General features: G+C 37.6%; 33 protein-coding genes, 3 pseudogenes and 1 riboswitch. Of the genes and pseudogenes, 7 read left to right on the top strand and 29 right to left on the bottom strand.

Annotation, left to right across the window (positions count from 1 at the left end; genetic code table 11):
• The 3 genes and pseudogenes from IEX12_RS17655 to IEX12_RS17645 form a co-directional block, all read right to left on the bottom strand.
• A partial coding sequence (locus tag IEX12_RS17655) for a GntR family transcriptional regulator (RefSeq protein ID WP_188725603.1) occupies nt 1–753 on the bottom strand: 753 nt, incomplete at its 3' end.
• 124 nt (nt 754–877) lie between these two features.
• Nucleotides 878–1696 (bottom strand): PfkB family carbohydrate kinase, encoded by an 819-nt coding sequence (locus tag IEX12_RS17650; RefSeq protein WP_088052575.1) that lies wholly within the window; start codon nt 1694–1696, stop codon nt 878–880.
• An 18-nt stretch (nt 1697–1714) separates the two neighbouring features.
• Nucleotides 1715–2140, bottom strand: a pseudogene (locus IEX12_RS17645) (carbohydrate ABC transporter permease); the annotation flags it as partial.
• Between the two features lie 626 nt (nt 2141–2766).
• Here IEX12_RS17645 and IEX12_RS17640 point away from each other — a divergent pair.
• Together IEX12_RS17640 and IEX12_RS23900 are read left to right on the top strand one after the other, a co-directional pair.
• On the top strand, nt 2767–2898 hold the full coding sequence (locus IEX12_RS17640; protein ID WP_088052574.1) for a zinc ribbon-containing protein: 132 nt from the start codon (nt 2767–2769) through the stop codon (nt 2896–2898).
• Between the two features lie 168 nt (nt 2899–3066).
• Nucleotides 3067–3216 (top strand): annotated as a pseudogene (locus tag IEX12_RS23900) (glycerate kinase); the annotation flags it as partial.
• 48 nt (nt 3217–3264) lie between these two features.
• Here the strand turns inward: IEX12_RS23900 and IEX12_RS17630 are convergent.
• Nucleotides 3265–7158: a glycoside hydrolase family 84 protein gene (locus tag IEX12_RS17630; RefSeq protein WP_188725602.1), complete on the bottom strand. Its 3894-nt coding sequence runs from the start codon at nt 7156–7158 to the stop codon at nt 3265–3267.
• A 632-nt stretch (nt 7159–7790) separates the two neighbouring features.
• Here IEX12_RS17630 and IEX12_RS17625 point away from each other — a divergent pair.
• Nucleotides 7791–10448, top strand: a complete 2658-nt coding sequence (locus tag IEX12_RS17625) for a M14 family zinc carboxypeptidase (RefSeq protein ID WP_188725601.1) — start codon at nt 7791–7793, stop codon at nt 10446–10448.
• Nucleotides 10449–10780: 332 nt separating this feature from the next.
• Here the strand turns inward: IEX12_RS17625 and IEX12_RS17620 are convergent, their stop codons facing one another.
• From IEX12_RS17620 to IEX12_RS17585, 8 genes are all read right to left on the bottom strand, one after another.
• The gene (locus tag IEX12_RS17620) at nt 10781–11971 is read right to left on the bottom strand and encodes a MalY/PatB family protein (protein WP_088052571.1); all 1191 of its coding nucleotides are present in this window, start codon (nt 11969–11971) and stop codon (nt 10781–10783) included.
• Nucleotides 11972–12006: 35 nt separating this feature from the next.
• Entirely contained in the window at nt 12007–13017 is a 1011-nt protein-coding gene (locus tag IEX12_RS17615) for a PTS fructose transporter subunit IIC (RefSeq protein ID WP_230856096.1), read from the bottom strand.
• 18 nt (nt 13018–13035) lie between these two features.
• Nucleotides 13036–13341, bottom strand: coding sequence for a PTS fructose transporter subunit IIB (locus tag IEX12_RS17610; protein WP_088052569.1), 306 nt, complete (start codon nt 13339–13341; stop codon nt 13036–13038).
• A gap of 15 nt (nt 13342–13356) precedes the next feature.
• Nucleotides 13357–13818 carry a PTS sugar transporter subunit IIA gene (locus tag IEX12_RS17605; protein ID WP_088052568.1) on the bottom strand — a complete coding sequence of 154 codons (462 nt, stop codon included), beginning with the start codon at nt 13816–13818 and terminating at the stop codon, nt 13357–13359.
• 15 nt (nt 13819–13833) lie between these two features.
• Nucleotides 13834–15798 (bottom strand): BglG family transcription antiterminator, encoded by a 1965-nt coding sequence (locus tag IEX12_RS17600; RefSeq protein ID WP_088052567.1) that lies wholly within the window; start codon nt 15796–15798, stop codon nt 13834–13836.
• A 1070-nt stretch (nt 15799–16868) separates the two neighbouring features.
• Nucleotides 16869–17990, bottom strand: a complete 1122-nt coding sequence (locus IEX12_RS17595) for a 5-methyltetrahydropteroyltriglutamate--homocysteine S-methyltransferase (protein ID WP_188725600.1) — start codon at nt 17988–17990, stop codon at nt 16869–16871.
• Between the two features lie 72 nt (nt 17991–18062).
• Nucleotides 18063–18160, bottom strand: a riboswitch (SAM riboswitch).
• Nucleotides 18161–18380: 220 nt separating this feature from the next.
• Nucleotides 18381–18716: a hypothetical protein gene (locus IEX12_RS17590; protein WP_188725599.1), complete on the bottom strand. Its 336-nt coding sequence runs from the start codon at nt 18714–18716 to the stop codon at nt 18381–18383.
• Between the two features lie 23 nt (nt 18717–18739).
• On the bottom strand, nt 18740–20008 hold the full coding sequence (locus IEX12_RS17585; protein ID WP_188725598.1) for a YqiA/YcfP family alpha/beta fold hydrolase: 1269 nt from the start codon (nt 20006–20008) through the stop codon (nt 18740–18742).
• 109 nt (nt 20009–20117) lie between these two features.
• Between IEX12_RS17585 and IEX12_RS17580 the strand changes: the two genes are divergently transcribed.
• Together IEX12_RS17580 and IEX12_RS17575 are read left to right on the top strand one after the other, a co-directional pair.
• Complete coding sequence (locus IEX12_RS17580) at nt 20118–20402, top strand: DUF1433 domain-containing protein (RefSeq protein ID WP_188725597.1); 285 nt, start codon at nt 20118–20120, stop codon at nt 20400–20402.
• Between the two features lie 365 nt (nt 20403–20767).
• Nucleotides 20768–21115, top strand: a complete 348-nt coding sequence (locus IEX12_RS17575; protein ID WP_188725596.1) for a hypothetical protein — start codon at nt 20768–20770, stop codon at nt 21113–21115.
• Between the two features lie 116 nt (nt 21116–21231).
• Here IEX12_RS17575 and IEX12_RS17570 read toward each other — a convergent pair whose 3' ends face one another.
• Nucleotides 21232–21765: a hypothetical protein gene (locus IEX12_RS17570; protein ID WP_188725595.1), complete on the bottom strand. Its 534-nt coding sequence runs from the start codon at nt 21763–21765 to the stop codon at nt 21232–21234.
• Nucleotides 21766–21881: 116 nt separating this feature from the next.
• Nucleotides 21882–22100, bottom strand: coding sequence for a hypothetical protein (locus tag IEX12_RS17565; protein ID WP_188725594.1), 219 nt, complete (start codon nt 22098–22100; stop codon nt 21882–21884).
• Between the two features lie 665 nt (nt 22101–22765).
• Between IEX12_RS17565 and IEX12_RS17560 the strand changes: the two genes are divergently transcribed.
• Together IEX12_RS17560 and IEX12_RS17555 are read left to right on the top strand one after the other, a co-directional pair.
• Nucleotides 22766–25177: a transglycosylase domain-containing protein gene (locus IEX12_RS17560; RefSeq protein WP_188725593.1), complete on the top strand. Its 2412-nt coding sequence runs from the start codon at nt 22766–22768 to the stop codon at nt 25175–25177.
• A gap of 445 nt (nt 25178–25622) precedes the next feature.
• The gene (locus tag IEX12_RS17555; protein WP_188725592.1) at nt 25623–25976 is read left to right on the top strand and encodes a SpoIIAA family protein; all 354 of its coding nucleotides are present in this window, start codon (nt 25623–25625) and stop codon (nt 25974–25976) included.
• A gap of 378 nt (nt 25977–26354) precedes the next feature.
• On the opposite strand, the pseudogene IEX12_RS23890 reads toward IEX12_RS17555, so the two are convergent.
• The 15 genes and pseudogenes from IEX12_RS23890 to IEX12_RS17480 form a co-directional block, all read right to left on the bottom strand.
• A pseudogene (locus IEX12_RS23890) lies at nt 26355–26510 on the bottom strand (DUF2326 domain-containing protein); the annotation flags it as partial.
• A 118-nt stretch (nt 26511–26628) separates the two neighbouring features.
• Nucleotides 26629–27705, bottom strand: a complete 1077-nt coding sequence (locus tag IEX12_RS17545; protein WP_188725590.1) for an Ldh family oxidoreductase — start codon at nt 27703–27705, stop codon at nt 26629–26631.
• Between the two features lie 10 nt (nt 27706–27715).
• Nucleotides 27716–28414 carry a FadR/GntR family transcriptional regulator gene (locus tag IEX12_RS17540; RefSeq protein ID WP_188725589.1) on the bottom strand — a complete coding sequence of 233 codons (699 nt, stop codon included), beginning with the start codon at nt 28412–28414 and terminating at the stop codon, nt 27716–27718.
• Between the two features lie 40 nt (nt 28415–28454).
• Nucleotides 28455–29405 (bottom strand): hydroxyacid dehydrogenase, encoded by a 951-nt coding sequence (locus tag IEX12_RS17535; protein WP_188725588.1) that lies wholly within the window; start codon nt 29403–29405, stop codon nt 28455–28457.
• Nucleotides 29406–29549: 144 nt separating this feature from the next.
• Nucleotides 29550–30707 (bottom strand): UxaA family hydrolase, encoded by a 1158-nt coding sequence (locus IEX12_RS17530; RefSeq protein WP_188725587.1) that lies wholly within the window; start codon nt 30705–30707, stop codon nt 29550–29552.
• Between the two features lie 2 nt (nt 30708–30709).
• The gene (locus IEX12_RS17525) at nt 30710–31051 is read right to left on the bottom strand and encodes a UxaA family hydrolase (RefSeq protein WP_188725586.1); all 342 of its coding nucleotides are present in this window, start codon (nt 31049–31051) and stop codon (nt 30710–30712) included.
• A gap of 143 nt (nt 31052–31194) precedes the next feature.
• Nucleotides 31195–31650, bottom strand: coding sequence for a tripartite tricarboxylate transporter TctB family protein (locus IEX12_RS17520; RefSeq protein WP_188725585.1), 456 nt, complete (start codon nt 31648–31650; stop codon nt 31195–31197).
• A gap of 2 nt (nt 31651–31652) precedes the next feature.
• A complete protein-coding gene (locus tag IEX12_RS17515) occupies nt 31653–33182 on the bottom strand; it encodes a tripartite tricarboxylate transporter permease (RefSeq protein WP_188725584.1) in 1530 nt (509 codons plus the stop codon).
• A 136-nt stretch (nt 33183–33318) separates the two neighbouring features.
• Nucleotides 33319–34290, bottom strand: a complete 972-nt coding sequence (locus IEX12_RS17510; protein ID WP_188725583.1) for a tripartite tricarboxylate transporter substrate binding protein — start codon at nt 34288–34290, stop codon at nt 33319–33321.
• 501 nt (nt 34291–34791) lie between these two features.
• A complete protein-coding gene (locus IEX12_RS17505) occupies nt 34792–35676 on the bottom strand; it encodes a 3-hydroxyacyl-CoA dehydrogenase family protein (protein WP_188725582.1) in 885 nt (294 codons plus the stop codon).
• Nucleotides 35677–35830: 154 nt separating this feature from the next.
• Nucleotides 35831–37018: a thiolase family protein gene (locus IEX12_RS17500; RefSeq protein ID WP_188725581.1), complete on the bottom strand. Its 1188-nt coding sequence runs from the start codon at nt 37016–37018 to the stop codon at nt 35831–35833.
• 44 nt (nt 37019–37062) lie between these two features.
• Complete coding sequence (fabG, locus tag IEX12_RS17495; protein ID WP_188725580.1) at nt 37063–37803, bottom strand: 3-oxoacyl-ACP reductase FabG; 741 nt, start codon at nt 37801–37803, stop codon at nt 37063–37065.
• Between the two features lie 37 nt (nt 37804–37840).
• A complete protein-coding gene (locus IEX12_RS17490; RefSeq protein WP_188725579.1) occupies nt 37841–39445 on the bottom strand; it encodes an acyl CoA:acetate/3-ketoacid CoA transferase in 1605 nt (534 codons plus the stop codon).
• The gene (locus IEX12_RS17485) at nt 39445–41067 is read right to left on the bottom strand and encodes a class I adenylate-forming enzyme family protein (RefSeq protein WP_188725578.1); all 1623 of its coding nucleotides are present in this window, start codon (nt 41065–41067) and stop codon (nt 39445–39447) included. Before IEX12_RS17485 ends, IEX12_RS17490 begins: the two co-directional genes overlap by 1 nt.
• A 73-nt stretch (nt 41068–41140) precedes the next feature.
• The coding region (locus IEX12_RS17480) for a hypothetical protein (protein ID WP_286171240.1) at nt 41141–41813 on the bottom strand (673 nt) is incomplete at its 5' end.

Below are 41813 nucleotides of genomic sequence, written 5' to 3'. Positions count from 1 at the left end.
AAGAATAGGGTGTTTTTTGTATTTTTTTGATTTGTTTTTGATAGTAAACCCTGATTTGATATGGGTTTGAACGGATTTTTTTACTCCGAAACTTGAGTTAATAACCTTATTTACCTTTATAACCGGATCGGAATTCGAAATATCAAAAAGTTTACTTATTTCCATAGTAGGGAGAGAGACTTCAATATCCTTTTTTGCATTTTTAAACTTCACCCCATAATCATCGTGAATGATTCTGAATGTAGAAACATTATCCTCTATCTTCGGTAAAATATTTGGATAGACATCATAAGGCAGGTATGCGAAATCAACACTGAAAACATCGTGGTCATCTTTGATGACTCTTACCAGCTTCACGACTTCAAAAGGGCTGTCCCGATTAAACTTTTCCATTAAAAATTCGTCTGCTGTTATGATTTCTTTCCTTATAACTTCTTTGGTGAAGTGATTTTCTGAGGAAGACAGACCTTCTGTAAATCCCTTCAAATCAAGGATGTGAATAGGACGTCTGAGGCCTTTCACGAAGGTTCCTTTACCGTGAATCACTTCAATGATTCCTTCACTTTCAAGTTCCTTTACTGCTCTCCTTACGGTTATTCTGCTGGCATTAAATTGATCGCACAATTCCTTTTCAATTGGGAGCCTGTCTCCCTTTTTGATTTCTTCCCTTTCGATCATATCTCTGATCCCGAGCTTGATTTGTTCATACAAAAAGATAGAATTTTCTTTATTTACTTCTTTAAAATTTGCCATTTTTCCACGCTACCTTTTCTTAATAGATAATATGATTAACTATCATGATGAATCTGTAATAATTATAACAGAATTGATTATTATTCCTAGAATTATTATCCTTTAATCGAAAAGGAAGCCACCATCATTTCATTTCTTTCGGATATCCAAATCCTCCATAAAAACCACAAGTGACACCGGATCTTTTTGCAGCAAATTGCAATGCTTTCTTTATATCTTTATTTGTAAAATAATCAGTTAAAAATCCGCCTATGAAACTGTCTCCAGCACCCATTGTATCAATGACCTCCACATTATCCACTTCCTGTAAGTACCGATTTCCATTATGGATGAAGATTGCTGGTTTACTCCCTCTGGTAATTCCAATGGTTTCCAGGTCATACTCTGAAAGTTTTTTGATTAAAGATTCTATTTCGGCGTCTGTTAGACTAGCACCTGAGAAAAACCCAATGGAAATATGTGGGCACACCTTTTCGAGATACTCCCAATTATAATTCTCCGAGAAATCAAATGAGACTTTAATATGCCTGGAAAGCTTCGGTAGCTCCTCTTCCAGAAAGGAATAACAACTCGTATGGCAGATATCGAATTGGTCAATATATTCATAGTCTTCCTCTACCAGTCTCAGTTTCACTTTGTGCTGAACTGTATTTTGGGGACTACTTACAAATACCCTGTCTCCATCATTCGTCAAATTCACTTTGGGCTGTCCGCTGACTCCCTTAACAACCCGTGACAGGTTATAATTTACCCCCTCCAGGCCTAGTGCATATTTTAGATGGTCTGCTTTATCGTCGGTTGCAAACACGCCAATATAGCCAACCTTTTCTGCACCAGATCTTTTACAATTAACCGCTACATTAACCGCGTTTCCGCCTGGAAAATATTCGTCTCTATCTAAATAGCAATCAACTACATTATCTCCTATTGTTATAATGTTCAATTTTGATCATCCTTTCCATTACCCTTTTACAGATCCTTCTGATAAACCTCGAACCAAATATTTTTGAAGTACAATAAGTAAAATTATCATAGGCAGGGAAGCAATGACCATTCCTGCAAGAAGTATGCCCCAATCTGTTTGCAGGGCATCTCTGAAATTCATCAACCCAGATGGAATTGTTTTTAGTGATTCTGTATCAATGAATACAGTGGCAAACAAAAACTCATTCCATGCATAAAATGCAGTCAATACTACTGTGGTAATTAATATCGGCAATGACATGGGAAGATAGATTCTAAGATATATCCCAAACTCGCTGCATCCGTCCATCAAGGCTGATTCATTCAACTCTCTAGGTATTCCTAAAAAGTATGACCTCAATAACAGCACACATATTGGCAGCCGAAAGGCAATATAAGGCAAAATCAATGCCAGCCTGGTATCAGGACGAGTATTGTAGAACTTATTATCAAACTAGACAAACGCCATACATGTATACGATTTTTTTCATTACTGAAAATATACGAACACCACAAAAGCGACCCTAAGAATATTCGGATCCTTGCGATCCACCTTTGCCATGTTTTAGATCCATTCATTCATAAACCAAATTTACCCAATAAATCCGGAGTTTATTAACATTGTAGTGAATTTGCTTTTTATGTATGAGGTCTTGAAACGGAGTCGATGTTTATGGCTTTAGACAAAAAAGGCAGCTATAAGCTTGCCTAGCAAGAAAGCCTACCATAACCACTTCTCCGTGTAAAAACCGTTCACTGTATTTTAAGTAATAAGTCAAAAGCCCCGGATATTTCAATGGTAGCCGCACTAAATTATGTCATTAGTGGATCATTTCAATGGCAATACTCAACAGTTGGATAAGGGGCGGTATAGTGTTTCGGTGGCCGTAATCAATATTTTTTGAAAATCTCATTATACCGTTTTAGTACAATAATGACATCTCCTACTGTAACAGTAACCAATTTTCGACATTAATAAAAAGTTCCTACAAAATTAACAGGAATTTGCATGATTAATATCGAATATAGTTAGAAAAGGAGGTGATATTTATGCCAACTACAGGTGAAAAACCAGGTATTGGAACTAATCAATGCAAAAATTGTGGAGAAACTGTTCATCCTGATGATAACTCAGACCATTTACCACCATGTCCCAAGTGTGATGGGACAGAATTCAGATAGATCTAGAGGTTTATAAAGTATCAATTGAATTTTCATCACTATCAAATCAAATATTTTATCTAACATCAAATGATCAACAACAAAATATGGAACCTGCGGTAATGCTTTAGAGCCTCTGCCAAAATAAAAATATAAAGAATGTACATTTAAAGTGGCTGCCATGTTAATAATTATCTTCACGGAAAAGAAGGAGCAGCATATGTCCTCACTCCCCTAAAAGGAGCATCAAAAAACATTGTAAAACAACTTGATGATAGCCTCCAACATTTTGCTAGTGTAGTTTTTAAACACAACTATAATAGTTTTAAACACCAATAAAGCAGAACTCCCCCCCAACAAGCTATCAGAGGGATTCCTGCTACAATTCTATTGCCATTTTTTGATAAGGTTATCGGCATGTTTTATCAATGTTGTTGCAGCTCCCTTATCCATTTGGCCATTTTCCTGGTAGTTGTTAACCAATTGTTTAAATCCATTCATGTGTTTAACTGCTTTTTCTAATACACCCTCCTTCACAAAGTGATCGATTGAAATCAAATGTGTTTGCAGCAAACGTACATCGCGATCATTTTCAATTTTGCCATCTTCCGCGTATTGCTTCACCAATGATGTCATTGTCATGATCGTCGATTCAACATTTCCACTGTCCTCCACCTTGTCAATTTTAACCTCATAAAGTGCAGGTGCATTTTCATCTTCCCATTCAATTTTCAAATCTAAAATGGAATCAATGTTCGTTGTATCAAAGAATGTATACCCTGAGTCTACAGTTCCAAGTTCTTTCCAGCCATTTAATGTTCGAACCGAAACCTTGCTATTGGAAACATTAGATGGGTCTTCCATAAGTGTGATGCTGGTTACGCTTGTTCCTGCTTCACCAACATGATATAGTACCTCACCAGCTTTTCCATCGGCAGGCTTGAACTTGGTGTTAAGTTTTCCATCAGCGATATTGCCAATGCTGTTTCCTATATTAACGACTGAAGTTGTTGTTATTGTTGGATCATTAACTTCCCGTAAAAACTCATCGCCGTTAATTTGAATTTCTTGCATTCTAAGCCAATTGCCTGTTCCTTGTTTCGTTCGAGTTACTTTAAATCGTAAAAATCTAGCCTCTTGATCGATATCTTTTACTTCTTTTGTACGATAGGTGTCTTCAAGTTTATTAAAAATGTCCTCAATACGGTCTTCATCGCTCTCTTCTCCCTTATTCGGACCATCTTGATTTCCGAGAGTCATCGCCGTATGCCATTCCTTGCCATCCAGTGACGATTCAATAACTGCATGACGCGGGAAGTCATGCTCATCCTCTTTAACATAAACTTTTAAGCGATCAAGGTTAATTTTTTGTCCTAGATTATACGTAATAAACTGCCCTTTCGTTTGTCGTTTTGCAAACCAGGTATATGTTGATAAATCACCGTCTAAAACATTTAATGGTAATGATGATTTGTGAAGCTCCACATTTTTATCCTCTATTGTCGGGCCATTGAATTCCGGTAAAAACTCGCCATCATTAATTTGAATTTCCTGCATTCGAAGCCAGTTGCCTGTTCCCTGTTTCGTTCGAGTTACTTTAAATCGTAAAAATCTAGCCTCTTGGTCAATATCCTTTACTTCCTTTGTACGATAGGTGCCTTCAATTTTATTAAAAATATCCTCAATACGGTCTTTATCACTCTCTTCTCCCTTATTCGGACCATCTTGATTTCCGAGAGTCATCGCCGTATGCCATTCCTTACCATCCAGTGAAGATTCAATAACTGCATGACGCGGGAAGTCATGCTCATCCTCTTTAACATAAACTTTTAAGCTTTCAAGGTTTATTTTTTGTCCTAGATTATACGTAATAAACTGCCCTTTCGTTTGGGCTTCTCCAAACCAAGTATGTGTTGATAAGTCACCGTCTAAAACATTTAATGGAGAGGACTTATAAAGCTTCACATTTCTACCCTCCACTGTTTTCGGTTTTACCTCGTTAGATGCAACCTTAAATGTATCTAACGTAAAATGAATAGTATCGGATGTTTTGTTTATCAATCTAACATATCTAGCATCAGAAGGTCTGTTTAAATCTTTGACTGTTTCCCATTCTATTCCGTTTACTGAGGTCTGTATGGATAGTCCATCCTTTATCGTTGCCTCAATGTTGGACAGATCCTTTATCCGGCTTAGTTTTAACCCAATATACTCATTTCTGTCCAATTCCACTTCAGCTTTAGTATCAATCGATGTAACGGCAGGCTCCTCCGTTACAGACAGTTCTTTATAATCATCTACATTAGTAAACATGCTAGCTTTAGATTGTTTTACATCTACACCCAAAAGTTTTTCAATATTTTGGAAGACTTTCTTCTCCAAGTTATCCGTGAACGGCTGTAGCCTCTTTTGGGCAGGCTTTGCCTTCATTGTTCCTTTTAATAATGGCCTGTCGTAATTCAAGCTTTGCTTCCGTAGCGACGATGCTTTTGAAACCGTGTTCCATGCTTCTTCTTTATCTCCTTCTTCAATTGCAAGAGCTGTCTTCATAAATTCAATATTTGCCAGCACCATATCACGCAACGCTTTGACAAATGGTGCCAGTTCTTCTCTTAGTTTATCGTTCTTTGTTTTCGCTAAAAATCCATTTGCTGCGTCAGCTATTTTTTGGAATTCGGCAATTGCTTCTTGGGCAATTTCGTCTAATGACTCCCCATTATTCACTTTTTCCGTTATCGAATTTAATAATTCTTTAATATTTTCACTTTCAGCCAGTTCTAAACCATCAGGGTCCGCATCAGACATGTGTTTGGCTAGTTCATGCAATTCTTCTGCAGCATCTGATTCAATATACTTAAAGCTGTCATCCCAGCTTTTTTGCGGATTAAAGTCAACGGTGTTCCATGTGTAGTCTGCGATGGCGAAAAGAGCAATTTTTGATGCCTCAGCTTCTTGCATTGGATTTGTCACAACACCAGCAAGATTTTCGATGCCGGGCTGAAGCATTTCTCCTTTACCAAGGAAGACCCTTGACATATCCACATCGTTTACCGGCCAGTTCAGCCAAAATAGCGGGTCTCTTCTTTCCACTCCATTATTACTTTTATTTTTAAATACATCAATTGTACTTTGGACAACTGGCGCACAAGTAGTTGATCCCGTCCAGAAGATCTTAATATCCTCGTCAAACCCTTCTTCATATGCATTTAACTCTTCCGGATTCCAGGCCCATCCAGAGTTATAGCTCGCTGGACAATAGACAAGGTCATACACATCCCCCTTTTCCTCTGCCCATTCCGAAACAGAATTCATTAATTGGACGACATAATCAAGTGGCAGGCTTCCAACATCGTCACCCAATACACCGAATTGGCGCGCACCCGCATCGTATAATTGTTCAAACTTTGCAAGAAGTTTTTCTGTATTTTCATCAAGGACCGCCATGGCTGCATCTTCGCCTTCCCTTCGTGCAAGGTCAGCCACTTCACCCAATGGGGAGATCGTCCAAACAAAACGCGTTTTTGTTTCATTCCCGACTTGTGCCATTTTTTGTATCCCTGCTAACTCTTCCTCGGGATATAATTTATCCCACTTTTCCCTATGGTAAGGATCATCCTTTGGTGCAAATATATATGAATTCATTTTATAGTTGCCACCAAATTTCATTAGGGATATTCGATCTTCATTGCTCCAGGGAATCCCATAGTACCCTTCAATAAAACCTCTAATTTCCGTATTCGCAAAATCTTCAATACTCAAATTGCGAATTACTTTTTGCGGACTTTGTGCGAGGATTGCCTCTAGTGTAACTAAGCCGTAAAAGCTTGCATCCGTATCCTTTCCTAAAATCGTAATGTTGTTGTCTTTAATTTCTAATTGGTAGGCATCTATTTGGTCAAAATCCATTCCTTGACTGTCAACATGTTTAACTGCAAATTTGTCAACTGGACCATTTGAACCTTTTGTGCCAATAAGCAAATTAATTTTATCCTTTGATGGTTCTGTAACAACAGTTGGTGCCTCTAAACCATTATTCGTAAATACTTTTTCAACTTTTCTTTTTGTAACGTCATCAATTGTATCGTCATAAATAACTTGAACCCCTTTCCTTAGGGAAGTCATGCCCTTACCATACTCAATGCTATGGGGAATCGGATAAATTTCGTAATCCTTTGCAGGGCTTTTACCTGCTGCACTTGCAACTGGCACGAACACACTTGAGACTGTGCTAAATACCATGGTAGTGATAATCATTAAACAGAACAATAATCGTTTTTTCATATTCTTTATCCCTTCCTTTCCTGCCTTTATATAAGTAGGTAATTAGAAAAACTTGCTTGATAATGGTTTCATTTACACCTCCTTGATTTGCAAAACAGTAGATTATCTTGCTATTTGTTGGAGTATGGAGCACTAAATTCAAAGTTCATGCAGCGAAGGTTATTTATCTTCCCATAGGTGGGCAGTTAAGCATATGGCTGTTGACACCCGCTTTTCCTAATAGTTTTAGCCTGTAATTTCAATAGAGGTTTGTCAAATTCGGAAAAATAAAAGGCATGGTGATAAACAATGGGTTAAGTTCCTTTAATCCATTTCAATTATCACCATGCCTGATCGCATCAGTAACATGTGTTCCAATATTCCAACAATTATATTCTATCACTACACCTTTTGAAGTCAATAGTAAATGAAAACGGATTCAAAAAACAGTAATAAATACACACGGAAGTATCTCGCCAGTCTTGAGTCTAAATTCCCGTTCCTGTACAAAAGCATGACTATTGGGACACTCCTTCATTACCAAAATTTTAAATTTTCATATTTATCATTGAACTATATAAATCTAGTTCCTATAATTACTAGTAATAGAGTTTATTTTAGATAAATTCAGCAAACTCAAGGAGGAGATATTTGTGCGAATCGTACTGCGTAGCGGTCTCTTTTTTCTGCTTATGGTTTTAATTGGCCTTCTCAGTCCGGACAACATGGACAACCAGGCATTTGCCCAGCATGAAACATTTCAAACGAATAACGAGGACTATGATCGAATACCTTTTAACGAATTTCCACATCAGCTGCTAAATTTCAATGCCAAGTTATTGGCCAACGATGAGGATTATGAACATACGCCATATCGTGAAATCCCCGAAATATTACGTGAGATAGAAAACAACAGTAATCGGGTCCAAGTCAACGTTATTGGCAAATCTGCGGGAGGGCATAACCTCTATTCCGTGACTATTAGTGATCCAAGTTTAGGTAATGGCAGGTATGGAAATTGGAAAACTATTAAAAAGAAGATGATTGAAAATCCTGCTGAGGCACAGAAATGGATTGAAAACCATCCTGATTTCAAAGTACCAATTTTAATGAACGGCTCGATACATGGCGATGAGTATGTTGGAACCGATGCCGTATTGCAGTTAGTGGAGTATTTTGCCTTTGCAGATGATCAAGTGGCAGAAGACATTTTAAGCAACACCATATTAGTTTTCAATGTTGTGTCAAATCCTGATGGACGGATTAACGGCACAAGACAAAATAGTAATGGATTGGATATAAATCGGGATTTCCTAGTTCAGACACAACCCGAAGCGAAAGCCTTAGTTAATTTAATGACGAGATGGAATCCAATGGTCTTTATGGATCTGCACGGATATGTCAATTTGATTGAACCGACGACAGATCCTTATAACCCAAATTATGAGTTTGACTTATTCATTAAATGGGCACTGGATCATGCAATTGCAATGGAAGATGAAGTGATTTCAAATAAGGAAGACTATGAATCTGATTACTATAAAAATCTGGATCAGGTTACTATTCCATACCGTGATATGGAATCCGGCTGGGATGGATACCCGCCCATTTTCACAACGCAATATGCCATGTATAACGGTACGTACAGTTATACACTTGAAGCACCAAATAATACAGAAGATGGGGTTACGTGGCACGTTAACGCTGTCATGGGCGCACTAAAATTTGCGGCAGAGAATAAAGCTGGAATGCTGTACGACCAGATTGAGATATTTAAGCGCGGTGTTAATTTTATACACCCTGGAGATGATGAAGATTTGTACCCGGAAACGTATCTGCTGCCAGTAGACGAAACTGATCCTACCGTTACGATAAAGGCTGTTAATCATTTACTGAAAAACGGTGTAAAAGTTGAGCAGGCCAGGGAACCGTTTACTGCAGGCGGAGAAGAATATGATGCAGGCACCTTCATCGTTAATATGAACCAGCCCAAAGCGGGAATGGCTAACATGATGCTATGGGAAGGGGAAGATGTAAGTGACATAACGGCTTCTATGTATGACATCGCAGTTTCAGGCTTACCTGACTTATGGGGATTTGACGCAATAGGTGTAGACGAAAAAGTTACCAATACCAAAAGTGTAAAACATATTTCACACGAAGGAGAACTATCTGGCAAAGGACCTTACCTAATTCCAAACAGTTCTGTACAGGCAATAGCGCTTATAAATGATTTACTTCAGCAGGATATAACCGTTTATCAAGGGGACGAAGGTAATTTCTATGTAAAAAATCAAAAGGGAAATATTTTATGGAAAGCTGTTAAAAAGTCCGGCCTTCGCGTAGAAACAAGCCAACTTCCGGAAAGTGCCAAGCCATTGCTGAACTTGAACATCGCTGTCCTGGAAGAAGGCGGTGCGAAACTTGCGCTTGAAAGGCTCGGGTTTAAGGTTACAAAAATCACACCTGATTCCGTGGCAGAAGAAGGCTTATCTGATATCGATGTCCTTGTTTACAGCGGCTCAAAAAAATTGCTGGACTCTTTAAAAAATAAAGGTCAATATGATGATTTTAAACAAAATATGAACGAATTCGTTTCAAGCCGAGGCAAATATGTTGCGGTTGGCAAAGGTGCTGCCGAGGTCGCCAAAACATTAGAGTTAACGGGTGTTAGTATCCAAGGATCAGACAGCAGTTACAGCAATGCGATTGTCCATGTCCAATACAATAAAGATAATTTACTGACGGCTGGTTATTCCGCAAATGGAACAGGCTTCGTTTATGATCCCGTCTGGTACACAGACATTGACGATGAGACAATTGTAGCTTCCTTTGCAAATGAAGACTTTTTCAAGGCCGGTTTTTGGAAAGACCACGAACAAGCCGCTGGCAAAGCCGTTATAGTTAAAGATAACGCAAAGAATGTTCTCTTAGTAGGGTTACGGGCAGGATTCCGCAACTACTCAGACCACCTGTACAGGCTATTTTCCAATGCAGTTTACGAGCAAGCTGTCACCAAGGTGGAAGGAGCAGATGATATAAAGGCACTTGTTCAGCATTTTAAAGACGCGGAAGCAATTAAAAGTGAACCAGCTGCCCATGCTCTAAACATTCATTTGGCCGCTATAGGGCAATTCGAAAAGCAAGGAAACAGTGAAAAGGTTGTTAAACATCTAAATGGCTTTAAGCAGCTGCTTAACCACCAGAAGGAAAATGGACTGATTTCGAGAAGAACGTTTGAGATTCTGACTTTTTACGCGGATGATTTGATTGATAGGTGGGAAACGAAAGAGACTGGAATAGCTTCGTAGTTCTTATATCATCAGAAATTGAAAAAAATAGCGGGGTATTTTAAAAATATATTCCCTGCTATTTTTCTATGTTTGTTAGCTGGAAACAAAGTCCTGATATCCCCTTCGTTTTTATGCTCACCAGTTTGATCACTATTCTTAGAAATCGAAGAAGTAATCGTTTTAAAAACTCCCCTTCAATAAAAGCTGGCTTATTAGGTGATGGAAAAAAAAGGGAACTGCCATCAAGTCTTGCTTAAGGCAGAAAACCATAAAAGCCTGATGACAAGAAGGCAAAATTCCCGTTTTCTCCCTAGTAAATGTTGATTTGGGGTATTTTGATCAAACTATAATTAAAGCAACAATTCTATTTTCTGAACAGATTTCTTCAATCTTTCCAATCCATCCACCAATTTATCTCGTGGACAGCCAAGATTCATGCGCAGGAATTTCCCCTCGCTTACATGATAAACACCGCCTGACATAATGCCCACATTACCGATATTCACCAAAAAATCCTGAATTTCATCGTCCGATGGATGCAGTTTAGAGCAATCAATCCAAGCAAGATAAGTAGACTCTGGAATCTTAAATGTCATATTCGGAAGCTCTTCCTGTATGAAAGAAGATACAAGCTTCATATTGTCATATAAGTAAGCAACTAGTTCATCTACCCAATAGGCAGCATGATTGTACCCTTCAATAATGGAAAGTACTCCAAATATCGTTGCACTTGATAAGCCATCCCGTTGCTTCATAATTGCCAAAAACTGATCTCTCACCTTTTCATCAGGAATGAATGCATAGGAACCGCCCAAACTTGGTGTATTAAATGTTTTACTAGCAGATGTGCAGATAAATACATTATCCGGATTGCCAGTTATGTCCGTAATCGGTGTATATCTGTGGTTTTGATAGACAATATCCATATGAATATCATCAGAAATGATTTTTACATGATGCTTCTCACACAAATCCACGATATTTTGTAATTCCCGATGACTCCATACCCTACCAGTCGGATTATGCGGGTTGCAGAAAAGCAGAATTTTCGCTTTTGGGTTGGATAACTGCCTTTCCAATAAATCAAAATCGATTGAATAAGAACTATTTTTATAGATCAATGGGTTTTGGACCATTTCTCTGCCCGATGCGGATAGCTGTTTGAAAAAGGCATCGTAGCCGGGAGTCTGTAAAATGACCTGGTCTGTTTCGTTTGTTAAAATTACGATTAACGTAGAAATGGAATAAATGACACTCGGACTGTAAACAATCCACTCATCGGATATATCCGTTGAAAAACGTGATTTGTACCAATGTGCAATGGCTGACTTATATGCATCATGATTCCATCTCGTATACCCAAATATTCCGTGTTTCACATGCTCGGCAATTGCTCGTAATATTTCTGGCGGGCTTTGGAAATCCATATCCGATATGGAAAATGGGAGAACATCACTTTTGCCAAAGCGGTCTTCGGTAAAATCCCACTGCGTGCAATAAGTTTCTTTTCTATTAATTACTTTATCAAAATTTATACGCAAGGAAACACCTCCCTTGGAATGATGGGTTTTATTTATTAAAATGATAATTCCGCATCTTCTGAATCATCTACGTCACTCTCTTTACGTAAAAATCCAACTGTAATTGCAATAATAACGACAGCGACAAGAAGTCCGATTAACAGCATAAATGGACCGTTAACAAATGGCAAACCCCAGATTCCGATTGCAGCAGGGATTGGGGATTCTGCCCCCAACATTAATGCAAGGCCTCCGCCAATTCCGGACCCGATTGTAATGACTGGAATGACTTTTAATGGTGTAGCGACAGCATAGGGAATAGCCCCTTCCGTAATTCCCAATGAGCCCATTAATGCTGCTGGAATCGCGTTACCCTTCTCTGATTTAGAGAATTTTTTAGGGAAAATCAGTGTTGCTAAAGATAATCCCAGTGGCGCTGCCATAATACCAATCCAGCATGCTGCCATCGGGGCGTAGATTCCTTCAGAAAGTGTAGCATAACAGAATGCCAAAGCTATTTTATTTACTGGACCACCCATATCGAATGCCATCATGGCACCAATAATGAATCCTAAGATTAACAGATTATTGCCGTCTAAGGAATTCAGCCAATTTTCCAGACCTGTCATTGCTGGTGCTAATGGTATGGATATCAGCCACATGAAAATGGCGGATGCTCCAATACCGAGTACAGGTATGACCATGATAGGTTTGATAACGGCAATATTTGGATGCATCGGTATTTTTTTTAATAGGTTCGTGATCCAGCCTGCAAAGAAACCGACTAAAATACCACCAATATAGCCAGTACCCAGTTCAGCCGCAAATACACCACTTGCTAAACCAACGGCGATACCTGGTCTATCAGCAATGGAATAGGAAATATAACCGGCGATCATGGGGACCATCAACCCTAAAGTCCATACCCCATAGTTAACGAATTGTTCACCTACCGAAGTTTCTTCGCCAATGATTACTCCCAGTGAAAGTAATATACCACCTGCAACGACGATAGGAATCATGTAAGAAACGCCTGTCATCAGATGTTTTTTTGCTTCGTTCCACATCATTTTCACTCCAATATCTTATAGTTTAGCTACCGCGTCCTCAATTACCTTTGCCGCATTTTTGACTGCTGCTGCAACGGGAACTTCGTGTATAGTTTTATTATCAAACCTGTTTGCTTTTTCAATTTTTGTATCGACTGCTAAAATGACTAAATCGGCTTTTTCCAGATCTTTCGTTTTGATTTCATTTTCAATTCCCATTGATCCTTGGGTTTCTACTTTGATTTTATGTCCAAATTTCTTAGCCGCTTTTTCTAATCCTTTTTTGGCCATATACGTATGAGCCACTCCAGCTGGGCATGCTGTTACTGCTATAATGTTCATGATTCAATCTCTCCTTTATTCGTTGAAAATACTAGTGATTGTTTGATATATTTCATTTTCTGTATCAGCTGACAGTAAGGCACCTGTGAATTCATCTTCCATGAGGTTCTCAGATAACTTTGCCAATAATTGTAGATGAACGGTTCCTTCCTGCTTCGTCGGGACAGCCAATGCAATCAATAACTGTACAGGCCTATCATCCATTGCCTGCCAATCTACGGCTTCTTCTAGCTTTACTACACTGATGGTAGGTTTGATAACTTCATCAATTTTGGCATGCGGAATCGCAATCCTTCCACCGAATCCGGTTGTTGATGTGTTTTCTCTTTCCATCATTCCATTCAAATAGGCTTCTGCACTTTCCACACGGCCGGCATTAAAAGCGATATTAGCAACTTCTCTTAATGCATCTTCTTTAGTTTTCGCCTTAACATTTAGGTCAATCAGATGTTCATTTATTAATTCTGAATAATTCATAGATGATTCTCCTTACTAAATTGAGTCAATGAATTCCAGAAATTCATCAAAATTTCTTTTCTTGCACAAGCTCTGGACATTTTCGGATGACTGGATAATCTCATACAATGATGCGAAAATCTCTTGAAACTTTTCCTGCAATCTTTTTTCCAACAGGATGATCATGACCAATTCAACCTCTTCATTGTCAGACCATTTTAATGGCCTATCCAATATTGCTGTACATATGAAAGATTGGTTGGAGACCGTATTCAACGGATGTGGAATCGCAACCATGTTTCCAATAGAGGTTGAAGCGATCCGCTCACGTTCCATGATGGACTTTTCGATTCTTGAGTCTATATACCCCTGCTGTATCATTGCTCTCGTCAGAAATGCCAGTGTTTCCTCTTTTGTCTTCATTTTTAAACCTGGAAAAAATAATTCTTTACTGAAAAACTGACTAATGATTTTCTTATTATCATGGACTTTTTCCAAGGACCTTTGGATTGCTGATACATCGTTGTCATCTAAAATGGAGGGAACATGAACAACAGGTATATCGAGTTCTTTTTCAATTGTTACAGTCGTCAGAATAAGATCGGGATTTTGTTTTAAAAGTTCCTCCAGCTGATGCAGGGCATAAGCGCCGATAAGGTTATAGCTGTTATCCAAAGCATGAGATAACTTCGTCAGCAGCAGTTCCGATGTTGCCATACCTGAGGCACATACCAATGCGATCTTTTTCTTGGATGTTGGCTTTAACCGTTGCCTTTCAATCGCCGCGCCAAAATGCAAAGCTAAAAAACCGATTTCATTCTCATTCACACGAAAACCTGTTTCTTTCTCTACACAGTGGGCTGCAATGACTCCTGTTTCAAAAGCCAGGGGATATTTGATTTTTATTTCGTCAACCAACGGGTTCCTGATATTCATATTAAAAGTAAGTCTCGTTACCAATTGCTTCAGATGTAAACCGAGACTGTAAATCAGTTCCTCATCCTCGCTGATATTCACTCCTTTCAAGCCAATTCTGGTTTGTTCAATGATATCCACCGATAATTGGAAGATATCGTCGCCTAAAAACAACTTTATATCAGGCACCGGAGTTTTTCCTTTTTGACCTAGTCGATTACCAACTAAATGCAGGGTGGTATAGGCTGTTTCCTGCTCAGGAAACGCAATTTTGTACAAGGATTCAATCGATTTGTTAATCTTTTTTGCTATTCCGTACTCACTTTCATTTTTAAGATAATTCATGTTGCTGAGGGTGCTGACAGGTTGGCCGCTTTTAATCCTTCCAATGGCAATGATTATATGGATAGCGATTTTGTTTAATGTATCATCTGTGATTTCGATATCATTTTCGCTTAATTCTTGAAGAATGATTTCTTTTACTCTATTGATATCATCATCAGAGAAATGATAGCCAAAACTATTGACAAGTTTAATGATTAAACGATTGTCGATTTCCTCACTATAGATGAAGTAATCAGAAATGCAAAATCGTTTATTTACCTCATTTCCTTTAGCTCGCATTCCATTGTTGTCTTTAACAATTTTGATGTTGTATTTCTTTAAAACTTCTTTCACTTTTATAAGATCATTTTTAATTGTTGAATCGCTTACATATAATTCTTCCATAAATGATTCTATCTTTATGCTTTCATTGGAATATAAAAGCTTTTTCATAATAAATCGCACCCTATCCTCAGGTGTGACGGAATTGACATCGAACAGAAGATTTTCTGAATCAACCTCATGCAGCAATTCAAAGAGCTGTTCGTGGGACTCGGCAATAATTTTATAGCCTTTACTTTTTTTGGATATGATTTTTGTTTGGAAACCATTTATTTTGCCATTAATTATCTTGATATCTTCTCGTATTGTTCTTGATGTCACCCCCAGTTTTTCAGCAATTTTCCTGCTTGTGGTGAAACCATTTGTTGAAGAGAGTATTTTAATAATTTCTTCCATTCTGTCGGATAAATATAAAGACAATTTTTATACCCCCTTACGTTAATTTTAATTAATGGGTCGAAAGTTTCACAGGGAGAGTTTTTCCCCTAGGTAGAGGAAATGACTTGTCCGGAAATTTTTGCTGAGTACTTTTAAAAACGGAGATAGGAAGCGAAGGATTATATTTTGGATTCGTATATATAAAATCATACTGGATAAAGGAGGTCAATGGACTTGCTAAGGAGCTCCTGCTACGCAAAAAAAGTGGGCTGTCCCAGTTTATAGGGAGGTATATATTTTATTCAAAATCATTATACATAAATGAACATACGATGGCACTCCTGCCTGTAGCACAATTGGACAATTGTGCTGAAGCAGGAAAAACAGTTATTCGTTCGTAAAACTCCCATCCAGCTTATCCATACAGCTTGCTTAGACAATTACTTTACATATGAAGGTCGGGGAAAAGCCACCATGCATTAAATTAGCTTCAAACGGAAAGTCCCCATTCCAATTGAACCGTACAAAGGCATATCCACCTTTCCCAACCCACACCCCAACTGATTTCTAATGAACTGGATCTTCTATCATCATATCCTGGAAAAAAGACAATATCAAACATACAACGCCAAGCAGTAAAATTCTTTATTACGTTTTAAAATGGGCATTAATAACCAATTGACGTGTCGTATTTTGTGCTGGAGAAACAAGTGCAGTGGACGGCAGCGTGTATGTTCAGTTATAAAATATCGTGATGGACTATTTTCTGAAAAATAGTTCTATATAATTTCATAGTAGAATGCACGCTAGGCGAAATAGCACCACACGGCTTTAACTATAAATTCTTTGCCATAAAAGTATTAAAATGATATATGGAATTGTTGAACTTTAGAAACAAGCAACGTATTATATGAAGTGAATTCATGCTGAGAAAACGTTCTGCAAGAAGGTCATAAGCTGGAAATGATAATAAATACAACAATTCCATAATCATTCTATTTTCCATTACCTAAACTTCGTACAGCATCATCTGGCTTAACCGTTTTCTCTTTTAATTCAATCAACCCTACTACCTCCAGCAAAGTAGTGGGATCCGACCCCATAGTTCAAAATTATGCACCCCAAATTTCAAGTGCAAGTTCTACAACATGACGTACCTTCGCCCATTGCTCCTCCTCGGTGATAAGGTTTCCCTCTTCAGTCGAAGCAAATCCACATTGGGGACTGAGGCAAAGCTGATGGAGATCGACATATTTCGTCGCTTGGGCTACCCGTTTTTTTATCGCTTCCGGATCTTCTAATTCCGCTGTTTTAGAAGTAATCAAGCCTAAGACAACCTTTTGATTTTGAATATATCGGAGCGGAGTGAAATCACCAGAACGTTGATCGTCAAATTCCAAAAAGAAAGCATCTACCGGAACGTGTGAAAATAATTCCTTGGCAATTGCTTCATAATCCCCTTCATATAACCACGAAGATTTGAAGTTTCCCCGGCAAACGTGAAGTGTGATAACCATATCATCTGGTTTGTTGGCAAGTGCCTCAATCGTTATATCGGCAAACATTTGGATTAATTCTTGAATATTCCACCCGTTTGCTTCAATTTTCTTGCGGAATTTCTGTCCCAGAAAGGCTCCCCAACTGGTATCATCAAACTGTAAATAACGACATCCCGCATTATAAAAGGCTTGAATGGCATCTTGATACACCTTCGCAATATCTTTTGCAACAGTCGCCAGTGCCGGGTATGATGGATTATCCAAATACGGCTGGCTATTTACTACACCTGAATGGAAAATCATATTGGGACCGGGAATCGTTATTTTGGCGGTGTGTTCTCCTGCAATGCTTTTTAAATAACGGAAATGCTCCAAAAATGGGTGATCTTCAGGGAATCTTAATTCAGACTCCACGGTATAGGACGTTAATGTTTTCATTTCTCCTTGAAAGAACCCAGGAACCTCAACCTCAAATGTACGAATCCCTTCAATGGCTCCAATAAAATCGGCATGCCAATATTTTCTCCGGAATTCCCCATCCGTAACTGCTTGGAGACCTGCTTCCTTCTGTTTCGCTACTAGTTTAGTAATTTCAGCATCTTCCACTGAACGTAAATCTTCCTTAGAAATCTTTCCCCGTTGATAGTTATCCCTTGCTTCCTTAAGTACCTGAGGACGTAGAAAACTTCCAACAACATCCGCTCGGAACGGTGCTTTTGTCGCTATTTTCGTCATTTCTTCCAACTCCTTTAAATATAAATAACCCCTTCCTAAAATAAGAAGAGGTTGAGAATTCATAGGTAGCTCTTCTTATCTTCAAGCCTTTCGCTTCTGGAATTAGCACAGTACAAACGCCTGTTGCTGAGGCTTCGACGGGCCAGTCCCTCCACCTCTCTCGATAAGAAATGAATATGTAGTTGTTGTCTAATTTTAGCTTTATAACTGGGTTTAGTCAAGGGGGAAATTTTAAATTTTTTAAATAGCCTTCCGCTTACATATGTCGGGGTCACCAATGGAATTGTAGGTGAGTACTTTACTATAGTTGAACAGGAGCACCTCCGTACTTTAACGCATTAACGTAGTATGGTCCGCCCCCATCAAACAACTTCCTAATAAATCTTCATCTTACTTTCCAGTTGGAAAAGAATTAAGAAAAAGGTCTATCTCGTTGTTGATTTGTTTCATTTTTAACGTATTATCGGTAAAACGCTCAATCAATGCCATCTTCGCCTTGCCGTCGAATTCGTTATTAATTCTATTTAGAATTTCCGTATGTACTTCTGGGATGGTACTAGTTGCATGGCTATGTTCTAAGTAAGTTGCAAATAGTCGATACGCGTCATAAATATCATTTTTTATTTGCATTTCCAGTTCTTCTTTTTGTGCGCCTTTTCTCATTTGTTCTTTCCAAAAATCATTTAGCTCCAAATCTCCAACATTGCTGTAGCCATCGTAACCCATCTACATCACCTTCAAATCCATCCTTATTTAAGACCTAGCCACTGGGCAAGTACATAGTCCGTCTTTTCGAACTCATTCCCCATTTTATTCATGTTGTAAGCAATTTCTCCTGTATCATTTTTCATCCTTTTCAGACTGGTTAAAATTTCATCATATTGGTCCATGTTAAACATAATTGGAACCCCGCTGTCAAGCTTCCCAAACTGGCTAAAAATTTCTTCTACATCACTGATAGAAAGCATGTCATATTTTCCGTACCCGACCAATCTTGAATATTTGCTTTTTATATCCTGTAAAGTCTGAACGTAGTAGTCATAAAAATTACGTAAGGAGTTTTCGGTCTGCTCGATCAAATCGGTATTCTCTTCAATTTTTTGGGCATATGATCTTAATATTTCTGATTTAATTACAACACTGAAACCATGTACGCCATTGTTTTTTAATTCCAAAGGAGACTTTTTAAGTTGTGCGTATAGTGTGCTATCATATAATAACTGTGATAAAAAATAGCCGTTTTCATCAAACATCTTACTATTTGCGTAATTTTCAGTAATGCCATGGGTGCTGAACCATTTCATGCTATCTACGGATGGATCACTCATGTAGTACAAAGACCCCATAACTTGATTATGAAAAGTACCAACTAGATCATTCGGATAGGTATAAGAAATGATCTTATCTTTGTAATAGCCATTTTGGACACGTTCTTTTTGCTCTTTCGTTAAAAGGTCATAAATATCAGCAGATGCAAATGTGATCGCGTCCGCGCTATATTGTACTGCAAAATATTCAGCCAACCCGCCACCAAGCGAGTGGCCAACAAATGTAATGTTATCTTTGCCGTATTTTTTGACGTATTTCTTGACCAATGGTTCAGCAGCTGTAAATTGATTCTTGTTTATATCCTTTACTTTTCCATCTTCATTAATTTCAGCATATCCATTCGCAATCCGTGCTTCTTGTCCAGGAAGACCAGTATATGTACTCGTTGAATTATCTTTCTCTGTATAGTCTTCACCGCCAAGAACAATGCCGAAAACATCTTCCTTAAGATCATCCACTGCCTGCCCAAAACCATGATGCACCTGAGTACCTTCAAAACTAATCACGACTTCACCGGTGTCCTCATTTTCCAAAACGTATCCTTTAAGGCCTGTTTCTTTGTTTCGAATAGTCTCTTTTGTTTTCCAAATAATTCTTTGACCATCTATATCCACATGAACATTTTCTAAACCACTTTGATATGTTTGTTTCGCTATTTTACTTGCTTCTTTATCAGTCAAACTTCCCATAGCCATCGACTCCATTATATTGTAAAATATGTTAAAAGAGGTGACTTAATTGAAAAAAATTCGATTATTCATTGTTTCTAGTATTATTATACTATTAGGAGGATGTCTTGTGAATACCAATAGTGACAATTATGATGAAGGTACAATTAAGAAAGCTAAAGAAACCGTAGAAAGTTATATACGAAATAATTACCAAAACATAAAAGCCGTCGAATTTGAAGATGGTGATTTTTCAAGCCCTATGGGGGGATTAATGATTGAAGGTACAGTAAATGGTAAAGCAGGTTTTTCGGCAGACATTGACGATAAAACTTTCCAGGTCGGGAGTTTCGGGGAAAAGAAGGGATTCCCGGAATTAAAGGAAGAATGTAAGGAGAAAATCTGTGATTACTAGAATGCTATTCATTTTTTTCATCTTTTACACTAGTAAAAACTAAGATGTCCAAGTAAGAATCTTCGCACTCCTTACTTGAATAGCTTGGTTTTATTTTCAGATCTACTATTTTTCTAATAGCACCGTAATGATCACAATCACTTTATTTAGTAATCCGATAAACACCAAACACCGATCTAGCTTTGCCTTTATTTGTTCCTGTAAAAGTTTAATTCCTTTTTACCCTTAACCTAATTGATAATCTCCGACATTACTATAGCCATCGTAACCCAATATACATCACTGGCACACTTATTTATACTTGGAAATAGCAAACGGCACATCTTAAAATGCAGGCAGTAACAACAAAAGGAGTTATACCTAAAATGAAAAAAATGATTCTTTTCATAATACTTATACTTATTGTTATCATGCTATTAGGGGGCTATTTTGTGAACCCGGATAAGGGAAAATATAGTGACGACACCATTGAAAAAGCTAAGGAATCTGTTGTACGCTACATAAATAATAATTACAAAAACATAAAGACGATTGAATTTGAAGATGGTGATTATTCTAGTCCTATGGGTGGATTAATGATAGGTGGGACAGTTAATGAAAAAGCTGGATTTTCTGCTAGTGTAGATGATAAAACCTTTCGAGTAAGAAGTTTTGCAGAAAAAAAGGGGTTTCCAAATTTAAAAGAAGTATGTAAAGAAAAATCCTGTGATTGAACAAGAATTCTACTAATGAATGCAAATTGGTATTTGCTATTCGTTCAAGGATCCCATCCAGCTTCTGATTCGATCCACGTTCCATCAACTAAAGAAAAGCAATTCAAATTCAATCCTTACAACAAATTCCTAATCATTACTGGATTATGTTTTTCACTTCCGCCGACTGTAATAAAATCACATGCTTCATACATTTTTTGTTGGGGAAATTCGACAATTTTATCTGACTTCTTGCGTTCGTTTAATGGTTTTGACGCAATTACAGCAACATAATCAACCATCATATAACTGCAATACTCCAAGAACTCTTCCAATATCATTCTCTCAAGCTTTGCACTTTGGTATTGTTCTTCCAATACGATTCTATCCAGGGTAATAATAGCTCCGCCATCCTCAAATTCAAAATCACTATATAATAATGTTGACATGATGTATGCTTCATCATCAGATAATGCATCAGCGCTAATTAAAGCATCATTTGCCCGTTTAAAACTGAACATGTTGTAAAAGTTATACATGATACTGCCAATATCGGTTGGTTCTTCTGCTTCATCATCAATAAAAGCACTAATACTTCCGAAGCCATGTACGATATTAAGCTCTTTTTCAAATTCCTGCGTATATTCAATGTAAACATGATCTATATCCATTTTGCACACTCCTTTGTTTATCACTTCTTTCTAAATTCGTTATAGCCATACAAAAGTCCTGCCTATAATCATTCAGAATTCGATTTACATGATTTCGGAGCCCTCCCATCTAATTTTCACCTTGCCCGCTCAACTATCGATGTTTCCTCTTTTTCTATTGATGTTCCTGGATTCACTGTTGATGTTTCCCCATTTTCTGTCGATGTTCCCGGTTTCTCTGTTGATGTTTCGCCATCTTCTATCGATGTTTCCGGTTTCACTGTCGATGTTTCAATGTCTTCTGTTGATGTTCCCGAATTCACTGTCGATGTTTCAACGGCTTCTGCCGATGTCATCCTATTTCATCAACCCCCTACTCTAACTACCCACACAAGAAAAAACGAAATCGCTTTAGAAACTTGAGTGGCATCAGCACCCCTTTCCCGAAAGCAATTCATATTCAGGAAAAATTTGTTAAGACAATGGACCTGTCCCATCCCGCTTAAAAAGTGTTCCTGCCTGACTTTGATGCGCTCTCTCCCAACTTTGATACGCTTTTCCTCCCGACCAGATGTATCGGTCTTGATCCATTCTCACGACTTAGCACCTACGCAATTTCAGTTATCTCGACCTATTCCTTTCATTCAGCAATCTATGACATAATTGGGGAAGTGACAGGCGCACGCGCAAACTTATAGTAATTTATAAGCTGACAATGACATAGAATATATCGTTAAATCAATTTTGAAGTTCCTCTTAAGTTTGTCTAGTTCCATAAACCCAAGACAAAAGAAGTTAAAAATGTATGAAAAACGGGAAATAAGAAGAATAGGTGTAAGTGACTTCGCAAAAATAACAGGTGTTTCCCGCCCCATTTCAATAAAAAATGAACCCAATTATGGAGATGTTGCATATATTTAAAAAGGCAAAATGAATTTCTACACATATCCTGTAGACACCCTTTATTTAACAGAAGATATACGTATTTACTCGATTATTAGATAAGGTAGGAGTACTGCATATGCCTAACGAATACACTTCAAGACAAGAACGACGGAAACAACAGAAGAAAGCAAGATCAGATCGACAAAAAAGAAGCATGTGGAAAAAGATTCTGCTCAGTTTATGTGCGGCTTTTATCCTTGTGGTAATTGCATGCGGTATCACCATCGCTGTCATGATCCATGATGCACCAACATTGAAGGCAAGTGATCTGCAGACGCCGCAGTCCACACGGATATATGACCAAGATGGAAAACTTGTCAGCACGTTGTTTCACGAGGAAAATCGCATCAAAATCGATATCGACAATGTTCCAAAAATGGTAAAAGACGCTGTTATTTCTATAGAGGACAAAAGATTCCGTGATCATCGTGGTATTGATAGCCGTCGTTTGTTTGGGGCAGTTATTGCCAATATCAAAAACGGCTGGGGTGCAGAAGGCGGTTCGACCATTACACAGCAAGTTATCAAACGGAGTGTCCTATCCCCGGAGAAAACCTTAAAGCGGAAAGCACAAGAAGCATGGCTTGCTTTACAATTGGAAAGGAAATACTCAAAAGATCAAATTCTTGAGATGTATTTAAATAATATCTATTTCGGACACGGAGCGTATGGCATAAAGACAGCTTCTGAAATTTATTTCGGCAAGGACCTTTCCGAATTAAATTTGTCACAGGCAGCCTTGCTTGCTGGCCTGCCAAATGCGCCAAGCGCTGACGATCCTTTTAAGCATCCTGAACGGGCAAAAGAACGCCGCGACCAGGTATTGTCGGCAATGGTAAGCAACCATGTCATTTCCAAACATCAGGCCAAGCAGGCCAAAGCCAAACCAATCTCAGAACTTCTTAGAAAAGAAGAAAAAAGGCAGGAGAACAACGACCCTTATAATGCTTTTATCGATACGGTATATGAACAACTGGTCAACCAAAAAAAGATCGTCTCTGAAAAAGAGTTTTACCAAGGCGGGTTAAAAATCTATACGACGCTCGATTCAAAAGCGCAACAAGCAGTTTACGACCTGCTTCGATCGGGGGATATCCCCTATCCGGATAAAAATTTCGAAACAGGGATCTCGCTTGTAGATACGAAAACGGGTGCCGTCAAGGCCGTCGGTGGTGGTCGCCATTTTGAAGCGATCGGATATACCAATTACGGCTCCGATGTCCAAAATCAACCAGGTTCAACGATCAAACCCATTTTGGATTACGGCCCGGCGATTGAATACTTGAAATGGCCGACATCCCACGTACTGCGTGACGAGCAATACCAGTACAGTGACGGAACACCGATCAATGAATGGGATAACGAATACTGGGGTGACATTACCATGAGACGGGCTTTGGAATGGTCGCGGAATATTCCTGCCCTGAAGGCATTCCAGGCTGTAGGGAAAGACCAAGCGCAAGAGTTTGCATCAGGGCTGGGTATTAATATTGATTCGATCTATGAATCGGCTGCGATTGGCGGTTTTGACGGTGTTTCTCCCTTACAAATGGCGGGGGCTTATGCTGCATTTGGTAACGGCGGTACCTATCACGAACCATTCACGGTTAAAAAAATTGTTTTCCCAAGTGGAAAGGAATGGAAGCCAGAGCCAAAGTTACATGACGCCATGCATGATTATACTGCCTATATGATCACCGATATGCTCAAAACTGTCATTTCAAGCGGAACCGGGACACAAGCAAACATCCCTGGAATACCTGTGGCAGGAAAAACCGGATCGACCAATATTCCGCAAGACATCCAAGACCAATACGGCCTAGGGGATGGTTTGGTTGATTCGTGGTTTGTTGGCTATACACCGCAATATTCCCTTGCTGTTTGGACCGGTTACCCATCGTTAAAAAATAAAGACGGCGATGTACAATATATCCGATACGACGGCACACAGAACATTGCCATGCAACTTTTCCAGAATCTCATGTCCGAGATTTCGGATCCGAATATGGATGATTTCGAGAAACCAGATACGGTGGTCTCGATTGGCTCAGAACTGTATGTACGGGGTACACAGCAAGATAAACGGAACAAGGAACAACCTGATCAAGAAGAAAACACGGAAAATCAAAAACAAGACGAGGAACAAGCTAATCAGGAAAAAGACAAGGAAAATCAAAAACAAGAAGACGAACAGGACGAAAAACAGCCTGATCAAGGGAAAGATCAGGAAAACCAAAAACAAGAAGATAAACAAAACGAGGATCAATCCAAACAAGAAGAAAACAAGGATAACCAAAAACAAGAAGACGAACAGAACAAGGAACAACCTGATCAGGGAAATGACGAGGGAAATCAGGATAAAGAAGATGATCAAAAGAATGAAGGGGACGATCACAGTAACGGAGGCAATAACGACAACGGGCAAAATGACAAGGATAAGCAAAAGGATGATGATAGCGGAAGCGATGGTGAAAACAATAGCTCCTGAGAAAAAAATAATGGTTGATCGGGTTAGACAAGTAAAGTGTGTAAGTTCAAACTTACACACTTTATTTGACACCTCCAAATCTGGATGTGATGTAATATGTATATCTAAAGCACCTTGATCCAGTAGTGCATTTATATCTGAAGTAAATAAAAAAGCTACCATTCCTTTAAACATACTGATGTAAAAGTTATGTAAAAAACATCTCTCTTTATCATCTATTTTATATTTATTCTAATTAACTTGCCAAATGTTGTTACTTCGGCAAATACAAGCCTTGTTTCAACTTTAGATATGGCTTGCCAGTCTCCGGGTCTATACCTGTTACATGTCAACAAGTATCCCTTGCCACCTATATGGAAAAATCGCTATCGAATTTGCAACATGTTTTAAATTTGTCCGAAGAGGAATCCTTTTACTAAGACATGAAAACGAAAGGATGAAAAACATGTTGGAAGTTAAAGGACAGGAACAGGGTGCGATGTTAGAAATCACCACACAGGGTACCGCCACCCAAGAGGATTTACAGAAATTCAAAGAAGCGTTGCGTATGAAAACACTACAGGAGGAACCGATCAACATCTTGTTTGTTTTCAAAAATATAGAAGGTATTACACCCAAAGGACTAATGGAAGATGTGAAAACTTTTCCATATATGAAAAGCATCAAAAAAGGTGCCATTGTTGCGGATGACACATTTACAAAAATGGATGCAACCATTGCAAATATCATCCCTGGAGTAGAAGTCGCCCAGTATTCACTCAACGAAATGGAAACAGCAAGAAAGTGGTTGGCGGAATGAGAAATCGGAACCCGGATAAGTCTTGGATTAGCTCATCTTATCCGGGTTTCTTTTTGAGATAGGACAGATATGCATTGGAAGAGGTATTGTCAAATAAAGTGTGCAAGTTAAACTGAATTGTGTAAGTAAATCATACGCATTTTTACTTACACACTCAAGTTTCGAAGTAATCCCCTCTTTGCAGACAAATCAAAAAACAAGCATAAAGATAGCCCATCCTTCTATTATGATGAGCCTTTAGTAACTAAATAATTTAATTAGTTGTCTTCAATATCCACTTGTATACTTAACAATTTCTCTAATGGATCTTCATCAGTGAAAACAAAACAGTGTTATCCTCAATTATTTTTGTGTATAGTTCGTCACCCAAAATGTTACCTATTTCATTGAGTGGGGTCTGAAATTTACCGATGCTATATACTGTTTATTTGTATTTAAGAACTCTTCATTGAGCACCTTCATGAGTTCTGCCTTTTGACGTTCATCAATGCCATCAAACAAACTGCTATCATGAAAAATAACATTCATATTATGGTTTTGACCTGAATAACAACGTCAAATCACAACAAAATATTTTTAAATTATTAACCTATTGTTCCATTTCCTTCATTATTCCAGTCCGCATTGCAGTTTTGTTCATGAATTCTTTAAGTTAAATTTTCTTTTTTAGCATCGCCTCACAGCTACTTGGGAACATGACACCGAGTTCATCCCCCAACTGCTCGAGTTCATTATATATGGATTCGGCCAACTCAATTCCCTTATGATTGCGTGTTTTTCTTTCTTTTTCTCTTCTTTCACCTGGATAACGTATCGGTTTGTCGCTAGATGAGGTGGGAATTCCCTTCATTAAATTCAGTAAATAATTTAGCCGATTTTCATAGGCAGTTGATTCTTTATAAACTTTTGAGTCAAGTAATAAAAAGAAATGACCTACATCCGCACCACCAACTAGCTTTTCATCATAAATATTTTTTACATTAGGACTTATAGCAGCACCAGTTAGAACACCCGCCAAGATTTCCACAGCTAACGCGAGAGCAGCCCCTTTAGCACCGCCGGTTGGAAGGATTGTACCTTGCAATGCCTCGTTCGGATCGTTCGTCATGTTACCATGCTGATCAAGTGCCCAGCCATCGGGAATCAACATTTCTTGCTTAGCCGCAAGAATAATTTTGCCTCGTGCGACAGTACTTGTAGACATATCAATAATGACAGGAGTACGATCTTTTGCGGGAAAACCAAATGCTAAAGGATTCGTCCCAAAAAATGCCTTAGTACCCCCCCATGGCGCTATACCAGGTGGGGAATTTGTACAAGCAAAAAAGATCATTCCTTCTTGACTAGCAAGTTGACAAAAATAAGACGCTGTGCCAAAGTGATTACTTGAATGAATTGAGACCGCAGCTAAACCCTGCTCTTTGGCAACCTCAATTCCTTCCTTCAAGCCACGAAATGCAACCACATGTCCGAGTCCATTATCTCCATCAACCAATATGGCCGAGGGCGCGATCATTTTTATGTTTATATCTGGATGGTTATTTATACGCTTATCCTGCAATCGTGCTGCATAAACCACAAGACGAGAAATGCCGTGGCTATCCAATCCTTCAAGGTTAGCACGTATTAAGCCTTCAGCTACAACTTTTGCATCCTCCTTTTGTACGTCCAGTTTTTGCAAAACCTGACTCACAAATGTTTGAAGATCTTCTGCTTGATAAATACCCATCCAAATCCTCCTAACTTAAGCGATCCTTAATTGATTTCTCTACACTTTCTAAGTGATATTTCATTGATTTTTTAGCAAGTACTGTATTTCCTTCTTTTATAGACTTAACTATTTCATCGTGCTCGGCAACTGATTTTTCCGCACGGTTTGGAATCCGAATCGACTGAGTACGTGCCTGACGGAGTAGATCAATTAGATGATGCATGATTCTGTTAGCTACGTCATTTCCAGACATCTCAGCTAAGTATAGGTGGAATTGTAGATCATATTCAGCTAATTCTATAGGATCTCTACCACTTGCAATTATTTCCTGAGCGTCTTTTACAATAGACTGAAGCTTTTCAACATTCTCGTTTGTACCATTCTTTGTTGCCCATTCAACCACTGATTCTTCAAGTACTTGACGAACAGCAAACAAATCACTAATTTGACTACTCGATATAAAGAAGGATTCCGTCATTTTTCGAATCTGCTCGGCCTCGGAAGCGATAAATACCCCACGTCCATGTTCAGCCTTTAAATAGCCGTAGGCCTCAAGTATTTTATATGCCTCACGTACCGTATTCCGGCTGACCTCAAGTTGAATAGACATATCACGCTCTCCAGGAATACGCTCTCCTACAGAATATACGCCGGCTCTTATCTGTTCTTTTATATAATCTGCAACCTTCTCTGAAATTCCCTTTTTATCTTTAAATGATGGCTTCATAGCATCCACTGCTTTCTATCAATATTCTGACGTTATTATATCATACTAAACATAACGACCTTTTTCCCCTTAGAATATTTGTTACTTCCTGTGCTACAAGGATAGATGTACGTTGTTGTGATTCTTCGGTAAGCCCTGCAACATGAGGAGTAAGATGAATTGCTTCTTCCGCTATAAGGGGAGAATCTAGTAATATTGGTTCTGATTCAAGCACATCCAAATATGCACCAGCAATTACTCCATTCTTTACAGCATCACACAAATCTATATCATTAATTATACCGCCTCTAGACGTATTAATTAAAAAAGATCTTGGTTTCATAAGTGAAAATGTCTCTTTGTTTAACATGTTTTTGGTTGTCTGTGTTAAAGGCAGATGAATAGACACAAAGTCCGATATTGAAAGGAGGTCTTCAATTGTTTTGCATTGCTTAACCCCTGTCTCGGATACTACATGATCATAAGGGGTAATAAACGGATCATATCCTACTATATCTATTCCAAATGCATTTGCCCTTTTTGCAACACGATGTGAAATTTCACCAAGACCAATTAGTCCTAGCGTTTTTCCATTCAATTCATAACCCGTATGGCGCTTCCGATCCCAGTTCCCAGCACGAACATGTACGTTGGCTTGATACAATGGTCGATAAGCATCCAACATAGCAGCTATAACGTACTCCGCAACAGATGTAGCATTGGCGTGCTTGGCAACTACCACTTTCACATCCTTCTCCTTTGCCACTTGTAAATCAATATTATCTAAACCTACCCCAAGACGCCCGATAACTTGAAGATTTATTCCTGCTTCAAGCAGTTCTTTATCGACCTTAGTTTCATTTCGGACTATTATTGCATCGTAATTGGGAATAATAGCAAGTAATTCACTTCGGTTTCGACTTAAATCTTTGTTATAATCAACTGTATATCCATAACGATTTAATTCTTCGATACCAACTTCCCAAATTAATTCGGTTACCAGAACATTCATTGATTGTATCCCACCTTATATGAGAATAACTAAATTCCCTGATCACTAAATCTCTGTATTTAAACCTTTCATTAAAAAAATAGGCCAACAATTTATGATTACACTAACTGCTAACGGTTGTTGGCCTATTCTTTATTTTTTAAATTATGCGCTGCGGTATAATTTTGTCATAACAAACTCTTTATGTCCTAGTGCTTCCGCACACGTTAGACGCCCGTTAATCGTGCGAACCATATAGTTGATAAGAGCATCTCCTGCTTCTTCGAGTGTTATTTCGCGTGATAATAATCCCTTAACATCAACATCGATGTGTTCACTCATCGTTGTGGCAGTTTCTGGATTTGCAGTAATTTTTACAACTGGCTCAATAGGGTTTCCAATAATGTTACCTTGACCAGTTGGGAAAAGATGAAGCACCGCACCTGCCGCTGCCATTAGTGTGATACATTCTGCTGCTGCAGATGATGTATCCATAAAATAAAGACCATTTCCGTTAGTTGGTGCCTCGGCAGGATCTAAAACACCTATGATTGTCTTATCACCAGTCTTTGCAATATTGCCTAGAGCTTTCTCTTCGATGGTAGAAAGTCCCCCAGCGATATTACCTTGTGTTGGTTGTGAACCAAGAAGATCAACACCTTTTGACTCAATCTCCCCAATATAATTATCATAAACCCCCATAAATTTATCTCTTAATTCTGGCGTTGCCATTCGATTGGCAATTAAGTGCTCTCCGCCGGTTAACTCAGACGTTTCACCGAAAAACACTGTCGCCCCTGCATCGACGAATTGATTAACTGCTTGTGAGACAGTTGGGCATGATCCAAGACCAGTTGTAGTATCCGATTCTCCACATTTAATACTTATAACGAGTTCAGATAATTCAATTGGTTCTCGTTGAATTTCGGATGCCCACTGAACATATTCTTTTGCCTTCCATGAAGCTTGTCGAATCGTTTCCAAATCGCCTTGTTTTTCTATAGAGAAATAAGTAACTGGCTTTCCAGTTTCCGCAATTCCATCTGCAATTTTCTTGGCCCAGTTATCCTCAATTCCAATAACGATTACGGCTGCAACATTTGCGTTAGAACCGGTACCAATCATTATTCTGAAATGGAGGTCTAAGTCTGGTCCATATTGCAAGCGACCGTATGAATGTGGTAAGGCCAATGTGCCTTGAACTTGTTTAGAAACTGCTTCACAAGCCGCATTTGAGATATCATCAACTGGTAAAATAATGACATGATTTCGAATTCCAACTGTTCCGTTTTCTCTACGATATCCATACAATTTTTTTTCCATAATTACCACCTCGCCGTTTTAATGTTATGTGTATGAACATAGTCACCAACATGCAATGCGCAGGTTGTTATTCCAATTTGAATACCATATTTTATTATGGGTTGCTCTGCGTCAAGTTCTACAAGCGATATCTTATGTCCAAGTGGAATAGCTTTATTTGCCCTTATGTTTACTTCTGAGTTGTCTTCCATATACACACCGATAACCTGTTCGTCTTCTTCAATTGGTGTTGTTGCAACACCAACATGATCTTCTTTGTTGTGAATAAGAAACCTGTGACGACTAACTGGAGTTGTTGTTTCACTTTCCTTCGATTTTACATATGAACCTGCTCCTTTTACCATAAAACCCCTCCTAGTGGTTACGTGACCCAACCAATATTTAATTATATTTAACTACCTTTTGAAGCTGGTGTCAAGTATTATCTGAAAAATATTTTTATTTTAAGTATTTATTTACCCAGGAATCTATAGAAGAAACATTCTACCTACCCCAATAGACCTGTTGGTAATGGAACGAGAAAGACATATTGGAAAAGGATAAAAAATGAAACACTGACAATAATTGAGCACAATACTGCGCGAAGTATTTTTGATTTATGGCTTTTTTCTTTTTGATCTTTTTGTAAGTACCAAGTAATTAATCCGATATATAGAATACTAGCTATTAAAAATCCAAATAAACTAATTGAGATGAAATAACCTATCATCCCTATACTCATTATCAATACTTTTTGCTTATCTATATTCCCAAATAACTTTTTATTATCACGTTTTATAATACTTAAAATTAAATACATAAAACTCAACAACAAAAAGATTACGCCGATTGTGCGAGGGAAGATATAACTTATCTTTGACAATCCTCTCGTTTCCAATATAGTAATTATAGAAATTATGATAAAAATAATAGACGTGACAATATCATAATTAACTTTTTGCATAGTTATGCCTCCATTTCAATTTTATCTTCTTCTTTTTCAGTCTTATCCTTCGATTTGAAGATTGTCCCTAATAACGGTAATAAGATTGAAAGGAAGCACAATATAATTAATACCACTGAAATTGGACGTGTGAAAAATAATGTAAATATACCTCCTGATGCTTCTCCCATAAGAATTGATTGTGCAAGTCCCCTTTCTGCAATAGGTCCGAGAATTAGACCTAATACGATTGGAGCGGGATCAAAACCGGCATTTTTCAAAACATAAGCCAACAATCCAAATCCAATTAACATTGCTACATCTAAAAGGTTATTTCTAATCGCATATGCCCCAATGATAGTTAAAAACATAATGGAAGGAGCTAAATAATAGACCGGAAGAGAAAGAACCTTTCCAATGTATCTGGAACCCATCAGACCGAAAATCATCATTACTACGTTAGCAATAACAAATGAGACTAAAAAAGTATATACAAGACTAGGTTGTTCTGCCATAAGGTTAGGCCCCGGTGTAATACCTTGCATCATTAAAGCACCTAGTATAATAGCTGCTGGTGGTGCACCTGGAATACCAAGGGAAAGTAGCGGCACTAAGGAACCACCGACTTCTGCATTATTAGAAGTTTCTGCTGCCATAACTCCCTCAATTTTCCCTTTTCCAAACGATTTCTTATCCTTTGAAAATCGAACAGCAGCATCGTAAGATAACAGTGCAGCAACATTTCCTCCTGCACCAGGAATAATGCCTGTTATTATTCCGATGAAAGATGATCGAATGATAAAAATTGGCTTTTTAATAATATAAAAAAAGAGATTCTTCACTATACCTTTTTCTTTATTTAAGCTTTTTTGTGACTTAGCCTTATTTCCAATCATAGAAATTACTTCTGGAATACAGAAGAATGCAATTAAAATTCCGATTAATTCCAATCCCGACTGCAGTTCTGGGAATCCGAAAGTAAACCTTGATTCACCACCCACAGGAGAAATTCCTATTGTGCCTAGTAATAAACCAATACACCCTCCGATTAATCCTTTCAGCATAGAACCTGCAGATAGAGTAGCAATCATCGCTAAACCGAGTAATGCAACCCAAAAATACTCAGGAGGGCCAAAGTTTAATGCCCATCCCGCTAACACAGGTGTAAGGAATAGGAGGGTTAACCCTCCTATAACTCCACCGATCCCAGAACTAATTGATGCTGTAATTAATGCATGAGATGCCTTCCCTTTTTTTGCTAAAGGATAGCCATCAAAAGTTGTTGCAATAGCAGATGGTGTTCCGGGTGTATTGATAAGTATGGCTGATATACATCCACCATAAATACCACCAATATATAGACCACCCATAGTAATTAATGATGAATCCGCTTCCATTGCAAAAGTAAATGGTAACAATAGGGCAAGTGCCATTGTTGCAGTCAATCCAGGCAGAGCACCTACTATAATTCCTGCTAACACACCAACACACAATAGCAGAATATTTATAGGTTCTATTAATGAACTAATAATATCTGGAAAAACTTCAAACATGTCTTTTCCTCCCAAAGATAAAAATTAAATCACTTCCAGCATAATAAATCATAGTGGTGCTACAACGCATATGCTGTACGAATACTTCAAGATAAATTAAATCCGAAACGATGTATTTTTATTATAGAGTTAAATTTTATTGTACGTTTTCAATAATACGACTATATTGTTCTGTTTTTGTTTCAATATATTCTAAGGATTCCTTATGTCCCATTGTTTTTGGTTCAAATCCTTCTTCATACATTTTATCTTGAACACCAGGCTCGTCTAAAATTTTTAAAAATGCTTTTTCAAGAATTTCAATAACTTCTGGGTTTGTTCCAGGTGGTACGGCTACCCCACGATCAATTCCTGCAGTCATGTCATAGCCCAATTCCTTGAATGTAGGAACATCTGAAAGTGGCTTGAATGTTTTCTCAGACCCTATTGCAAGAATTTTCATATCGTCCTTATACTTTAATAGATCACTAGAATTTCCTAATAAAACCTCTGTATTTCCACCTAGAAATGCCTGAACAGAGGGAGAAGCACCATCAAATGGTACATATTGCATCTTAATATCGGCAATATCCTGAAACTGTAAAAACGCTATATGATGACCTGTGTATGTTCCAGAACCAGATACAGTAACAGTGCCTGGTGACTCTTTAGCCTTATTAACAAGATCTTCAAGTGAATTAATGTCACTATCCTTAGAAACAGCTATCCCAATTGGTGTTGCCTGAAAAATAGCAACTGGTACAATGTCTTCAGTTTTGTAACCTGTATCGTCGTTTGCTAATGGCTGAAGAATGATATGTGGAATGTTTATACCAGAAAAGAAATATCCATCTGGGTCTTTATTAGTTAATTCACTCCAGCCCACACTTCCTCCACCACCGGGTTTGTATTGAATAACAATTTTTTCCCCTAAGTATTCCTCTAGGTAAGGCTGCTGACGCCTAGCCTCAACATCCGATTGCCCACCTGGATCAAATGGTAGGCTGTAAGTGATAGACTTTGAAGGAAAATCTTCTGGGGCCTCAGATCCTCCAGCACTAGTAGAACATGAGGCCAAAATAAATAATCCACAAACCAGCATTACAATAGCATAAATTTTTCTTAACATGTTTATCCTCCTCTTTCTTTATAGTAATCTATGTTAATAACTTTGTTGTAAGCGTTGTCATTTAAAGACGATGGAATGCGGTTTTCTTTTTAAAAATTATTCGTTTTAACAGATCACCTCCTAATTTACAATGATTGGTATTCTATCTATGAATGTGCTACTTGTTAAATTGTTAAAAATTTGCTAATGATCTATTTTGTGAAAATAACAAAGTGGCAATGTGACCCAACCACTGAAACGTTTGTTGTAATTCTACTTTAAGATATCCAATAAGTCAATACCTTTTGAATATTTCTATTTATATAATCAAAGTTGTGTCTGTTATACACTATAGAAATAGGTATCACAATAATTATAAATTCTAAAGCATGTTTAAAATTGAATGAATGCTAATGAAGGTTGGGGGCAAAATGAAGAGGCTACACAATATCGTTTGTGTAGTCTCTTTTCTGAAACATTAATATCTATTTGCCTTACTTTTCTAGGGGGTAATCAAAATTTTTAAATATGAACAGCCTGTTGAAGCTGTTTTCCTAACTCATCATAGTAATAAAAACCTTTGCCAGTCTTTACACCATAGTTACCAGATTCAACGATCTTCTTCAATAATGGACAAGGGCGATATTTGGAATCTTGAAATCCATGGTAAAGACCTTCCATTGTTGCCAAAAGAACATCCAATCCAACGAAATCAGCAAGGGTCAAGGGTCCCATGCGATGATTCGCCCCCAACTTCATCGCTTCATCTATGTCTTTAGGCTCAGCACCTTCCATTACACAATAAACCGCTTCATTAACCATCGGAACAAGGAGGCGATTAACAAGAAATCCTGGATAATCCTTGCAACGAACAGGTTTTTTTCCAATACTGTGAGCAAAATCAAACATAGCCCCAATAGTAGAGTCATTTGTAATAATAGATGGTGTGACTTCTACAAGCTTCATGACAGGTACAGGATAAAAATAATGAAAACCGATAACCTTTTCAGGACGTTGCGTTGCTGATCCGATTGCTGCTATGGAAAGACCGGATGTATTAGAAGCTAATATTGCATGTTCATCCGCATATTGATTGAATTGAGTAAAAACACTTTTTTTGATTTCCAAGTCCTCTGGAACTGCTTCGATTACCAACTCGGCTCCCCTTATATGTTCAATACCAGTCTTTACACAAATGTTTTTCAGCGTTTGTTCTTTTTCTTCTCCGGTTATCTTTTCTTTATTTACCTTCAACTCTAATTGCATTTCTATATTTTGTAGAGCTTCATTCACCTTAGATTGATTTACCTCTATAAGGGTTACATTCTTTCCTGATTCAGCAGCATTTTGAGCAATGCCTGCCCCCATTAGTCCGCCACCTACTACTGCCACTTTTTCAACTAACATAAAGTCTCCCCCCAATACTACTTAAATTCATAACTACATCAATTAAACTTTCCTGTGACAAAGAAAAATTGTATTATTAATTACCTTGGGTTTATATAAAATTTGATATAAGAAAAGGTGAGAAATGAATCCTATTCTCACCTTTCCCCATAAACTAACATCTTTCAAATAGTGCAGAGATACCTTGACCACCGCCGATACACATAGTAACAATACCCCTATCTAATTGGGAACGTTTCATTTCATACATCATTTTAATAGTTAAAATAGTTCCCGTTGCACCTACGGGATGGCCTAAGCTAATTGCACCGCCATTAACATTAACTTTGTTCGGATCCAGATTTAAATCTCTAATTACTGCACAAGACTGGGAAGCAAATGCTTCATTTAGCTCGAAAATATCAATTCCATCTAAATTAAAATTTAGTTTTTTAGCTAATTTCTCAGTTGATAATTTTGGAGCATACCCCATAACATCTGGATCATTCCCAGCTACAGCAAAACCTTTTATTTTTAATAAGGGTTCAACCCCTAACTCTTCTGCCTTTTCTTTTGACATAAGAACTACTGCACCTGCACCGTCATTAATTCCAGAAGAATTTGCTGCGGTAACAGAACCATCCTTTTTAAAAGCCGGTTTCATTTTACCAAGCGTCTCCATTGTAACTCCTTCTCTTGGGTGCTCATCAGTATCAACAATTGTAATTTTTCCTTTTCTGCCTTTTACTTCAATAGGTACAATCTCATCCTTGAATTTTCCATGTTTAATTGCCTTAATCGCTCTCTCTTGACTTTTTATAGAAAATTCATCTTGTTCTTCTCTAGAAACATGATATCTTTCAGCTACATTTTCAGCTGTAACACCATTATGATATGGTCCGCTTGGCCAAGTTAAAATAGATAATAATCCATCTTCTAATTCACCATGCCCCATTTTATATCCAAAACGCGCACCTTTTAAGTAATACGGTAATTGGGACATGTTTTCCGTGCCACACGATACTACAACATCTGCATTCCCTGTTTGAATTTGCATCATACCATCTACAATAGCTTGCAATCCAGAACCGCATTGGCGGTTAACAGAGTAAGCCGTTGTTTCAGCTGGTAAATCCGATTTTAACGAAATTACCCTTCCTATAAAGCCATTTTCAGCAATTTGTCCAACATTACCGACAATCAATTCATCCACACTTTTGGATTCGATTCCTGCCCTTTTTATAGCTTCTTTTACTGTACATGCCGCCAGATCAGTTGCATGTATATCTTTTAAGCCACCGCCGAATTTACCAATTGGAGTTCTTGCACCGGATACAACAACTACCTCTTTTAATTCACTCATTTTTTATTCCCCTTTTTCTATAAACTAAATTGTAAAAGCCCATACTAGAGAACCATTCCCCCACCTACATTGATAACTTCACCCGTTATATAAGACGCTTCATCTGAGGCTAGGAAAGCTATCATATTTCCTACATCAGAAGGGCTTCCTGCTCTGCCCATTGGAATTTTAGAAATCATTTGATCCCAAACCTTATCTGGTACCCCTCTCGTCATATCCGTATCAATAAAACCCGGGCAAATCGCATTACATGTAATATTATTCCTAGCTAATTCCCTTGCCGCTGTTTTCATCAATCCAACTACGCCAGCTTTTGATGCTGCATAGTTTGCTTGACCAAAGTTACCTAGCCAGCTAGCAGATGAAATAGAGATAATTCTACCATATTTTTTTTCTTTCATTTGTTTAGTAGCTTCTTGAGTACAGAAAAATGTTCCAGTTAGGTTAACGTCAATTACTTGCTGCCACTGCTCCACGGACATTTTGTGAAGCGTGGAATCTCTATTAATCCCCGCATTGTTTACCAAGATATCTACTGTTCCAAATTCATCAGCAACATAATTAAATAAGTTTTGGACTTCATCTTGGTTTGCAATATTAGCTGCATAAGAAGTTACTCTGTAGCCATGATCAGAAAATTCTTGAACTACTTCCTTACATATCTCTTCATTTAGGTCAACGATAACTACTTTTGCCCCTTCTATAGCTAGCTTCTCTGCAATACCTTTACCAAGTCCCCTTGCAGCTCCTGTAACTATCGCAAGTTTATCTGATAATCTCCCCATCTTTTTACCTCCATTTTTGAATTTATTCTAAACCATATTAAACGATACTATGGGATACTATGTTTGATTTGGTTTCCCAAATTTCTTTTAACCCGAATGGTCCTTTTGTAAACAGTTTCTTATCCATTACCTTTAGGTCTTTGCTAATTATAGGCTCAAATTCCATCATATCTAGAACATCTTTTTGCAAATCAATCCCAGGGGCTATCTCTATTAACATGACACCCTCTTTTACCAATTTAAATACTGCTCTTTCCGTAACAAAAAAGACATCCTGTCCCTTTTCTCTGGCAAAATTTCCATTAAAAGAAATTTGTGAAACTTTTGAAACCATCTTTTTTATAGAACCTTCTTGATCTATATGCACCTCGTTATTTTTGAAGCTTACTTTTGCACCGCCAGTACTAAACGTTGCACAAAAAACAACTCTCTTAGCACTTTGAGTGATGTCTATAAATCCACCAGCCCCTGTGCATAAAGGGCCCATCTTGGTAGCATTAACATTACCTTCCCCATCAAACTCACCCGCTCCCATAAAAGTAACGTCTACGCCAGCTCCGTTATAGTAATCCATTTGCTGATCATGTGTGATCATCGCATATACATTCTGCCCAATTCCAAAGTCTACCCCACCTGCTTGAATACCACCATATATTCCTGATTCAACAGTAATCATACAGTCTTTGGAAACACCTTCTTCATTTGCGATATTACCTACCACATCATTAGGTATTCCCGTTCCTAAATTGATAACATCGCCTTTATTAATTTCATACATGGCTCTTCTTCCGATAAATTTTCGAATAGTTAATTCCAATGGTTTGATAGAAGTAACTGGGATCCTAAGATTTCCAGAATAAGAAGGATCATAGTACCAGGAAGATGTTTGCTTATGATCTTCATATGGATTGTCACATACTATTACCGCATCAACAAAAACTCCTGGAACGACAACATCTTTCGGGTTTAGAGTCCCTGTCTCAGCTACACGTTTCACTTGTACAATAACCTTTCCACCAAACCTTTTAGTAGCAAGTACAGCTGGTAAAACTTCAAGTTTCATTGCTTCGTCTTCCATAGTAATATTGCCCATTTCATCTGCAGTAGTTCCACGTACAATACAGGCATCTAAGTTAATTTTCTTATAAAACATATATTCCTCATTGCCATATTCCATTATTTCAGAAATATCACCTAGTCTTTTAGTTCTTTCATTCATTTTCCCCCCTTCAATACGGGGATCAACAAAGGTGCCCAATCCAACCTTACTCATTTTTCCCGGAAGTCCACAAGCCATTGACCTATATAACTGTGCTAATTGACCTTGTGGAAGGCAATACGCATCAACCTTATTCTCAGCAATCATACCCATCCACTTTGGTTGAAGTCCCCAATGGGAACCGATAATTTTAGAAACCAAACCTTCATGAGCAAAGTGTTGGATACCATTTTTTCGGTCACTTTGACCAGCTGAATGTACTAACGTTAAATCCCTTGGATGTCCAATTTCCAGAAAGCTATTTTCAATTGCTTTTAAAATGGATTCTGATGCACCAATTAGCGTCATTCCGACAGTAGTAACTGTATCGCCATCTTTTATAAAATTTGTAACTTCATTAGCCTTTATAAAATTAGCTTTCATTAAATACACTCCTCTGGTTTTTCTATATAACTTCTAACTCTATTTTTATCTATTTTTCCATTTGCCGTTTTGAAAACTTCATCCACAAAATAATAGTCAGCTGGAACCTCATAGCTCGCCAAATTATTCTTTAATTTTGATTTAATGAGTAATTCATCAAGATTATAGCCCTTTTTTAAGGAAATGACTGCCACAGGTACTTCTCCATATATACGATCTTTAACACCTACAACAGCAACTTCATTAATCCCCTCAATTTGACGTATAGCATTTTCAATATCAATACTGAAGACCTTTTCTCCCCCCCTATTAATTAAATCTTTCTTTCTATCTACTACATAGAGGTAACCTTCCTTATTTACATATCCTATATCTCCTGTTTTTAGCCATTTATCCTTTGTAATTAGATCTGAATGTTGTTTATAATATTTTTCAACGACATTTGTCCCCTTTAGCCAAATTTCTCCTGCATTTCCACGTTCTAATTCTTGACCACAATCATCTACTATTTTTATCAATAATCCTGGAATCGGTTGACCTGATGAACCAATAAAGTCACTTACAGATGCATCAGATGGAAAAATGGTAGCAGGTGAAGTCGTTTCTGATAACCCATAGATTGTTCTAAATGACAACTTTGGTATCCATTCTTTTAGTTCTTTTATCATTTCCGCGGGCATATTACTGCTACCGCATGCTAACATATTTAAACTAGGTAATTTAGGAAATAGCTCCTTTTCCTTTAGCATTAATGTAAATATGGTAGGTGATGCATGATAAAATGTAATATTAAATTTGTATATATCCGATAAAAGCTGATTTATATTAAAAAACTTATGAACCCGAACCGTTCCCCTACACTTCAAAAACAATGACAATGTAGCTACTAAACCTGTAACATTATAAATAGGAATTGCTAATATAGTAGAATCGCTTTCATTAACATCTAAAATGCGATGATACGCAGCTATCGCGTGTTGAACATTAAAATTCCTAATAACAACACCCTTACTAAATGAAGTAGTTCCTGACGTAAACATAATAATCGCTATATCCTCTATTGAGCCACTATCCTTTGTTTCAACTACTGGATATTCATTGAGAAAATCAAAAGCATATCCATTTGCCGTGTCTTTAGATTCACACTTAATTACCTTACATTTCTCATTTTCGTATTTTCTAACCCACGGATAATATTTCTCATCAACAATGAGCAATTCACAGCTACTCTTTTCAATTAGCGAACATATTTCTGGCTCCTTATATTTAGTCGGAAAAGGAATTATCGTTGCGCCTAATTTTTGAGCAGCCAGGAAAGAAACAATAAATTCTATAGAGTTAAATAACAAAAGCCCTATGTGCTTTCCCTTTTGAATCTGATACCTTTCCAATAGATAAGAAGATAGTTTATCGGTCATTTCTAGCAATTCAACATACGTATGAGATTTATTGTTCGTATCGATTATTCCAACTTTATTTGGAACTTCTTTTGCATTATCTTTTAAAATCTGATACATACTACTCTTTAGATCTTTAAACGTATCATACACTCTATTACTGAAATTTTTCGTCGTTAAACCCCTTTTTATTGTTTCATTCCAAAAGTCATTTCCTGAAATCATTTTCTCTCCCTCCAATCTTTGTATATATTATAAAACTAATTTTTATCAGGTGAATATCCTCACTCTTATAACCTTATAATGCTATCTGTTTATAAGGTTGAAAGCCATCCTCTTTGGCTTCATGAACATCTTCATGTAAAGAAGATAAGATTTCTATGAACGTATCTTCGTTTTCAACCAACTCTTCAGGAGTTGTTGATAAAGTAGCGACAAGCATTCTACTTGTCCGTTCAGAATAAAACAACATTTGTAAGACCTTAACCAATTCATTTTTACCAAAAACACGATAAATACTATGATTTGCTACAAATTCATTTTTCAGTAGGTAGGCATCCTTGCCATCAACTGCACATTTAATTTTTTCAGTAATTTTATATCTATCTTTATGACGACTTCTTTTTTCTTTTTTTTGAAACTGTTTCTCTAATTCATCTACATAATCATGTAAATTTACATCTTTTTTCATACTTGCCCATCTTAACGATAAAGAAGTAGATGCCCTTTTCGATATTGTTATTTTATCTATTTTAATTAGACCCTCGTTAAAGGTGAATTTATTATTTGGATTAATAAATATCTGCCAGTCTCTCGGATGTTGAATACCTATACCGTATGCGTTTAATGGTATAAAATCGTTCATTATTTCACTTCCTCCCTCAATAAATTTCGGTTTTCTTAAAATATCGCTGTTTTTCTCCGATTTTCTCCTACTAATGTTGAAGCATTTTGATAAAGTCAGGAGTATA

The sequence above is a fragment of the Lentibacillus populi genome (assembly GCA_014642895.1).
Taxonomy (GTDB): Bacteria; Bacillota; Bacilli; order Bacillales; family Amphibacillaceae; genus Lentibacillus_C; species Lentibacillus_C populi.
Note: the sequence above shows the minus strand (reverse complement) of the source record. Positions and strands in the feature narration are given on the sequence as shown.

Bases quoted from the DNA above. Each gene is read 5' to 3' on its own strand.
- IEX12_RS17640 (WP_088052574.1), top strand. From the start codon at position 2,767: ATGCCAACTACAGGTGAAAAACCAGGTATTGGAACTAATCAATGCAAA.
- IEX12_RS17630 (WP_188725602.1), bottom strand. From the start codon at position 7,158: ATGAAAAAACGATTATTGTTCTGTTTAATGATTATCACTACCATGGTA.
- IEX12_RS17615 (WP_230856096.1), bottom strand. From the start codon at position 13,017: ATGTGGAACGAAGCAAAAAAACATCTGATGACAGGCGTTTCTTACATG.
- IEX12_RS17610 (WP_088052569.1), bottom strand. From the start codon at position 13,341: ATGAACATTATAGCAGTAACAGCATGCCCAGCTGGAGTGGCTCATACG.
- IEX12_RS17605 (WP_088052568.1), bottom strand. From the start codon at position 13,818: ATGAATTATTCAGAATTAATAAATGAACATCTGATTGACCTAAATGTT.
- IEX12_RS17595 (WP_188725600.1), bottom strand. From the start codon at position 17,990: ATGACGAAAATAGCGACAAAAGCACCGTTCCGAGCGGATGTTGTTGGA.
- IEX12_RS17590 (WP_188725599.1), bottom strand. From the start codon at position 18,716: ATGGGTTACGATGGCTACAGCAATGTTGGAGATTTGGAGCTAAATGAT.
- IEX12_RS17585 (WP_188725598.1), bottom strand. From the start codon at position 20,008: ATGGGAAGTTTGACTGATAAAGAAGCAAGTAAAATAGCGAAACAAACA.
- IEX12_RS17575 (WP_188725596.1), top strand. From the start codon at position 20,768: ATGAAAAAAATGATTCTTTTCATAATACTTATACTTATTGTTATCATG.
- IEX12_RS17570 (WP_188725595.1), bottom strand. From the start codon at position 21,765: ATGGATATAGATCATGTTTACATTGAATATACGCAGGAATTTGAAAAA.
- IEX12_RS17565 (WP_188725594.1), bottom strand. From the start codon at position 22,100: ATGACATCGGCAGAAGCCGTTGAAACATCGACAGTGAATTCGGGAACA.
- IEX12_RS17560 (WP_188725593.1), top strand. From the start codon at position 22,766: ATGCCTAACGAATACACTTCAAGACAAGAACGACGGAAACAACAGAAG.
- IEX12_RS17555 (WP_188725592.1), top strand. From the start codon at position 25,623: ATGTTGGAAGTTAAAGGACAGGAACAGGGTGCGATGTTAGAAATCACC.
- IEX12_RS17545 (WP_188725590.1), bottom strand. From the start codon at position 27,705: ATGGGTATTTATCAAGCAGAAGATCTTCAAACATTTGTGAGTCAGGTT.
- IEX12_RS17540 (WP_188725589.1), bottom strand. From the start codon at position 28,414: ATGAAGCCATCATTTAAAGATAAAAAGGGAATTTCAGAGAAGGTTGCA.
- IEX12_RS17535 (WP_188725588.1), bottom strand. From the start codon at position 29,405: ATGAATGTTCTGGTAACCGAATTAATTTGGGAAGTTGGTATCGAAGAA.
- IEX12_RS17530 (WP_188725587.1), bottom strand. From the start codon at position 30,707: ATGGAAAAAAAATTGTATGGATATCGTAGAGAAAACGGAACAGTTGGA.
- IEX12_RS17525 (WP_188725586.1), bottom strand. From the start codon at position 31,051: ATGGTAAAAGGAGCAGGTTCATATGTAAAATCGAAGGAAAGTGAAACA.
- IEX12_RS17520 (WP_188725585.1), bottom strand. From the start codon at position 31,650: ATGCAAAAAGTTAATTATGATATTGTCACGTCTATTATTTTTATCATA.
- IEX12_RS17515 (WP_188725584.1), bottom strand. From the start codon at position 33,182: ATGTTTGAAGTTTTTCCAGATATTATTAGTTCATTAATAGAACCTATA.
- IEX12_RS17510 (WP_188725583.1), bottom strand. From the start codon at position 34,290: ATGTTAAGAAAAATTTATGCTATTGTAATGCTGGTTTGTGGATTATTT.
- IEX12_RS17505 (WP_188725582.1), bottom strand. From the start codon at position 35,676: ATGTTAGTTGAAAAAGTGGCAGTAGTAGGTGGCGGACTAATGGGGGCA.
- IEX12_RS17500 (WP_188725581.1), bottom strand. From the start codon at position 37,018: ATGAGTGAATTAAAAGAGGTAGTTGTTGTATCCGGTGCAAGAACTCCA.
- fabG (WP_188725580.1), bottom strand. From the start codon at position 37,803: ATGGGGAGATTATCAGATAAACTTGCGATAGTTACAGGAGCTGCAAGG.
- IEX12_RS17490 (WP_188725579.1), bottom strand. From the start codon at position 39,445: ATGAAAGCTAATTTTATAAAGGCTAATGAAGTTACAAATTTTATAAAA.
- IEX12_RS17485 (WP_188725578.1), bottom strand. From the start codon at position 41,067: ATGATTTCAGGAAATGACTTTTGGAATGAAACAATAAAAAGGGGTTTA.